Below are 57,671 nucleotides of genomic sequence, written 5' to 3'. Positions count from 1 at the left end.
GAAAACGCCATCGCAAGTATGGCGTTTTGTGTTTTTTTATATTGACTCAATGAGCTCGCGGCTTGCGTATGGTGACGCAGGCCGTGTGCTTTTGCTTTCCAAAGCCAATAATTTGCGACAAGCTCTCTTTACTTACAGGGACATAGGCTAGGCCCGCGAGATCGGATTTGGTCTTTGAGTAAGGGTCATGGATAAAGAAAAACTTTTCGCTGACGCCGCTAAGGACGATCCAGTGCGGCTCTTTGCTGCCATTAAAGCGATAGGTACTGATGAGTAACAGCACGCAATCCCCTGAATTGACCCAATCTTCCAGTTGGCGGATAGAAGGTGGCGTCTCAATAACCTTGATGTTCTGCTGCTCGATCTGCTGGCAAAAGTCTTCATGGACTAACTGAATGACGTCTTTCTTTTTTTCGTCTCGCACACTATCGATAAAAGGCGTTGATTTAGATTGCGTCCACAATTCGACGTCATATCCTCGACGTTTTGCGGCAAGGGCTAAACCGTGACCACTACATCCGCCATGGCCTGCCGCCATAAAGATGGTTGTTGCTTCTCGCCAAAGTTGAAGTTCCAAGGTACGTGATACTTCTTGCTCAGCATTTAGCGCTGAAAAACTCATTAATAGGCAAGCTGCGCCACAGGTAAAGGGCGTGGTTTGAATATAGAGAGGAATCGGCAACAAGAACTTATTTTGGCTTAGCGTGAGCCTTTTCTGCATACGCAAACCGTTGGCGAGATCGTCGTAGTAATGGACGAGAACTTTCAGTGGCTTATAGTCCAATTTTTCATATAATTTTCGCGCTGAGATATTGTCTTCTCGCACTTCTAGTCGTAATGTAGTCGAGCCTTGACCAAGAGCCGCTTGCTCACAAAGTTCAATCAAACTCTGTGCGATTTTTTGCCCTCTAAAGTCGGGTTTAACAGCAATCGAATACAATCGAGAAAGCTGTGTACCTTGATGAAATAGCAATAATGCATAGCCCACCAATTCAGTTTGATGAACGGCGACAAAAATCAGACTATGAGGTGAGAGAAGAAAACGCTTCATTTGACGAGGCGAAATCTTATCCCCTTCAAATAGTTGTTGTTCTAGTGCATTGAGATCATTGAGATCAGCTAACTCCGCTAAGCGAAATTTCATTGCGATTCCTTAGAATATGGGCGATTGCCGACTAGATTTAATAATAGAAAATCTTATTTTGCTAGAGCTGGATAAAAATAAATGGCTAACCTGCTTATTGTGACCGATCAAACGAATGATTGGAGTCAATATTTCCCTTCAGAACAAGTGATTACGGTGGATCACTATTTAGATTCTAATTGGGATAATGCAACCAAAAACCTGCAAGTCGTCAACTTGTGTCGAGATTATACTTACATGAGTAACGGTTATTATTGTTCCTTGATGGCGGAGGCGCGCGGGCATCGCGTTATTCCAAGAGTCATGGCGATTAACGACATTACTCAACCTTTTTTGCTGTCCTCAAGTTTTTTTAAACTCAATAAGTTAAGTAAAGAAACAGAGTCGATTTGCTGTAAAATTTACTTTGGACGAACGGCTGAACAAGGCTTAGAAAAACTAGCTCGTCGACTGTTTGAACAGTTCATGGTGCCGGTGATTGAGCTGGGGCTGGATAAAATACAAGGTCAATGGCAAATCACTCAGATTGCGCCGTTTCCTTTCCAACAACTCAGCGACCCAGAACAAGACTTCTTTGTCGAATCACTCGAACTGTTTTCTAGTAAGGTATGGCGCAGGCCAAAACAAGAGAAAAAGTATCGCTACGATATGGCTATGCTGGTGGATCCAGAAGAAAAAATGCCGCCATCAGATTCGGCTGCGCTTAAGCGATTTCGTCGCGCTGCAAATCGCTTGGGGGTCAATTTGGAAACCCTTTCACCCGACGATCTTTCTCGTCTGGGGGAATTTGATGGCTTATTTATTCGCGCGACCACCAATATCAGTAATTACACCTACCAGTTTGCCAAAACTGCCGAAAAGTTGGGTTTGATTGTCATGGACGATTCAGAGTCCATCATGAAATGCACCAATAAAGTGTTTCTCACTGAATTGCTAGAACGCAATCATGTGGCAGCGCCAAAGAGTGTCATTTTGAAAAGCTTTGACAGTGAGTGGCAAGTCAAGCTTTTAGAACAGCTTGATTTTCCGATGGTATTAAAAATTCCTGATGGGGCATTTTCACGTGGCGTGGTTAAGGTAAAGAACCAGCAAGAACTGGAAAAAGAAGCCTCGAAACTGTTTGAAAAGAGTGCGCTTATCTTGGCACAAGCGTTTATGCCGACGGATTTTGATTGGCGAATTGGTGTAATGAATCATCAACCGATTTATGCCTGTAAATACATGATGAGTCGCGGACACTGGCAAATTTATCAGCACCACAATAGTGGTCGAGTCTCTTCGGGCGGGTTTGAGACACTGGACTTAAAACAAGTACCAAAAAATGTCGTCGACACAGCTGTGAAAGCGGCCAATTTAATTGGTGGTGGTTTGTATGGCGTTGACTTAAAAGAGATTGACGGGCAGGTCTATGTGATTGAAGTGAATGATAACCCGAGCATTGACCATCACGTTGAAGATGCGTTTTTAGGTGATGTCCTTTACGATCGAATCATGACTGAGTTTCTGCGTCGCATCCAAATGCGCGGCTTTTAAATACCGATGCCACTTTGTGTAAAGCCCACGTTATCGTGGGCTTTTGTTTAGGCAACAACAAAATGCCGATGAATGATCAACGTTGTAGGCGTTCAATTAGTTGCTGCTGGTATTCAGGAAGCTTCGATGATGAAATGGATTGGAAAGCCAACGGAGTGAGGTAGGTCATTCCTGCGTGAAGCGCGCTGGCTTTCATCGGCAAAAAGACATCTTCGAGCTTGACGCCAATCCGGCCATTTTCGCCATATGTGGTGCTACCACCAGCGGCGGTTGTGACGAGGAGCATTTCTTTACCACGCCATAAACCGGGGCCCACGCTGCCCCAGGTGTCATTTAAGTAGGCTTTCATCATCGGCGTAATATTGAACCAATGCGTCGGGAACATAAACACGATACGGTCATGCTGGCGAGTAATTTCTTGCTCTTTATTACCATCGATAGCACGAGTATCAAATCCATAAATGGTTTCAAGGTTTCTGACGGTAACCCCTTCAACGCTCTCTGCCGCTTGCTGCATTCCTTTGGTCATCACCGATCGTTCAGGATAGGGGTGAGAAACAATCACCAACGTTTTAATGTCCGTTTTGTAGGATTTGTCTGCGGCGACACCCCATGTACTTGCGAATAGTCCGAACATTAAGACCAACATACCTTTAAGCATATTAAAGCGCTGCATCGTAGAATCCTTTCAAAATCAATGGGAAGTGGAAATTATAAAATCTCATATTTTGTGGATGTGGATAAAGCGTTTTGTGGTAGCAAGGAGCAGAAAATTGCTACTTAATGTGTCGAGGCGGATTGGCGACTCGGTGTGAGTCTGTTTATGAGTGATGAGCTGCAAGCAGCGAGGCAACAGCATGCTTACTGGTTTTGGCGAGTTTCTGCATAAATGTAAAGCTTGGGTTTGTGACTCCCCGTTGGTTTAATTCATTGAGCATCAGCAACCATAACTTGGCGGTCATTTGCGAATCAGCCAGCGCACGGTGGAAGGTTCCATCGTTTTCAATCTGCTTAAAGCGAACTAAATCTCCCAATTTATGGGTTGGCGAGTCTTGGATGAGACGCCTAGCGATAAGCATCGAGCAAGCAAAAGGCTGACTGCTGTAGTGGCCAATACGTTCTAGTTCAGCGTCAAGAAAGCGCTTATCAAATGATGCGTTGTGTGCGACTAATGGAGCACCTTGAATAAATTGGGCAAACTCGGTCATGACATGCTCACAGCTTGGTGCATTCGCCAACATGCGATTGGTGATGCCAGTGTAGCCTTCAATAAATCCACTGACTCGAAATCCCGGATTCATCAACTGTTGAAACGAATCGACTACTTCACCATGACAGAGTTTAACCGCGCCAATTTCAATCGCACGATCGCCCATAGCGGGTGAGAGCCCGGTGGTTTCAAAGTCGAGAACGATAACGGAGTGGGCGGCTTGCATGATGGGTACCTAACAGGTTGAAAACCCGATTATAACGAGTTTTTGTGTTATCCGCATTTCTCGCTTTTAAGCTAGTACAAATTGTTCTAAACAAAAGTATCAGTTATGAGGCAGTCCCATGTTAGTCTTGCAAGCTTTTCGTGATGTAGCACGATTTTTTGGTAAGTTAACTTGAGAGTCATAGAAATGAATAAGACACAAGCGTGGTGGGCAGCGTTAATTACGCTCGCAACAATTGTTCTCGGTGGGGTATTTCTAGATGGTGCGCCGCTGTTCCTTCGGTTGCTGATGGGATTAGGCCTTGGTTTTGCACTTGCAAAAGGCTCTTTGGGCTTTGCTGGCAGTGTTAATCGTGCCTATCGCCGTGGTTCGACCCAGCTTTTACAGACACTTATGTTCATGTTTGTGGTCACCGCTATTATCAATGCTGGCATGCTGTTCAATGCCCAGCCAGATGAATATCGCCTTTGGGTAAACCCGATTAACCTTGGCTTACTCGTGGGCGGCGTGATGTTCGGTGCGGGTATGAGCTTATCGAGTTGCTGTGCGACGGGCGTGATGGTTGAGATGGTCAGCGATATTCCAAGAGCACTGGTCACGTTGATCTTTTTTGGTGCTGGTGTCTTTTTTGGTTTTCCTTTACAAGCCACTCAAGGCTGGATTCGTGAAACGGCTATGTCAACGCCGAGTTATGCAGGCAAAGGTGTATTTCTGCCAGACTTGTTCACTTGGGGGCCTCTCAACGGTTACTTTATCTCAGTGTTAGTGACCATCGTGTTTGCGAGTATTGTTGTATTGGCTGCACGTAAATATCAGGCTTACCGTGAAAAGAGTGGTACGTATTTGGGTGTAGAAGGTGAGATGCTTCGCGATAAAGAGGCATTGACCGTGAAACCTCGCAGCCACGCTTTGTTTAGTGTGGCCAATTATCAACGTTGGTTTGGTAATGTTTGGCAAATGAGTACCTCCGCTTTAGTGATCGCGCTTATTTTCGGTGTGATGATGGCATCAACCGGATCGGGCTGGGGGGCATCAACGCCATTTGGTGTATGGTTTGGTAAGATTCTGATGGTTTTCGGTGTCAGTTCTGCGGATATTTCAGCATTTACTCATCGCCCTGAAGCGCTGTTTAATCTGCCATTTTTCAGCCATAGTATCAGTGTTCAAAACTTAGCGATTATGATCGGTACACTGATTGCCGTTCTGTTTTTGGGCAAATTTAATTTCTCATGGCGTATTCACCATAGCGCGCGACATTACGGTTTATTTGCACTTGGCGGTTTACTGATGGGGTTCGGTACTCGTTTTGCCAATGGTTGTAATGTGGGCGCATTGTTCACACCGATAGCGAACTTTTCGTTATCTGGCTGGATATTCCTTGTCTTCCTATTGATTGGTGGGGTGCTTGGCAATCGCCTGCAAGCGGCTGTGCTGAAGCAGTGCTAATTGGGTGTGAAGGTAAGAGCTAATCCAAAAGGCCAGCCTAAGAGGCTGGCCTTTTTGTGATGACTCATCAGCGTGCCGCGTAGTGCTCTCTTGCTGAGGATAAAATGGCATTGGCTTCTGTTTCGTCGCCCCAGCCTTTAAGCTCCATGCCACCGTTGACGCCCTTATAGTTTTGAAACCATGTCCCGATGATGCTTTCAACACCGGGGAAGGCTGCTTGAAGGTTGGCAAGCGACGTCACGTGTTTAAATGGAGAATCATTGGTTAGCACGCCAATGAGCTTATCGTCCTGCTCGCCGTCATCGAGCATTTTCATCACACCGATAAGACGTATTGGTACCACTTCTCCTCGCGGAATTGACTGGCCTAGCACCAATACATCGAGCGGATCACCATCGCCTCCCAATTCTTTCGGTAGTGCAGTGCGAGGGATTGAACCGTAATTTCCCGGATAACCCAAGTAGTTGACAATGCGCGGCGCGCCGTTCTTTTGCTCCCAAATGATTTGTTTATCACTGCTTTTATTCAGTTCCCATTTCGCAGAGCTTCCTGTTGGAATCTCGATAATTGCGTTGACGGTACCCTCAGCAGAAATCGGTGGATAGTCGTTATAACTGGCGTTGGCTTCTAGCGTAAACGGATCAACTTTTTTCAAGGTTGGGGCGGGCGCTGACGTTAAATCGTAGCTTAAGCCGTTCCCAGTTGATGTGGTTTTATAACGCAGCATATAGTCGATCTTTCCGCGTTTCTTGAAGAGTTTATCAAAGCCTTTTTGATGGTATGAGTCAAACTGACCCATCGCTTTGACCGAAAGTTTGGAGCCGCCGACATTGTCTGTATTTAGAGAAAGAATGTAGTTGCTGACTGTGTTAACCGCCTCGGCGTATCCTTGTTGTGAGTTTAAATCAAAAGAGTCGATATCGATCTGCTTGCGCAGTTCTTTCGACCAATAGAACTCAAGGAAAGGAACTGGCTGCGTTGGCTTGTTCCAACCCACATCACGTGAAAAGTACATCAGGGAGCGGTACTTGTCATTGGCAAAGTGAGTCAGTCCTAACGAGGTTGGTAGCTCGTTATGTTTTATGGCGTGATTGTCTTTATCAAATAGCCATGTATTGCCATCTTTTTGCATCTGTGCCCAAAATGCATCCATATTGTTCAAGTTTCGATAGTCTTTATCGACAACGACATGGACATGAAAAGACGGACCGCCCTTTGGCATGGTATAAAACGCATTAAAGGTGTGATGACCATCGGTCAGGTAGTATTGGCCATTGGGTGCAATCACGATGGTTTTCATGTCTTGCTTACGTTCACCAACTTTGAGTTCACAGGCAAACGTGGAGGGCAGATTTGGATCGGCATCTTCATTGACACTTTCCACCCCTTTTTGACCGTTAGCTTCACAAATTTCATCGTACATCTTCTTTTGATCAAATTGGTAGCGTCCTAGCTTATACATGATTTGATCGTACCCAACGGAGGGTTGGGTTGGTTTCAACTCGTTCAAACTCACAGCAATAACATCACCCTGCGCCACACTGTTAGCCTGAGCGGGCAGCGCCAAAATCGTCAGCGCACCGATGACGAACATTGTTTTCCTAGACATAAATCCTCTATGAATATGTGGAATAAATTCGATAGTCGAGAATATAGAGAAAATATTGCAAGTCGGTGAAGGTAGGCACAATAATCTTATTTGAGAACAGAGCGAGACGTAAATTTTTATCTAGGGCATGGGAATACAAGGCGCCTAGTTAAAGGATTACACCGATAAGCTTTGGAAATACAAGAGTCTTGCTTAAGCGTGGTATTTAATAGAGAAAGACTCGGACATGGCACTGAATTTCTGATACGTTGAGCAATAGAAATTCAACACTCTCAGTATAAGTACTTGCATGCTCCATCACCATTCAGAAGCGAATAATGCCACCATCCACGGTATTGCTGATTTAATTTTGTCAATTGGACAACCTGATTTCTTTGATAAGCTCACTTATCTATTACGCACAGCCGCGAGTTTTGATGATTATGTGATGTTGATTTATCACCCGTCAAAAGCGCCGACCGTACTATGTTCTTCCTTCGCGGTGGATGAAATCGCGGTATGGGACCGTTATCTGCAAGGCGCTTATCTACTCAGCCCGTTTTACGATTATTGCGCAAATAAAGGCCATGAAGGGTTGGTAACTCTCGATGAGATAGCACCTGACGACTTTTATCACAGCGCTTATTATGAGGAGTATTTTCGTCCTTCGCAGTTAATTGATGAAACGTGCTTTTGTGTACAAGGAAAAAATAGCGATGTGTATTTGTTATCGCTCGGGCGTACCCAAACCTTAGCTAAATTTAATCAGCGGGTTCTGACTCGGTTACGAGCGCTTTATCCAATATTAAGCTCAACAGTTAAAATGCACGATAATCAGAATTTACCACCAGAACGTGATTCGAACATGCAGGTAAAAGAGTATATCTATAATTTTGGTTCTGGTGTTTTAACGCCCCGCGAGAATCAAGTAATGCAGCTCCTAATTCGTGGGTACTCGAGTAAAGAAGCGGCAAGGTTACTGGACATTTCCTATGAAACTGAGCGTGTACACCGAAAAAATATATACAGTAAACTCGCTGTTAACTCTCAGCATGAGCTATTAGCCAAGATTTTTGATGATTTGGTTAATCTCGAGCCTGCCTCCCATTTCCCCAAATAACCGTCTATACCTCAATTGGGTAATAGCCACGGTAAGTCGCTTGTCGCTAATCTGTCACTAATCCTACACAGTCAGCGGCAAGCTAATGAACGCTCTAAAAATAACTTCATCAAGACTTCTTAAATTCATCCGCGATATGGCGCAAATCGGCGCGACGCCCAATGGTGGCTGTAATCGTCAAGCTCTCACTGAACTTGACCGTCAGGGGCGTGAACTTTTTCTTGAATGGTGTCGTGCGATAGGTGGCCAATCACGTCTGGATAGCATGGGGAATCTGTTTGTGCGTTTCGAGGGCTCGGATAGCCAACTTGCGCCAATTTTAATGGGGTCCCACCTTGATACTCAACCTACTGGTGGCAAATACGATGGGGTATACGGCGTGCTTGCTGCTCTGGAAGTCATGACTACGCTCGCCGATAACAGGATAACGCTCGCGCATCCCGTAGAGATAGTGGTGTGGAGTAATGAAGAGGGCGCTCGCTTTAGCCCGGCGATGTCTGGCTCTGGGGTCTTTGCTGGAAAGTTAGCCCAAGAGGCAGTGTATGCGTCGCTTGATGACCAGGGTGTGAGCTATTTAGATGCCTTACGTGAAACGCATCAACTCGGAACCGATACGTGCCAAGCTTTTGAATTCAAGGCTTCGCTTGAACTGCATATCGAGCAAGGGCCGATACTTGAAGCCGAGCAGACCACCATCGGTGTGGTGTCCGGCGTTCAAGGTATGAATTGGTATCAAATCACATTGAAGGGATCGTCAGTACACGCAGGTCCCACACCGATGGCAATGCGTAACGATCCGGTTCAAGGCATGGTCAAGATAATGGATTTATTGTTCGCGAAAGCGGGTGAATATGGTGAGGCGGCGCGTCTGACTGTTGGCAAAATTACCACATACCCATCAGCGCCCAATACGGTTCCAGAAAGTGTGACGTTTACGTTGGACGTCCGCCACCCGAACCAGGCTGAACTTGATGCGCTAAGCGGTGACCTGCTGAAGTTGTGTGATAAAGCGACACCTGAGATGGTTACTGAGATTGATGTTTTATGGCAATCGCCCGCCGTTGAGTTTGACCCCCAGTGTATTCAAGCCATTCAGAAATCGGCAGATGCACTGGCGCTTAGCTCCATGCCAATTGTTTCTGGGGCTGGGCATGATTCAGTGTATTTATCCAGCGTTGGGCCGACAGCGATGATTTTTGTGCCGTGTAAAGACGGTATTTCTCACAACGAAAAAGAACATGCGGAGCCTCAGCAGTTAGTCGCGGGCACCAATGTTCTGCTTCATAGCTTAATTCAACTTTCAGAATAAAAGGATTTATCAACGATGACTTTTCCATTGCGCAGGCGCCAGCTAGAAGGGGGCACTGATCCACTATCAGATTGGGGCATTTATTCAGAGACAGGACGTTTACAGGAAGTCCTTGTCGGTCCGATTGATTTTTATGAGTGGCGTACGGGTAATTCGACATCGCGCCGCCATGTTAATGCGGGTGCACGCTATGACTTATCAGTGGCTAAAGCGCAATACAACGAAATGTTAGATGTCTACCGTCAAGCGGATGTGAACGTCCATTTTCTCGGCGCAAAAGAGGAACAGCCATACAGCATTTTTGCTCGTGATTCTTCAGTGATGACCCCTTGGGGACCAATCATTAGCCAGATGTACAGCCCTTGGCGTCGCAGCGAATGGGTCACTGCTATCGAATTTTACCAGCAAGCGGGTATTCCGATTTACGATGTTGTAACCGCAGGGTGTTTTGAAGGCGGTGATTTTATGCTGATTGAGCCAGGCGTGGTGCTGTGTGGATATTCGGGAGAGCGGACTAGTGAAGCGGGGCTTCAACAGGTTAAACGCTGGTTTGAAAAAGAAGGCTGGGAGTTTTTTGCGGTTAAGTTTGATTCGCACTTTTTACATATGGACGTGCAATGCGTGATGGTCGCTGAAAAGTTGGCTGCAGTTTGTACGGCTGTTGTACCTGATGAATTACTCGTCTGGCTGAAAAGCAAACATATCGACATTATCGACATTCCTTATAAACAGGCGATGGAATTGGGCTGCAACATTGTGTCGCTTGGGGATGAACGGGTATTGATTCCTGAAGAAAGTATTGCTCTCAAGCAAGCATGCAATGCGCGAGGGCTGACGGTCTTTGACCCAGACATCGCGATGATCACCAAAGGTGGCGGCGGTGTGCACTGTATGTGTCAGGCGTTGAAACGTCACGACAAATAATCACCAGTTTAAGGAAAGATCGCGTACGCAACGCGTGATAAGGATATTGAGATGGAGCTTGAATTTTACCGAACCTTGTGGGGCGTGAATGAATCTTTGATTTCCATTGCGCCCAAACTGAAACAAGTCGGCTTTGATGGCGTTGAAGCGCGAGTTATGGTTGACCCAGAAAAGCGTGCTGAGTTTAAGCACCACTTAGAGCAAACAGGGCTTGGTTATATTGCGATCATTTTTACTGGCGGCGATGTGATTCCCGACCAGAGTAAAACGCCTGAGGAGCATTTAAACGTGCTCGAAACTCAACTTGAATACGCTAAAGCGCTCAACGCTAAGTTTGTCAATGTGCTGGCTGGTAACGATCGCTGGCCGATGGAAACTCAAGTGGCCTTTTTTAATCGCGCTGTGGCGCTCGCTAAGCAGGCCGATATTGTCTGCAGTTTTGAAACACATCGAGGATCATCGTTATACAGCCCTTGGGTTACCTTAGAGCTAATGGAACGAGTGCCAGAGATGATGTTTACCATGGATATCAGTCATTGGTTTTTGGTCTGTGAACGCTTGTTGGATCGCCCAGAGGATGACTTAACCGCTTATTTAAAGCGCGTGTTTCACATTCAAGCGCGAGTTGGCTATGACCAAGGTGCTCAAGTACCACATCCAAGCGCGCCTGAATATCAAGCGACGCTGCGTTTTCACCAACAGTTATGGCAACAAGTGTGGCAATTCCACCTTGATAATGGACGAGCCATAACCACCATGACCGCAGAGTTTGGCCCTGACGGCTACCTGCATCATTTACCATTTACCGATGTGCCCGTTGCCGACTTATGGTCATTAAATGACTGGATTGCTGAGGAAGAGCGTGCGCATTTTAAGCGCTTTATTGACAGTAAAGTGCGTTTATAAAGGATGGAACCATGACTAATACAACGAGTACGTTTACCGAGATTCCGGTGATCAATGTACAAGGACTATTTAGTAACGATCTCATTGAGCGTCAGCAAGTTGCCAATGAAATGGGCAAAGCAGCCCGTGAGGTTGGCTTTTTATATATCACTGGGCACGGCATTCCAGCGCAGACGATTGATGGATTGCGTCAGGCTGCCAAGCGATTTTTTGCGCAATCTTTTGAACAAAAAATGCGCTACTACATTGGCAGCTCTAAAACGCACAAGGGGTTTGTTCCGGAAGGCGAGGAAATCTACGGAACTGGGAAACCGGACAACAAAGAAGCCTACGATGTGGGGTTTCCTGCACCAAAAGATAACCCTTATGTCCTCAATAACACGCCGTTAATTGGTGAAAATGAATGGCCAGATCTTGATGAATTTCGTCAACCCATTTTAGATTACTACACCACAGTGTTTGCCCTTGGGCGTAAATTGTTTTCGGGTTTTGCGCTCGCGCTAGGGCTAGACGAAGCATACTTCGAACCGATGGTGACATGCCCTCCAGCCAAGCTACGTTTAATCCACTACCCATACGACGGAGAGGTGGAAGACCGCCCAGGTATCGGAGCGCATACCGACTATGAATGCTTTACCATGCTATTGCCTGATCAGCCAGGGCTGGAAGTCATGAATGACCATGGCGACTGGATTGATGCTCCGCCGATAAAGCAAGGCGATGAAGAAGCGTTAGTCATCAATATTGGTGATATGTTGGAAGTGTTAACCGCAGGGCAATTTGTGGCAACGTCACATCGCGTGCGAAAAGTCGCTCACGAGCGTTACTCTTTCCCACTGTTTTTTGCGTGTGATTACGACACGTTAGTTAAACCGTTACCTCAGTTTGATGATGGTCAGAGCGAATACAAAGAGTTAAGCATTGGTGAACACATGTATAGTCAGGCTCTGCAGACTTATCGTTATCTGAGAGAAAAGGTTGAAAAAGGAGAACTTAGCTTACCGCCGCGCGCAACGGAAGTTGCCACGTTTGGGCATTTGAAAAAACACCGCAGCAATCGCTCTACGAGTAACGCCTAGAACGACGTGCACAATTACAAATAGGCTCGAGAAACACTCGAGTTATTTAACTGACCGTTCAGTTATTCATTACAGTCACAAGGAAGATCAATCATGGAACGAATCAAAACATTATTCACTGGCGTGATGCTCGCCACAAGTCTAGGTATGGGCACCTCAAACGCACTTGCCGCCAATACGATCAACGATGGCAAATTTGTCGTGGGTATGGAAATAACCTATCCACCGTTTGAGTCATACGATGGTGATAAGGTGGTCGGCTTCGATCCTGACTTAACCGCACTTCTCGCAGATAAAATGGACCTTGACTACAGTTTTCGAGACAACAAATTTACAGGGCTCATTTTAGGCTTGAGCTCGAATAAGTTTGATGCAGTGATTTCAGGCATGTACATCATTCCAGACCGTGTTAAAAAAGCTGATGCCATTCCTTATGCTCGTACCGGCGCGTCGATTATGGTGGTGAAGGGCAGTGATATCGAACCGAATACTGAGCACGATTTGTGCGGTGTCAAAGTCGGCTTACAGCAAGGAACAACTTGGGTTAAGGCTCTCAATGAGTTGTCTGATTCTTATTGCACGCCTAAAGGACTGGAGCCGATTCACGTTCAAGAATTTCCAACCGCACCAGAAGTCACTCAGGCACTCATGTCACGAAATGTCCAAGCCCAATTAGAAATAGCCGGTGCGGCTCAGATGTTTGTCGAACGTACTAAAGGTCGCGTGAAAGTCAGTTCCGAAGATTTGGTGTTCCCTCAGACCCTCGGCATTTACGTCAAGAAAGACAATGCGCCGCTTAAATCTCAGTTAGAAACCGCTCTTGCTGAGATCAAGGCCGACGGTTCGTATTATGACTTAATTAAACAATACGATCTGACCCCTGTTGAAAACTAAGGCCTTCCCCTTGTCGATTCAGTTATCTCGATAGGCAAGGGGACCGTCTCGTATTTAGGGTCAAGTTTCGCTTGATCTGAGTTAAAACCGCCGGAGTTACAATGAGTTTAGATTGGGAATATTTCTTTTCGTTATTTACAATGTCTGCGTTCTATGAGGCCTGCGTGACGGTGGTCGTGCTAAGCACTCTCGCATGGGCATTGGGTGCCGTCATTGGTTTTGTTATTGCTTGCGGGAAACTATCAGAAAACAAGTGGTTATCACTGCCTACGTCATCTTTTGTGTGGTTCTTTCGTAGCGTGCCACTGCTGGTGGTTTTAGTGTTTGTGTATAACATGCCACAGCTATTTCCCTCCACAGGGCCTTATCTTGGGGTACCGTTTATCGCTGGATTGGTTAGTTTGGTGGTTACAGAAGCGGCCTACATGGCTGAAATTCATCGTAGTGGGCTATTGTCGGTGGCCAAAGGTCAGCGAGAAGCTGGGCATGCACTGAGCATCGGCTTTTTAGGTATTCAACGTATTATTGTGATTCCGCAGGCAATACGTGTTTCGATGCCCGCGATGATTAATGAGTTTGTGACCATCATTAAGCTCAGTTCTCTGGTTTCTGCCATCTCTTTACCCGAACTACTGCAAACGGGTCAACGTCTGTACTCGCAAAACTTCTTAGTGATGGAAACCTTACTGGCAGTTGCTGTTTACTACGTGGCGATCGTCACCATTTTTGGCTCGGTACTGCATTGGGCTGAAAAGAAAATGGACATTCCTTCACGCTCACCGGAAACCTTGTCTTCCAAGCAGTGTGAACAGCTTCGCCACCAAGCCATGGCGGTGGCCAGTGTACTCCCCAAGGTTGAGAAAGGCTCCCCCAACGCGCTTGAATTACAAGGTATCAGTAAGTCTTACGGTCGTCACCAAGTGCTGAAGTCAATCGATCTCAATGTTAAACCTGGAGAAGTTCTAAGCATCATAGGGCCTTCTGGATCAGGGAAAACCACCTTGATACGTACGATTAATCAGCTAGAGACCATCGACGGTGGCGAAATCGTGTTGTACGGAGAGGATTACATCAAAGGAGGAGTGTTGCCGAATCAACGTCGTATTCGAGAGGGAATTAAACGTATCGGTATGGTGTTCCAGTCATTTAATTTATTTCCTCATAAAACAGCGCTGCACAACGTAATGATAGCGCCGCGCTATCATGGCAAAGCTGACTCTTACGATGATGCCAAAAAACAAGCGCTGTTTTTGCTTGATCGAGTCGGATTGCTTGCCCACGCCAATAAATATCCGCATCAATTATCAGGTGGTCAGCAGCAGCGTGTGGCCATAGCAAGGGCGCTAGCTATGTCACCCGATATCATGCTGTTTGATGAGCCGACTTCTGCACTTGACCCTGAGATGGTGGGTGAAGTGCTCAAGGTGATTCAAGATTTAGCCAAAGAGGGCATGACAATGATCATTGTGACTCATGAAATGGACTTTGCGTTGTCAGTATCTGACCGCGTGATCATGATGGAAAATGGTGTGGTTGCTGTCGATGCACCGCCATGTGAGATTCTAGATAGGCACAATGACAACCAGAACTTTGAACGAGTAAAAGAATTTATGGGGAGAGCAGCGTAATGGGTCATGAAGAGCAACAACTGCGTCAAGATTTAGCTGCCGCCTATCGATTGGCGGCGATGCTTGGCTGGGAAGACACGTTGTATACGCACTTTTCGGTGCGCTTGCCAGGTCATGGAGAGCCACGTTTTTTGATCAATCCATTCGGTTTGATGTTTGATGAAGTGACCGCCAGCAATTTGATTGTCGTCGATGCAAACGGTGAAATCATAAGTGGTGATGCTAAGTACAACCCTGCGGGATTCACCATTCACAGTGCTGTCCATATGTCGCGTGATGATGCACATTGTGTTATTCACACCCACACGCTGGCTGGCATGGCGGTGGCGGCATGTGATAGCGGTTTGCTGAACTTAAATCAGATCAGCGCTGAATTTCACAACCAAATCGGTTACCACGATTATGAAGGTGTGGCGTTCAATCTAGAAGAACGCGAACGTATTCAATCTTCATTGGGTGACAATATGGCGTTGATATTACGAAATCATGGGTTATTGAGTGTCGGTGAAACAGTCGCTGATGCATTCCAAGTCATGTTTTATCTCAACAAAGCGTGTGAAATTCAGCTGGCAACGGGGCAAATGTCGGGGCTTTCTAGTATTAATCAGATTCCTGATCAGCTAGCCGATTATGTTTCAGGGCAGTTCCAAAAGGTAGCCCATGAACGGCACGTGGTATGGCAAGCTTGGCTGCGTAAACTGGATCGTATCGACCCAACATACAAGGATTAACGTTGTGAAACCTGTGGTCTTGATTTCGACTCATCCCCCTGATTACACCCGAACACTATTGGAACACGCGGCAGCCAGTCAGAGTGAGGTGATGTGGGTAGCAATGGATGATCCTCGGGCTGCGCGTGCTGAGGTCGCCGCGTGTTGGTACCCACACCAAAGTCTGCTACAGGACTTTCCCGACCTAAAATGCTTACATTCACTGGGCGCTGGGGTTGATAATCTGGGACCGCTTCTTGATTCGGGTCTTGAGATAGAGCGGATTATCGATCCTCAACAAAAACGCGGCATGTTCGAATATGTGTTGTGGGGCGTGCTTTATTACCAGCGTGATCTCGACCACTACCAGCAGTTACAGAGCCAAAGGGTTTGGCAGAGAGCAAAGCAACGCGCGGCGAAAGAACTGACCGTCGGTGTGCTGGGACTGGGAGAGATTGGGGCTTACGTGGCAACGGAGTTGGCCAAGTTTGGCTATTCGGTGATGGGGTGGTCACGTTCAAAAAAGTCCCTTGATGGTGTGTTGTGTTTTACTGGATTAGACGGACTCGACCATGTACTTGAAGGGCTGATGTACTAGTCAATTTATTGCCATTAAACACCGATACCAAGGGTATTCTCAACCAAAGTACGCTGGCTAAACTCCCCAAACAGGCTGCGTTGATTCACTGTGGGCGAGGCGAGCATTTGGTTGAAGCGGATCTGGTTTCCTTGCTTGAAACTCAACACTTACGAGGCGCGATAATTGATGTTTTTGCCGCAGAGCCTTTACCTGCAGAGAGCAAACTTTGGCAGATGGAACAGGCGGTCATTACCCCACATATTGCATCCAGCGCCAGTTTTGAGGTGATGGTGCAGCAAATTTCGAGTGTGGCGTCGCGATACTCTCGTCTCGGTTTGCCCACACATGGTCAGCGTAAGAATTAAATCATCGGATAAAATAGAAACATCACATCAAAAAGTCAGCCACTCATCGCTTGGTATCGGTTCTCTAACTATCGGTTTCTCGCAATGTTTTATATTGCGGTTAACCCTCATGACTTAAAATGTATCACTCTGGTTACATTCTAAGGACAACGGTGTGGGTAAATTTATGCAGGGTGAATTCCCTCTGATGCTATTTGCTTTGCCTGCGGCGTGTCTTGCTATGTACCATGAAGCCAAAACCAAAAACCGTAAATATGCAGCCGGTATACTGTTTTCTGCGGGGCTGACTTGTTTCCTGACGGGGATTACTGAGCCTGTTGAATTTACGTTTATCTTTATCTCTCCTTTGCTGTATCTCTTCAATGCAGTATGTGCAGGCTTAGATTATATGCTGATGTATCTGCTTGATGCGCATTTAGCAAAATCATTTTCTGCGGGCTTTATTGATTATGTCACGTTAGGCATCATGCCGTCGTTCAATGGTTTTGAAACCAACTATCTTTCAGCCGTCATTGTTGGCATCCCTACGGCAGTGGTCTACTACTTCACATTCAGATACGTTATCCGTAAACATAATCTTCAGACGCCGGGACGTACTGACGAAGACAAAGAAGAACTCAACCTCAGCGATGAGCAACTGACTACCTTCGTGATTGATTTTCTTGGAGGGCGCGAAAATTTAACCTCAGTGACCGCGTGTATTACTCGTCTACGTCTTGAAGTTAAAGACACCAATCTGATTAATAAGAAAGGATTGGAAGATGTCGGGGCGATGGGAGTCATCAACGTCGGTAGTCATGGTGTTCAAGTGGTATTTGGCGCTAAAGCTCAATTTCTTGCTGACCGTATTAATCAAAATTAACGTATTCATATTATTAGTGCCCTAATTAATTTGGGGTGCTAATTTCACATATTCCCATTTCAACTCAAAGATAAAATATTATGAAATTAATCCCTTTAGAAACACCTGAAGATGTAGGGCAATGGACTGCAAAATATATTGTTGAAAAAATAAATATCTTCCAACCTTCAGAAGAACGTCCTTTTGTTCTTGGTTTACCGACGGGAGGGACACCGCTTACGACCTATAAATCGTTAATAAAATACTATGAAAATGGTGATGTTAGCTTTAAGTATGTTGTGACATTTAATATGGATGAGTACGTAGGCATTCCTCGTGATGCAAAAGAATCATACTGAACGTTCATGTTTGAAAAATTATTTAACCATATCGATATTCCTCAAGAAAATGTGCATATTCTTGATGGTGATATGACTCGCGTACCTAAACAAGCTCTGACCATTGGAGTTGGCACATTGCTTGATGCTGAAGAAGTTCTAATTTTGGCGTTAGGAATCAATAAAGCGAAGGCTTTACACCATGCTGTTGAAGGGGCGATTAATCACTTGTGGACCATATCTTCTCTTCAATGGCACCCTTGTGCTACGTTTGTTTGCGATGAAGAGGCAACCAGTGAACTTAAAGTAAAAACACTAAAATACTTCAGGTCGTTAGCGAATGAAGAATAAAACGTGCTCATTCGCTAGAAAATAATCTTAATTACGTTGTGAAGAGACTAAAAAACACGAGAAATATAAATCTCGTGTTTCAATGAAATAGAATAAATACTCAGTAATAAATAAGCTAACCATTTTTCAACTTATCCCCCCTTATATCATTTTAGAAATTCTTTCCTCACGATGGTCAATATTAAAAGTCACGGACTTTTCATGAGTGTCCATTACAAAAATTAGATGAAAAGTATCATAAATAATACGGCTTACTCAGTTGATTATTGCATATTGAAATTTTCTGTGTAGTCTATCGATTTTATCGTATATCGTATATCGTAAAAATTTGAATGTTTATTCTATTTTTTTGTTGCAGCGTATAGTGATTTTTATCCATTATTTTTAATTATTGAAAAAATTGAACGTTTATTCGTCATTTATTATTAGATTCGAGGGTAAAAATAATTAAACTAAAAAGTGGTGATTACAAATAAAAAAGTTTTTCTTCATCAACAAGGATGACCAATCGGTATCAATATCCTTGCATATTAGGATGCTCTTATCCGCTAAATAATTCATCACCAATCATTCTAATAAAGAAAGTTATCTGCTTTAAATCGATAAAAATAGGTTATTCCTCTTTTATTTAGACCATTAAATCATCAGTAGAGACAGTTATGAGTAAATTCAAACTTCAGACTATCGGGGCTCTGAGCCTTCTCGTTGCCGCCATTGTTATCATATTGGCAACATTAGATTATCGTTCGTTTCGCAGCGAGAGTGTTTATCAGTATAAAGAGCTGCTCAGAGAGCAAAATCAAACCATCGAAGCTCGGTTGGTCGAAAAATTTGAAAGCTATCGACGCGAGCTTGGTGCTTTATCACTATCAGAGAGTGATATTCAAGATGGGCAGGTAGCTTCTCATGTCGTTCATCAAATGAACGCGATTCAGCGGGCACAAAAAGCGTTCAGTGATGCGATCTTTATTCTGACGAGAGACGGTACTATCTACAACAGTGATGGCGAGGTGATGCCAACCAACGCTAAACAGAGTAATCGGTCGTATTATGATGCGGTCTTTAACAAAGGTGACGATTTTTACGTTTCTAAGCCTTATGTGTCTTCCTCAACCGGCAACACTGTGATTGCCATCATCAAAAAAATCAACACCACGGTGTCACTGTTCACCATTGTCCAGATTGATGCCGTTGTTGGCGACCTAGAACAAAAGAAAAATCTTTTTCTATATTCCGATGATGGCACCATTTTGGTTGCTCCATATGACGATTTTATTGGCGCGAACATGTTTGAAAAACGCCCATTATACAAGCAGTTCAGTCCAAGTAGTCCGGAATTAAGTTATTCCGTAGAGGTTGATGGCGAAGAGCGAGACTTTACGGTTTTTTGGTCCAAAATTGATATCAATGGTTGGAGTTTTGTCACCTTCATTGCTGATAGTGTGATTCACTCACAAGCCAATGCGCAACTTGGTTATACCGCGTTGACCGGTTTTATCTGTCTGATCATCGCCGCCGCTATTTTAGTCTGGATTATGAACAAGATGGTATTGGCACCAGTTGGCGGTGCACCTGACGATATTGCGAGCTTGATGGAAGTGATGGCATCGGGGGATTTAACTCAAAAACGAGAAAAAACCGGAAGGGAGACGGGCATTTACCTTTCGCTGATAAATTTGTCAGGTCAATTATCAGCGCTGATTAAAAACTCTCATGGTATTTCGGAAAATGTGTCTTCGTCGGCTCAAGAGCTCAATGTTGTTATGAGCCAAACGCAAGACAACGCCCAACATGAACTACAACAAATGGAACAGGTTGCGACAGCGATCAATGAGCTTTCATCGACTTCGGAAGAAGTCAGTAACAAAGCCGTATTAGCAGAGGAAGAAGCCAGAAAAACCCAAAATAGTGTCGAAAATGGCAAAAACACCTTAGAGAGCAGTATTGACCTGACCAGTCGAATTAATATCTCCGTGTCTGACACTGCAGAAATCGTTAATGAACTCAGCCAGTTTATACAGGAGATTGGCACCGTGACTGAGGTTATCAATAATATTTCTGAACAAACGAACCTATTGGCGCTCAACGCTGCTATCGAAGCGGCTCGGGCGGGTGACCAAGGGCGAGGATTTTCAGTTGTTGCTGATGAAGTCCGCGTTCTTGCCACTCGTACTCAGGAGTCGACGGTGAATATCCAAAAAATTATTGAAAAGTTGCAGGCACAATCCGCGGTTGCAAACAAAAACATGATGGAGAATGTCGAGCTTATTGAAGACTCTGTGGTCTTAGCCGATCAAATCAAAGCGGCGTTTGAAGATATAGCAACGGCTTCACAATCCATTTCTGATATTAATGCGCTTGTGGCCACCGCCTCTCAACAGCAGTTTGCGGTGACAGAGGAGATCTCACAATCGATCACTCACACCTTTGATTTAGTAAATAGAAATGTGGCTGCGATCCACCAAACTCTGCAAGCCTCATCTGAGCTCGCGCAGCAAGCTGAGTCTCAGCGCCATGAGCTCAAGTTTTTTAAAATTTGATCGCATGAAAAGGGCCGGCATTCCACTGGCCCTATCATTGAGCTTAATTTTCTTACTGAGTTCTGTTCGAACGGAGTTGACTGCAGAATGAGGACGTTCATCACTCATTTGGGTGATGAATCTTCGATTGTATATTGATATCGCGGCGGTTTTGAGGTTTTATCATGGGCGGTATTAATCGATTGGACGCAATTTAGTACATGAAGCCAGATTTTAATTACGCCATCTACGAAAAGCTCGTGAACGATGAAGATGCTAGAGCTTGTAAAGCCATCCCTGAATCCGCGTGCAAAGTGGTACCAGGTAACTTCGTAAAAATCGTTTACTCTCAGTTCTTCACCAAATTGGGGGATGCATTGATTAACCCCAAGGTCACCTTGCCTTGGATCATGCAAAGTATCGGTGCGCCGTTATTCCTTATTGGTTGGCTTGTTCCGATTCGCGAAGCAGGGTCTCTAGTACCACAGTTGGCCATTGCGCACTATATTCGCCATTTACCGGTTCGCAAATGGGTGTGGGTTAGTGGAAGTCTTCTTCAAGCATTGTGTGTGGTGGCCATTGGAGTGATTGCCCTTAATTTGCAGGGCGTTATCGCGGGCTGGCTTGTGATCGCTGTACTGACGGTGTTTAGCTTGTCACGTGGTTTAAATTCGGTTGCGGCGAAAGATGTGCTTGGCAAAACGGTACCCAAAAATCAGCGGGGAAGAGCCAATGGTTGGTCTTCAAGCGCCGCGGGTCTGGTGACGATCGGGCTAGCGGCATTGCTCGCGACTTCTAACCTTTGGCACTGGCGACAAAGTGAAGGGTTTTACGCTATCAGTTTGATGTTGGCTGGCTTAGTGTGGCTGGTTGCCGCTTTGATCTATGCTCAGATTAATGAGTATCGAGGGGAAGTGGAGGGGGCGCGCAATGGCTTATCTGAAGCCTTCAAACAGCTCGCTCTGATTAAAACCGATACTGTATTTCGCCGTTTTTTGATCACTCGAACTCTCTTTCTCTCAACTGCATTAAGTGCTCCTTACTATCTTTTACTCGCGCAAAAAAATGAAGGGAGTGCATTATGGGTGCTGGCACTGTTTATGTTCGCCAGTGGTTTAGCTTCCTTCGTCGCCGGGCCGTTTTGGGGCGCAATGGCAGACCGTTCAAGTCGCAGTGTCATGATGCTTGGTGCTAGCATGTGCGCCGTGTTTGGAATCGTGCTGTTTGTTTGCGATCAGTGGCTATCAACTTGGCAATACTATTCTTCGTTGGTCGCGGTTTTATACTTTTTTGTATGTATTGCCCACGATGGTGTTCGAGTTGGTCGTAAAACTTATCTTGTTGATATTGCAGAAGGGGACAAGCGTACTCGTTATGTCGCTGTGAGTAATTCGGTCATCGGCGTCATGCTACTCATCATGAGCCTTTTAGGGCTTTTAACTCAATGGATGAGCATTTCAAGCCTAGTGTTACTGCTGGCTGTGATCGTCCTTGGTGGGGTCTGGATGGCAAGGCAACTTCCTAATGTGAATGCATAAGCCAATGGACGACTCGCAGCAAATCAACGTTTAAGCGGGCTATTGTCGAACGATAACCTTAGGCATTTTTGACAAAAATTAGACAACGGAAACACAGATTTGTAGTCTACTGAGTGTTCGAAATATGAACACGATGAAAAGGGCGAACAGTAAACTCGTGGCGAAAAAGCATAAAAAAAAGAAACGCACCAACATCGGCGCTGTTAAAAAGCTAAAACGGCGTGTCAAGCGTTGGCTGTTGACGACGTTAGCCGTGGTGTTGGGTTTACCCATCGTGCTGGTGTTACTGCTTAAGTTGGTCAACCCACCCATTTGGGGATGGGAGATAGCGCGTACGTTTTTTCCGCCACAAGGATATCCCGAGCACAGTAAGCATCAATGGGTACCCATCGAATCTATCTCTCCCTCACTACCTTTAGCGGTCATTGCCTCAGAAGATCAGCGGTTTACTGAGCATTGGGGGCTTGACGTGCATGCATTATGGAAAGTGCTTAAAGCCAGTGGCGATGGGGGGCCTTCTCGTGGGGCGAGTACCATCACTCAGCAGACGGCCAAGAATGTCTTTTTATTTCCAAGCCATAGCTATCTACGTAAAGCGTACGAGTTGTACTTAGCGCTGCTGATTGAGCTTATATGGGGCAAAGAGCGCATTATGGAAATGTACTTGAATGTCGTGGAATTTGGGCCGGGTATTTATGGTGTTGAAGCGGCCAGTCAGCATTACTTTGGTATTTCAGCAGCACAGGTCTCGTCATATCAAGCCGCGCAGTTAGCGGTAGTACTACCTAACCCTTATAAAATTCATCCTGTTCCCATGACGAATTATGTGTATCAGCGAGTGAAATGGGTTCGCCGGCAGATGCAAAATCTTGGAAGTATTGCTTGGTGATGGTAGCCGCTTATTTTAAGCGGTAGAAAAAAGGCCATGACGATTTATCGTCATGGCCTTTTGGTTAGTAGAGCTGGACTTATTGCTGAAGTTTTTGCTTCGCTTCTTCAACTTTTGAAAAATCCAAGCCAAGTTCATCTACGGCTTCTTTAATTAATGCTGGATTTTGCATCACTTGACCCATGAGTTTTTGCAGATCTTCTTGTGGCAGACCAAGTTGGCTGATGGTCGCCATTGCGGCAAGTGGATTTTGGGTTAATGCTTGAAAAATTTCATGGATTTGCTGATCGCTAATGTTGTTTTCTTTTAGCATCGCGATAATTGGATTCATGGTGTTCCCTTTTAATCTATAGTGTGATGTCGGTTGCCAAGCAGTTTAGCACCCAAGCCATGAAGGGGGAATCTAGGCCCCTCCATTTCAATAAATGAGTAAAAAGGTGCGAAGCCGTGTCCGCACCTTTTTATTGGTTTAACGATTCTCAAACCGATTGTAGTCAAGCAATCCAAACTCAACAGGTTGATCGTGGCGATACCATTGGTGGACACGATCACTGAATGACCAAAAGTTTGGTGAACTGCGGCGAACGGCAAACTGATCAAGCAGTTTAACGTAATCATTTTCCGTTTTCAGTGTTTGAAGGGCGTGGACTAACGCTGGAACCTGTGACTCTTCGATATTTAGAAATGCCGCAGGATAACTGCCAAGAACGCCTCGCACTAACGTTAAATCATCATTTGCCGGATCACGATTACTCTCTTCATCGAACAAGCTTGAGATATTGGTATGTGCATTATTGTGCAGCAATGTGAAGAGCTGATCGTCACCTGATTGAGATTTGACCATCATCACCATGATTTGCGGCAGGTGAACCAGCCCTTTACCCTGAATATTGTCTACTTGCTGAAGTAGCGCTTGGTTTTCAGGCTTGAGGCCTGTATCGACCACATTGTAACGATCTTTTAAAACAGGAGAGAGCTTATCTTGTAGCATCTGATAGAGCTCGGCTTTGTAATTGGTCGTGGTATATTTGACTTGTGTTGGTTGATCAAATGGCTTCACGTTACTTTGCAAGAACTGGCTAAATTGTGGTGACTGATCTTGATACCAACTTGCGTGTTCGTCATGACGTACCGCGCGTGGCAAGAGCGTCAAGAAATTACTTTCACCTTCCATACGTAAGAAGTCCATAAACATACGCGTGATCAGCTGATGACCAAAGTTGCCGTAAACATCAAAACCGGCCACCAACAGGTAATGGATACGCTCGAGAAGCGCATAATCGAGAACCCAGGCTGTTTTGGGTGGTTTACCCACTAAACCTTGAGCCACTGAAGCACTATCGAAGTGACGAATGACGGTAAGCGCTGCATTTGGGTTTTTACCGTTTCCAGTCCAAATAATATCAGTGGTTAGATTTTTTCCATCTTTGAACCAATTGTTGGTGAAGTCGGATTTGGCTTCGAGATAACGCGCCTGCTGACTTGAGAACGTCACCCAGTTATGAATGGGTAGGGCGTTGCTGTCTAACTCGCCTGGCATCTGTAGGTTATCTGCTTGCGAACGATAGAACTCATTAACTTCCGGAATATCTGATTTGTCGGGATCTAAAAAGAACACCCAGAAACGGTCATTGATGACGTTCAATGCTAATTGCCCACGACACACTGGCCCTTTAATGAAAGACATAATGGTATTTTGTGCGTTATCGAGCATAAATTTAAAGCGCGATTTGACTGGAAGGTCGATAAATGACGTCATTGGGTTCGCTGCAACTTCAAGCTTGTAACTTGGCAGCTTTTCAACGCTATAGTCGCTATCAATAAACAAGGTTTGCCATTTCTTCATTCGCGCGGCATTGAGCGCGTATGGCATATGTGTTTTATCAACAATTGAAGCTTGTTCTGGAATGATGCGATAGTAAACCCGCTCGACCTTAGGATCACCGTATGGACGGCGAGTTGCAATTCGGTCAACCGGTTGACCCGGCGGTGTGGTTGAACGTACTAAGGTGAAAAAGCGCGGTCGTTGTTGTTTTATCTCGGAGAAATAGAGATGGGACAAAAACAGGTGTTCATAGATATAACGCGCTGAAAGCTGGGCTTTCAGTGAATCATCGTTTAAGAACGTCTCGTATTCATTGACCAGAGATTGCTCCATCACACTAAGAGGAATATGGTTATTCATTTGGGCGCCACTTTCCACCCAGCGAAGTAGCGTATTGTACTCACTTTTAGCCAGATTCGGCATTCCGTAAGGCATCCCCCAAGTTGGGTTATCACTTTGGTATTGTTCATATTCGTCAATTGTGGGGCAGATTTGGTCACGATCAATCGAGAAATCAAACCCTTCAAGTTGATCTTGCTGAGGAAGCGGATGCTGCTCTTTTTGCATTAATAGCCGTGCGATCAGCCCAGCTTGCATATTGACGGGCGCGGTTTGGTCGCGCTCGTTCAATACAGGGTGAAACCCGAGCGCGCGCCACTCATCAGTTGTTTGAGCATCTTCAAATAGGCGAGTGGGTTTTGACGCGGTAAGCCGTGTACCGTGATAGACCTTTTCTTTTGTTGCACCGCGATCAATCCCCTCAACGGAGGACATTTTTAGCTGACACGGCGCATCGTAGCAGGCATGACACACGACACATCGATTATCGATAATCGGTTTAACTTCATCAAGAAAATGACTCGCTTGAGGAGACTCAAAAGGCATTTGACGATCACGAACGACTTGCTCGCCGAAAAGTTGATCGTAATTAATGGCTGCAAAACCCGCGCAGCCAGCGAAGAAGAGAATCAATAAAAGAGGTACGAGCCGGCGTAATTTCATTGGATTACCAAAAGTTGAGTGGAGTTTTTAGTATAAGAGATATCTTGTTTAATTCTAAGAAGCAAAGAGAAATAGAAATATTGTTATATATTGCCAGCATTATGAGTCTTAACGAATGTATTGGCAAAGTTTTTACATTTTTATTATTAATAGTCGTTATAATACACAAGCTTATCCCCTAATCTCCGAAGGAAATGACATGGACGCGACGATAAAGACGACTTTGTTAGCCACTTTGCTGATGTCGCCTTTGCTAGAAGCAGAAGAGCTGTCTGACTACGAGCAATGTGTATTACGAGCAATGAAGGTACAGACGGGTGACCTAACTATTGATGAACTGCACGAACGCTGCTTAACGGCGACAGATCAAGAATCTGAACTCAAACAAACAGATGTGTTGAGTGAGCGCAGAGAGGCCGAAAGAAGTACGGAATTCCAACCGTTTGTCATGACTGCGCATCGCATGAATTACATTTTGCCATTCACCTATACCGATAGTGTGAATCATAAGGCGTATGAAGATACCGGATGGGCAGAGGATTTGCGTAAAGCGGAAGCTGAGTTTCAAATCAGCTTCAAAGTCCCATTAAACTACAGTGACCTGTTTTTTGAGAATGACGCGTTATTTTTCGGCTTTACATTGAGATCTTATTGGCAAGTCTATGCAAACTCCATTTCAAGACCTTTTCGTGAAACCAACTATCAGCCCGAGTTTTTTTATTTTACGCCGACGGATTGGAAACCTTTTGACGGTAACACTTGGCTCGGTTTTGGTATAGAACATCAATCAAATGGTCAGAGGCAAATCCTTTCGCGCAGTTGGAACCGCATCTACGGCTCAGTCACTTTTGAGAAGAATCGTCTAGCACTTTCTTTCAGGCCCTGGTGGCGGATTCCTGAAAGCGATAAAACCGATGAAAATGATCCGAATGGTGATGATAATCCAGACATCGGTGATTACATGGGTCATTTTGAAGTGGGCGCCGCCTATAAGTGGGAAGAGTTTTCGGTCAATTTTACCGGGCGTGAAAACTTTAAAACCCACAAAGGCTACGCTGAAATGGGGATGACATTTCCGATTTGGGGTAAAGTGCGTGGCTACGCGAAATACTCAACCGGTTATGGCGAAAACTTGATTGATTACAATCACAAGCAGCAGCGTTTTGGTATCGGCATCGCGATTACTGATATCCTTTAAAAAAAGCGGAGCTCATGAGCTCCGCTTTGTCTTTATCGAGTCCGGATCATTAAGTGCGATAGCGTGACAAAATGTTGCCTAGATTGACGGTGGCACTTGAGAGATTCGATACGCCATGTGAAGAGTGCTGAGCAACTTCACGAATGGTATTGGATTGGCTACGAATATCGGCCAGCTCCGAGGCGATATCATTCGCTACGGTGCTTTGTTCTTCCGCTGAGGTCGCGATCTGTAAGCTCATATCATTGATTGCATTGGCTGACTCAGTAATATGATGAATATCCTCACCAATATCTGCTATCAGTTCACTACTGGTATGCGCTTGTTGTACCGTCTGTTCAGTGATGGATGTGATCTTATTACTTTCTGCTTGCAACTGATCAATCATCTCTTGAATTTCAACCGTTGCGTTTTGAGTTCGTCCTGCCAGAGTGCGCACTTCATCGGCGACAACCGCAAACCCGCGACCTTGTTCTCCCGCACGTGCCGCTTCAATCGCCGCATTAAGCGCGAGTAAGTTGGTTTGTTCGGAAATACCGTTAATCGTAGTGATTACTTCACTAATTTGTGAGGTGTTTGTGTTTAACGTGGATGCAGAGTTGGCAGCTTGAGAAATAAAGTTTGAAAGTGTTTCAATTTCAGCAATCGCGCGGCGAACTCGCTCGGCACTGGCTTTTACTTGCTGGCTGTCACTTTCTGTCTGAGAAGTGGCTTGGCTGGCCACATTCGCAACTTCTTGCGCTGCCGCCGTCATCTGTTCCATCGCGGTAGCGACTGAATCAAGAGAGGCGTACTGGTTAGAGATCTGTGCTTCACTGCGCTGTGTCTCTTCAGCGAACGAAGCACTGGTTTCGGTCAGTGTATTGGTGTTGTCTTTTACTGCGATGACTAAATCACTTAGCGTGTCCATCGCTTTATCCATTTCCACACCGATAGTGCCAAACTCATCTCGCCCAGCATGGAATCCAAGTCGTGATGTTAAATCGCCTTGTGCGATTTTCTGGGTCGTGGTGTAGAGCACCCATAAAGCGCCGCCAATAAATGTCGTCACCCAGTAACTAAATACCGCAAACGGTACCAGCCATAAATAGGAGAGAAGCCAAGTATACAGCGCAGACGTCGATGCTTGCTCAATGCGTGAGCTTTGGTCTTCAGTCAAACTATAATGGGTGCCATTTTTGGCACGAATTACCGCAGTCACGACACCGTTGCCACTTATGTTTGATTGTGTCGCGCTGGTTTTTTGAATACCCGAAAGAGTGGTGCTTTGGTAGTTTGGCGTCGCTAAAATACCTGAAAGCTTCGCTTCGACATTGGTGAGCGCTTGGCTTTCGATACGCTCGATAGCATCAAAATATCGAAAACCAGAAATAAAACTCAAAGAGATAAAGAAGAGTAGAAAAATAATCCACATTTTGTCGTTAATGGACATCTTGATAAACAGTCTATCTATCGTCCTAAACTCGACTTCTTTCATTGGGTACTCCAATAACAAAAATAAGGTGACAAGTGAGAGTTAGTGACTTTCTACTATGCGCCATTTCGCGAAATTTAATGAAAAGTTTGTTGGTTTTAGTATCAATAACGAGATCTAGATCGTTTATTCTCGCTATTGATACTAAAGTGGCTTGCAATTTAGCCTAAAGAAGGGAGAAAACCAGTGGCGATCAACAGCTGAACGACCACGATGATGATGCCGATTGCCCCTGCCAAAATAAGAGAAAGTTGACCCCCTTTAACACGGTATGCTTCGGGTGTGGAGTGAGTAGCGCGCGCTTTACGCACCATCAGCACTGGTAGGAATATCGCCAACACGACAAGAGCGATGGCGGCATATCCTAGGGCAGTGATAAAGCCTTGTGGATAAAACAGCGCAAAACCCATAGGGGGAATAAACGTGACCAACGATGCCAGCCAGCGTTGAGAATGCTGATTCCGACCTTTGACTCCGTCTGCGATAAACTCAAACAATCCAAGGCTAACACCTAAAAACGATGTCAGTAGGGCTAAGTCGGCAAAGACGCCAATAATTTGCCCCAATTGGCTGACGTGTACTTTATGACTTAACTGCGAAATCAACGCTGTTAACCCTTGGCTCTGGGTTAGCTCTTGTTGGCTGACCACGCCTAAAGTAACGACTTGCCAAAATACATAAATGACTAAAGGAATACTTGAACCAATGACAATGGCTTTCTTCAGTGCAGGGGTATTTCCATCGAGATAATTTACAATGACAGGGATGCTGCCGTGAAAACCAAATGAGGTGAAAATTACGGGCAGAGCCGCCACGATAAGCCCTTGTTCAAGCGGCATATCCAACAGATAAGATTGTGTCACGTTCGGGGCTAGGAAAAACAGAACCGCCACCATTGAGATGAGTTTGGCACTAAACAGTACACGGTTAATTCGGTCTACTGTGCCTGTACCGATGGTGACCAGAAGGGCGACAATAACAGTGAACAGAACGGTTGCGGTTTGCGGTGATAGTGCAAGCCCTGCCATTTGATTTAGACGATCGCCAAATTGCGCGCCACCACCAGCAATATAGGCGGCGCATAGTGCGTAGAATAAAAATAGCATTGCAAAACTTGCAAACCATTTACCTCGCTGGCCCAGAAATTGTTTGGCAAGGCTATGCAGCGTTGCATCGGCGGGCGCGTATTGATGCAGTTCCACCATAAGCAATGCGGTAAAGGCCATTACCGCCCAGAGAGTGACCATCAAAAGCATCGACGTGGCAAATCCAATCCCCGCTGACGCCAGTGGCAAAGCAAGCATCCCCGCACCAATCGTGGTTCCTGCAATAATCAAAGTACTACCAAAAATCTTTGAATTCATCATGTTGTATTTATTTGTTTACGTATTTAAGTTAGAGGTATCTGTTGTAAGAGCGAGGCATTCTAGCCTTAAGCGCTTATTTTGGCTGATTCTGTAGTAATAATGATAGGAATGCAAGGTCACTGTAAGGATTTAAATCCACAAGTGTAAATTATTGTTTACGATTGATATGAGTGCGGTGAATATCATCTATGTGTTGTATTTGAGAGCAATGTCAATTGGTATTGATATTTTGCTTTTCGTCGCCATAAATCTGTCATATAAAGGCTTTAAAAAGGGATTCAGTAGCACCACATCCTATACACAGGACAGGATTAATAAATGGAGGTCACATGAGCGACCAATACCAAAATGAAGAAAACTTGGAATTGCTTGATGCGTTGGAAATCGGTATCGATTTATCTGATTATCAGTCCTCGCCTGAGCAGCGTCACGACGAAGACCCACGCTAGTTCCAAACGTTCTTCGATATCGAATTGTAACGAGCCAGTGCATTTGCGCTGGCTTTGTGTTTTTATAAACTCATGATGTTCGATATATAGGTTTCAATGAATTTTCTAGCGCATTTACATATTGCTGAACACTCTGATTCAAGCTCCTTGGGTAATTTACTGGGTGATTTTGTTAAAGGTCGTCCGCAAGGGCAGTTCCCCGAACGCATCGTGCGAGGCATTCAACTTCATCGGTTTGTGGATTCTTACACTGACCATCATCCGCTTATCAAAGAGATTAAGCCTTTATTTACCGGTGAAAGTCGGCGGTTTGCTGGTATCGCGTTAGATATGTTTTGGGATCACTGCTTGGCAACGCATTGGCATCAGTTCTCATCACAACCATTAGAAGCGTTTTGTCTTCGCGCGCAGAGTAAGGTGCTTGAAGAGCAACACGCTTTAACGCTGCCAGAGCGGTTTGTTGATGTCACTCAGCATATGTGGCGGGGTCGTTGGCTGCAGTCATATCAAGAGCTTGATAATATTGAATTTGCGTTGCAGCGTATGTCAACGCGCTCACCACGAATGGGCAAATTAAGCGCATGTACACCGATCCTTCGCCAACACTATCACACGCTCAATAAGACATTTTTGAGTTTGTATCCTGATGTTTTATCTGCAGCCAAGCAGCAGGCAATCTGATAGAATCGCGCGATTGTTTGAATAGTTAACCAGTGTTGCTTCGATGTCACATACTTTCTCTGATTTAGGGCTCTCATCAGAGCTTATCAATACACTTTCCGGGCTTGGGTTGGAAACGCCCACCGAGGTGCAGCAGCACGCGATTCCTCATGTCCTACGCCACAGCGATGTTTTGGCTGGTGCTCAAACAGGTACCGGAAAAACCGCAGCTTATGGTTTACCGATCATTGATCAATTGAGCACGTCACCTCAAATAGGGGAAACACGCGCACTGATTTTGGTACCGACGCGTGAATTAGCGCAGCAAGTATTTGATAACCTCACATGTTATGCGCAACACACTCAATTGAATATTGTTGTTGTCTATGGTGGCGTCAGTATAAAAAAGCAAACTGAGCAATTGAAAGCGGGCGCCGATATTGTGATTGCAACGCCTGGCCGTTTGCTTGATCACTTGTTTAATAAACACGTGTCATTAAATGCGGTAGGTTGCGTTGTTTTTGATGAAGCCGATCGCATGTTCGATATGGGGTTTATGCCCGATATTCAAAGGATTACCAAGCGTTTGCCGCAAACTCGACAAACGCTATTTTTCTCGGCTACGTTTGAAACTCGTGTCAAGACGATGGCGTACCGGCTTTTAAATGATCCTGTTGAAGTGCAAGTGACGCCGCAAAACAGCACGGCTGAAACCGTGATTCAAATGGTTTATCCCGTCGATAAGCATCGAAAAAGTGAGCTGCTTGCGTATTTGATTGGGGCGAACAATTGGCAGCAAGTGTTGGTGTTCACCAAAACCAAGCAGGGGAGTGATGCGCTTGCCAAAGAACTCAAGTTGGATGGTATTAAAGCCGCATCGATCAATGGTGATAAAAGCCAAGGTGCGAGACAAAAAGCGCTGGATGATTTTAAATCAGGTAAAGTTCGAGCGTTAATTGCAACCGATGTTGCTGCGCGAGGCCTTGATATCCAGCAACTAGAGCAGGTCGTTAACTACGATATGCCCTATAAAGCAGAAGATTATATTCATCGGATTGGGCGTACAGGGCGAGCGGGGCAAGCAGGACATGCTATTTCATTTATGAGCCGTGAAGAGCAAGGATTGTTAGAAGCGATTGAAGCATTACTTGATACTCGATTACCACAAGAATGGCTGGCAGGTTTTGAACCTGGTCAGGTGAATGTGGAGTTGGAAAATCACCGTCGTCAGAGTCGCTCCTCCGAAAAACGTAAGCTTAAAGCCCGTTTAGGCGTTCATAAAGGTCGAGGTAAGAAAAAACGTTAAAATAAAGCCCGCATTTGAGCGGGCTTTATTTTTATACACCGTCATCATGACACGAGATTACAGGGGATCTCGTACACTAAGTCTGAGACGTTTTGTGGCGCTAAAATTTTTGATTGGGGAATCAGCAAACGAGCTGCCATCATTTGGTTAAACATATTCCACTGTCTTAAAAGGCACTGCTCATGGTCACCTTTGATGTCTTCCCAAGTTTGATGCATAAATGGCTCCAAACTACTGGCTCCATGAGCAAACATGATCATGAGCCATTTTACTTCCCAAATATTAATTTGGCATTCTGGATGTTGCTGGTTGTATTCATTGGCCAATGTCGCGATCGTATCTTGTACTTGATAGTTTCTATCCATAAAATAATCGGTCAACTCATCTTGGCGCACGCCATCGGCCAAGAGTTGAATCGGCTGCTTTTTCACCAGCATATGTGCTAAGACACGTACGGTAAAAAAATAGAGTTTTTCGCTCGGGGTACTCTGTTTTGGAAAGTGCTCCATGATCACTTGCAAGTACTTTTCAAAATAGTCGTGCAGGCCATCGCTGATGCTTAGCCAAATCTTCTCTTTACTGCCAAAATGATGACGAATCAAGCTATGAGAAACGCCAGCTTTTTCACTGATGTTGCGTAACGACACTCGCTCGTAACCACGCTCACAAAACAGTTGTGCCGCAATCGTTAAGATCTCACATTTGGTTTTTTCTGCGTCCTCAGCACTACGACGCCCGGCTTTTCTTTCTGTCATGTTTCCAAATCTTCTAATTAAGCGCGACATTTTTACCAGATTTGAGGATTTATTTCATCTGTTAATCAAATATTATCCAATTGGATAATATAAAGCTTGATTTTATCGCATGAAAATTTATACTTTCCAATTGTATAGCAAGTTGGTGATGATTGCATTTTGCTGATTTAAAAATGCTTGACTCATACCAATTTTTATTGGCTTAAGCTTGAAATACACAACCATTTGTTTTTTGGTTCTCTATTTTGACTGTATGTTAAGGAAAGTGTCAGCCTCCAACGCTGATATATACCGCCATCAATATGAATCAATCCATCCACTGCCGGATCGGTCAAGGATGATTGCTTGATTCTTTTAGAACCTCCCTGAGCTTATGTAAGCTCAGGGCTTTCTCTTCTTGTTTCCTTCTTGGTGTGATTCGCTGTCGGTTTATTTGCATGACACCGTTAGCCTAGTAGTCCCTTTATCTTTTATATCGACGACATTTAATGATTAATTTTCTCCGGCATCGATTACGCCGTATTTCATACGTTATGTGATGTGTGTCATATAAGGGTATTTCTCTGATTGGAATGGTTGAAATGTCATCTTGGGCGGTTAGCTTTAAAACATAGAGATGGATTATTCAAAACTCACACTTTCCAAGGAGAGTCCCCCGATGAAAAACAACGTCGTTCAAGTCCTGCCCGAGCCAAGCGCTGAAAAAAAAGCGTCCGTTCAGGCTTATAACCAGTTGGTAAAACAAAATGTTGAGGTATTAACTGAATTGCAAGCAAATGCGATTCGTACCTTTAGCGAGCTTGATTTCAATACGATAAAGGCCGCAAGGGAAGGGACAAGCGAAGTACTTAATGCGTCGCAAATTGATTTGCTTGCCAAACTCGCGGATAACATGCTGAGTGACGGTCAACGTTTACAGAGAATCGCAAATCAATTTCGTTCTGACATCCAACACATGACTCAGACACAGCGTAAAAAAGTGGCGTCTGCCTAAATTCATTTCATCGTTATGAGGTTGGTTTTTGTTATAACGGAGCCGATTGGCTCCGTTTTTTATGCTACAAACTTGGGTATTTCTAGAGAATCTTAAAATCGGCGATGACAGCACCAACGAAATTTGTTTTAGTAATGGTAAATCTTTGACTTAAGGTGAACTATGAAAACAATCGGTTTAATTGGTGGTATGAGCTGGGAATCGACCACAACTTATTACCAACTCATTAACCAAGAAGTGAAATCACAGCTTGGTGGTTTGCATTCAGCAAAGATTGTCTTGGTGAGCGTTGATTTCGCTGAAATTGAAGTTTACCAACATAACGATGAGTGGGATAAAGCCGCACAAGTGTTAATCGATGCCGCACAATCATTGGAAAGCGCGGGCGCCGATTTTATAGCGATTGCAACCAATACCATGCATAAAGTCGCCGAGCAGGTGGCAGAATCCGTATCAATTCCACTGTTACATATCGCTGATGCAACCGGAGAGGCGTTGCAAGCTGCTGGTATTACAAAAGTCGGGTTGCTTGGAACCGCGTTTACGATGGAACAAGCGTTTTATAAGCAGCGAATTATCGATAAGTTTGATGTTGAGGTTGTGGTACCAAATGGCGTGCAGCGAAAATTGGTTCACGAGGTGATATATCAAGAGTTGTGCCAAGGTGTTATGACCAAGCGATCCAAGGCGGATTATGAAACCATTATTGACGACATGCATGAAGTTGGCGCTGAAGGCGTTATTCTCGGATGCACGGAGATCGGCATGTTGGTTGATGAGTCATCAAGCTCACTGCCCATTTTTGATACAACGAAAATTCATGCTAAAGCGTTGGTAAAAGCTGCATTAGAGGCCTAGTTCTGGCATTGAGTCACCGTTGACGATAAAAAAAGAGGAGCATTGGCTCCTCTTTTTTGTACCCGAAAATTACATTACTTTTCGTTCTTGGGCTGAGTGAAGCCGCCATATAAGTCGAGGCGACGATGGCGTAAGTTGGTTACCGAACCCTCAGTGTTAAGATGCTTTAGCTTCGAAAGGTCAACATCTGCAAAGATCAGCATTTCAGTGTTGGCACTTGCTTCGGCAAGGGTAGAATCGTGTGGGAAATAGATGTCTGACGGCGAGAAGACCGCTGATTGAGCGTACTGAATGTCGACATTATTGACCCGTGGAAGGTTGCCGACACTGCCGCCAATGGCAACGTAACATTCGTTTTCTATCGCACGCGCCTGTGAGCAGAGACGAACACGCTGATAGCCGTTTTTCGTATCGGTCCAGAACGGAACGAAAATAATTTGTACGTCCTGCTCAGCCATCATGCGTCCAAGTTCAGGGAACTCGCTGTCGTAACAGATTAAAATACCCACACGACCGGCATCGGTTTCGAATACTTGAACGCCATCACCGCCATCAATAACCCAATCTCGCTCCTCATGAGGTGTGATATGGACTTTGTATTGAGCGTCGACTTGACCGTCACGGTGGAGTAGATACGCCACATTATATAATGTATCGTTTTCAATCACAGGCATGCTGCCCGCGATAATATTGATGTTGTAGGTGACCGCCATTTGCGCGAAGCGATTTTTAATTTCTTCACTAAAGCTGGCGAGAAAACGAATGGCTTCTACTGGCGTCTGGTCGGTGTTTAGCCCCATGAGTGGCGCGTTGAAAAACTCGGGGAACAGCGCGAAGTCAGATTTGTAATTGGCTATCGATGAAACAAAGAATTCGGCTTGCTCTAAAAAGTCTTCCAGGTCATTCATGGCACGCATTTGCCATTGAACCACACCGATACGCACTAACGATTTTTCCACATCATGAATGGAGGCAATGTCGTCCTCATAGAAGATATTATCCCACTCAAGTAAGGTAGCGTATCCGCGTGATGATTCATCCTCTGGTAAATAACCACGCATAATACGTTTTACATCGAAATCGTTTGAGAGCTGAAAGGATAGAATCGGGTCATGAAGCTCTTTACGTTTGACTTTCTCAATGTACTCAGTGACGCTCATTTCCTTTGCGTGATGGTGATATTTAGGAATGCGTCCGCCAGCTAATATGGCTTTAAAGTTGCCACTGCGGCAAAGTTCTTTGCGGGCATCGTACAAACGGCGCCCGAGTCGCAAACCGCGATAATCTGGGTGCACAAAGACATCTAGCCCATACATGGCATCACCCGTGGTTTCGTTTTGAATGACATTTTGTTCGGTGATGATGTCAGTATAAAGATGAGGAAGTGAGAAGCGGTTATAGTTTACTTTTATCGTCAGTGCCGCACCGACAATTTTACCGTTATCAACAATACAAATCTGGCCATCAGGAAATTGATGAATCAGATCCATGATCGTGATTCTTGGCCAAGCGCCGCCGACGTCATGAAACACGAGATCCATAAGTTCGGCTAATTCTGGGTAATCGCTAGGTTCTATTGTTCGAAGAGTTAACAGGTGGGAACGGTTGTTTTCCATATCTATTTATTATCCTAATGATATTCAACTTCTTAACCATAGCATGGCAGCGCTGCTGAATGTCAATGGTGGGTTATCCTCACCGCGCGGATTGAAGTGTGAAACTGCGTCATTTTAACCGTCGTCTTATTCACTTAAAGCTCAGTTCCTAAGCATATTCTTTTGATCATTTTTATACATATTTATGAAAAATTTCATATTTATGAAAACTTTTCACAATTTCGCTCAATGGAAAACCTGTAATTGGTTGATTTTAGTGATGGAATCGTCCTAATTGGATGAAATGAAACCGTTTACACGTATGTGGTGTTATTAATTTTCCTATTTAACTTAATGAAACTTAGGGATTTTTAGGTATTTTGTAGGAAAATTCATGTTTCATGGGGTTTTATGCACCGACAACCTGTGAGGGAAAACCGACTTTTCAGCGTTTTCATCCCTTACTATGTGCCCAGAACACCGAAAACAGAAAGACAATAAACCTAAATAAGATAGGGATACCTCATGAAACATCTTAAGCTTTTGCCAATAACACTCGCAGTGGGTTCCGTGCTTGGTTCAGCTCCCCTCCTTGCCGCCACTGACGCTGAAATCGATGCTTTAACTCAACGAATTCAAGAGTTGGAGAAGAAAGTAGAAACCGATTATGTCTATCAGCAACAGTCTATAGACCTCCCACCAGACGTAGAAGTTCCCAAAGGCATTATTTTTTCCGGTTATGCTCGTTACGGTAATGCTTATGCAAGTAGCGATGAAAGAATGGTCAATGCGTATGGTGCATTGAATGGTAACGCCACGGGTCGTCTTGGTAATGAAAACTACGGCGGTGAATTCCAGCTCGGAAAAGTACTGAAATCCGATAAAGGCGCGGTTTGGGATTTGGTATTAATGGTTGACCATTACCAAGATCGAACTTGGTGGGAAGCGGGCAGTACAGAGGCGGATGGCGGGCTTAACGTCAAAAAAATGTACGCGGGGGTGACGAACCTATTTGAATCCCAACCTTCTCTTTACTTCTGGGGTGGTCGTGATTTCCACCAACGTACAGCAACCGACCTTAACGACTACTTTTGGGTTATGCATGATGGCCAAGGTGGTGGTTTCAAAAACCTGGATCTTGGCTTTGGTGAGTTTAACTTGAGCTTCGTCGGCCAAGTGGATGACGATATGGTGGGTGACAACGGACGCTATGCAATCACCAGTAAACTGCATGACATCGACCTTGGTGGCGCTTCTTTGAATATTTACGCTAACTATGGTTTTGCCTCTGATACCATCGAAGATCGTGATTCTCGTGACGTGAAATCCTATCAATTAGCTGGTGAGTTGATGATGAACGGTCAGCGTTTGGTGGTTCGTTATGGTGACAACGCCAAAGACAGTGCGTTTGACTTAGTTGATGATGAGCAAGCGTTTTTGGTCAGTGTGGATGGCTTCTATCAAGTTACACCCAAAGCATCATTTGCCTATGTGGCTGCCTATCAGTCATTGGAGGTGGCTGACGATCAAGACCGTTCAAACTACAACATTAACTTACGCCCCGGTTATGCGTGGGATGATGTGAACTCTACATGGGTCGAACTAGGTTACAGCCTTGTTGATTACGACAAGATTGATGCGACCAACAAAGCGTGGAAAGTGACCGTGTCACAAAATATTACCTTCGGTCCATTTATGTCTTCACGCCCAATGCTGCGTTTTTACGCGACGTTTGGTAACTCGGATAACGAGTTTGCGGGCTATGCAGATGATAAAGTGACTATCACAACATCTGATAACGATACCGTGACCGTCGGCGCGATGTTTGAAGCATGGTGGTAATCAACGGGGGATAACTGCCACTGTCCATTGGCCCCCATTGAAAACACCGTTTGATAATCGGGGCCATTTTTTATCCATATTCATTCTCTTTGAGGCCATTGTTTGGCCTTTTTTTTTTACCGGTTGTGATTATTGTTTAATTTATCATCAATGCAGCGCTTAAGCGCGTTGGAGGTTAAGCGCTTGTTGCGTGAAATCAGCGAGCTTCATGAAACTAAACCGCGAATCCATGAAACTGTTTCATGACATGAAATGAAACTCTCTATCAGTACGCTTTTTCGATAATTCACCAAGTTGATCGCTGATCGAGTGTGATGCCTATCACTCTACGTAATCAGACATTGCTGGATACTCACCATATGAAAGCGCTTTCTTTTGCCAGATGCTCAAGACAATCGAAATGCGCCTAATGAGCAATCAACAGGTGAGAGGGGCTTGTGACCACCATCAAAGATGTATCTGATGCTGCAGGAGTGTCTCAGGCGACAGTGTCCCGAGTCATTAATGGCACGTCAAAAGTCAGCCATGAAAAGAAGCTGAAAGTAGAAAAAGCGATACGAGAGCTCGGCTATAAGCCAAATTCTATCGCAAAAGCGCTCGCCTCAAGCCGTACGGGCAGTATTGGTGTCATTGTGCCAGAGCTTGGCGGCGCATTTTACTCACAGGTGCTTCAGACCATTGAAGAGCGCTTAAGGCATCTTGGATATCATCTGGTAGTGACAGCAGGGTCGAATACTGAACAAGGGCAACTGGATTCTGTGGAGTTTTTATTGAGCCGCCGCGTGGATGCGCTGATTCTCCATACCCAGCAGCTTGCAGATGATTATCTGATTGCACTTGAAGAACAAGGCATTGTGCTGGTGTTGGTGAATCGCTTTATTCCGGAACTGGCACACAGCTGCATTGATATTGATAACGAGCTTGGAGGCAAACTGGCGACTCAGCATCTTATTGAAATGGGTCATCACAAAATCGCCTGTATTACTGGGCCGCTTCATAAATCCGATGCGCGCGGACGTTTGCAAGGTTATCGCAAAGCGCTTGAGGAAGCAGGGATTGCGTTTGATGAAAACCTGGTGATTGAGTCCGGGTTTACTGAGGAAACAGGGGCCATGGCAATGCGAAAATTACTTAAGCGAGAGCATGAATTTACCGCGATCTTCGCTTGCAACGATCACATGGCGTTTGGCGCCTTTGAAGTATTACAGGAATGTGGGCTCCGTATTCCTGAGCAAATTTCATTAGTGGGTTTTGACGATATCTTGTTTGCGCGCTATCTCACTCCGGCGCTGACAACGGTTAATTTCCCGATTGAAACCATGAGCTGTGAAGCGGTACAGCTTGCAATACAAAAACTACATAAGAGTAAACATGATGTGGACTTTAAGTTATCACCAAGTTTGGTTGTGCGTGAGTCTGTTAAATCGTTTACCCCTACGCCAATAACTACGAAGGAACTAACATGAACTTCAAGACTATTACCCTGTCTGGAGCGGTTGCATTAGGACTCGCAACCAGTGCAGTCGCTGCCGATAATGACATCCGTTTTGACGGGTTTCCCGATTTTGACAGTAGTCTCAAAGTGATTCTGCCTGATTTTGAAAAAGAGACCGGGATTCACGTGGATTACTTGATGAACAACCATGGTGACCACCATACCAAGCTTACAACCAACTTGGCCACAGGCTCTGGTGCCGGTGACGTGATTGTGGTCGATGTGGAAAAAATCGGCCCATTTGTCGCCTCAGGCGGTTTAGTCAATCTTTCCGAGCAGTATGGCGCTGACAAATACGCTGAACGCTTCGCTCCTTACGCCTGGGCTCAAGGTAAAGGCGCTGATGGCTCCGTATATGGTATTCCTGTCGATTTAGGCCCTGGCGTGATGTATTACCGCCGAGATATTTTTGAAAAAGCCGGTATTGATGTTCAACAAGCGATCAAAGATTGGGACTCTTACATTGCCGCAGGTGAAAAACTCAAACAGCAAAACATTCAATTGATTGCGTCCGCTGCTGACGTGGCACAAGCGATTATTTTTACCACCGTACCTGAAGGCGAAGGGTTATATTTCGATAAAGATGGTAACTCGGTGGTTACCTCTGAACGCTTTGTTCATGCGTTTGAAGTGGCAAAAGAGATCCGTGATAAAGGCTTAGACAGTCGAATTCTTGCTTGGTCGAATGAGTGGTATGAAGGCTTCAAGAATGGCACGTTCGCGACACAACTCTCAGGTGCTTGGCTACTTGGCCACTTAAAAAATTGGATTGCGCCTGATACCTCAGGCAAATGGGGCGTCTCTCATTTACCTGATGGCATTTACGGCAGTTGGGGTGGCTCGTTCTTATCAATTCCGACTCAATCTAAAAAGCAAGATGAAGCGTGGAAGCTGATTGAATACATGACAATGCGTCGTGATATTCAACTGAAAAGCTTTGCAACTATCGCCGCTTTCCCCGCCAATGTGACGACGTACGATGACCCGATGTTCCAAGAGCCCATTGAGTTTCTTGGCGGTCAAAAAGCGCGATTACTGTTTGCTGATGTGGCGAAAAACATCAAGCCAGTACAGCCAGCAAAAGGGGACCACGTAGCACGTGCCATCATCCTAGAAAATGCCTTAATGGAAGTCCTTGATGAGGGTAAAGACATTAAAGCCGCCCTTCAAGATGCGGAACGCATGATCAAACGCCGTACCCGTAACTTGTAAGAGAAATGAGGCGCGGTAATGCACCGCGCCTTACATCAGCAATGAGGTCTTAACTATGAATCATGTAACGAGCAAAGAGGTCGAGAGCGGCGAGCGTAAAGGCTTTTTATATTGGCTGAACGTGAAAGCGCTTACACCGTATGGTTTTTTATTGCCGTTCCTGATTATTTTTTCAGTTTTTGGCGTGTTTCCGCTGCTGTTTTCCATCTATTTGTCGTTCCAGCAATGGAACCCAGTAGAAGGGTTGGCAGCGATGAATTATGTCGGCATCGATAACTATCAAATTGCATTAACCGACCCTTGGCTTTGGCGAGCGTTGGGTAATACGTTCTGGCTGGCGATTACATCCGGGGTTGCACAGCATTTAATTGCGATTCCTGTGGCGTACATTCTCGTGTCGATGGGCGATAAGCTTCGGCATTGGCTCACATCCGCTTACTTCTTGCCCTACATTACGTCAACGGTCGCGGCGTCGCTAATCTTCTTTAATATGTATTCGCCCAATTCCGGGATCATTAATCAGTCTTTGATGGCTCTGGCGGATAGCAGTTTATTTGGTTGGGCGTTTGGCTGGATCAATGACTTTCAACCGATTCGTTGGTTGGACGATGCAACCTTTGTTAAACCCTCAATCGCAATCATGGTGTTTTGGAAATACACCGGCTTCAACATTGTGCTTTATACCACTGGGTTGATGACGATTCCCAAAGATATTTTGGAAGCGGCGAGAATGGATGGTGCTAACGCACTGCGCCGTTTTTGGTATGTGTCATTGCCAATGATTCGTCCGTTTATTTTCTTCGCGGTGACCATGACCATCATTGGCAACTTGCAACTGTTTGAAGAACCTTTCGTTCTGACTCGTGGTACTGGCGGTACCGGGCAATCAGGCTTAACCATTTCGATGTATCTCTACAAAGTGGGTTGGGAATGGCTTGAAATGGGCACTGCATCAGCGATTTCTTGGTTGCTATTTATCTTGATTGCTGCTTGTACATCGATTCAATTTTTCTTCTTTGGTAAGAAAGGGTTAGGGGATTAATTATGTCTGCACAAAATAACGTGTCCAATGACACCATGACGACAAAACGGACGTCGTTAAAACCCAAAGACACCACCATCGATCTGGCGGTAAAAGTATTGATGGTCATTCTGGGGATAGTTTTGATTATCTCCGCATTGATGACGGTGTTTCCTTTCCTTTGGTCTGCGCTGCTCTCCACGCGGGATCGTACCGAAATTTTTGGGAGTGGGATAAGCTTTGCGATTGGTGATAGCTTAGCTATTAACTACGAAAAACTATTGCAAATCATGCCGTTTTGGCAGGCAATGTTTAACTCAATTTACGTCGCATTTCTCGGTACAACCATCTCATTACTCTTTTGTAGTATGGGCGGCTATGCCTTTGCCGTTTACCAATTTAAAGGCAAAAAATGGTTGTTTGGTATGCTGGTAGGTTCGATGATGATTCCGCCTGTATTGAGTTTGATTCCCTATTTCATGATCGTTAAATTCCTTGGGTTACTCGACAACCATCTCGCTGTGTGGTTGCCCTTTACCACCACGCCATTTGGTATCTTTTTAATGCGTCAACATGTCGTCGCATCGATCCCTAAAGAATTGCTTGAAGCCTCAAAAATGGATGGCGCTGGCGAATTTCGCACCTATTGGAGCGTGGTTCTGCCGTTAATGAAACCGGCTTTAGCCACGCTAGCCATTGTTCAATTTGTGTTCTTCTGGAATATGTTCATGCAACCACTGGTTGTACTCACTACGCCAGAAAATTACGTCATTACCCAAGCTCTGCGCAGTGTACAAGGCATTCCTAATACGCCTTGGGGCGCGGTCATGCTCGGAACAACGATTTCGATTCTTCCACTGGTAACCGCTTATTTATTCTCATCAAGACAGATGATCAGTGGTCTCACTTCCGGTGCCGTGAAAGGATAACGTTTAAGGAATTCGCATGAAAACATATCAACTTCCTCAAGATTCAAGATTGCGCCAACCCGACTTTGTGTTTGGGGTGGCGACCTCTTCCTACCAAATTGAAGGGGCTGCCAAAGAGGGCGGAAGAACTCCATCTATCTGGGATACCTTCTGTGCTTTACCCGGTGCGGTTCATAATGGTGAAAACGGCGATATTGCCTGCGATCACTATCATTTGTGGAAACAAGACATTGAAATGATTCATGGCCTCGGAGTCGATGCGTATCGACTGTCGATTGCCTGGCCGCGCATTTTTCCTCATGAAGGTGAGTTAAATCCGCAAGGCCTTAATTTCTACCAAAATATTATTGATGAGTGCCACGCCAAAGGCATGAAGGTGTATGTGACGCTTTATCATTGGGACTTACCACAATACTTGCAGGACCGAGGTGGCTGGCTTAACCGCGAAACGGCGTACAAATTTGCCGAATATGCGGAGGTGGTCAGTGCCCATTTTGGTGATCAAATCGATGTTTACACGACGCTCAATGAGCCATTTGTTGCTTCTTTTTTAGGCTATCGCTGGGGTATTCACGCGCCAGGTATTCAAGGCGAACGTGAAGGGTTACTGGCCGCGCACCATATGTTACTTGGGCACGGTTTAGCGATGCCATTGTTACGGCGCAATGCGCCCAAATCACAACATGGCATTGTTTTTAATGCCTCGCCTTCTTATCCGCTAAGCGAAAAAGAGCAAGCGGCGGCGGATTACAGTGAGGCAGAAGGTTATCACTGGTTTATGGACCCTGTGCTGAAAGGCGAATATCCGGCCTTGGTTCTTGAGCGTCAAGCCAGCAATTTACCGATGATTCTTGATGGCGACTTAGCGATCATTCATGCGCCAGTGGACTATGTTGGCATCAATTATTACACCCGCCATGTATGTTGTTTTGATGAAAACGGTGACATCAAAAATGTGGAACAGCCGCAAGCTGAACATACGTTTATTGGCTGGGAGATCTACCCACAAGGCTTGACAGACTTACTGGTTCGCATCCACCAGCGTTATACCAATATGCCGCCCATGCTGATTACTGAAAACGGTTCAGCAGGGGATGATTGCGTCATCGATGGTGAAGTCAACGATGAGCAGCGTACCCGATACTTTCAAAGTCACCTGTTAGCGGTAGACGAGGCGATTCGCCAAGGTGTCAACGTGACGGGCTACTTTGCTTGGAGCTTAATGGATAACTTTGAGTGGGCGTATGGCTACGAGCAGCGCTTTGGCATTGTCTATGTCGATTATCAAACCCAGAAACGCACGCTCAAACAAAGCGCGATCGCGTATCGAAATATGTTGCTTGAACGCGCAGAGGAGAACAAGTAATGGCGAAAGTTGAATTCCGTAATGTTAAAAAGTCGTTTGGTAAAGTCGACGTCGTCAAACAGTTTGATTTTACTGTTCAAGATGGTGAGTTTGTGGTGTTTTTAGGCCCTTCAGGTTGTGGGAAGTCGACCACATTACGTATGTTAGCCGGGCTGGAAACCATCACCGATGGCGAGATTTACGTTGGTGAGCGTTTGATGAATAAAATCGATGCCAAAGACCGTGACTTAGCCATGGTGTTCCAAAGTTATGCACTTTACCCGCACATGACGGTGTATGAAAACATTGCCTTCGCACTCAAAATGAAGGGAATGTCGAAGCCGGATATTGATACCGAAGTGCGTAAAGCGGCAAAAATGCTTGAGCTTGAAAGCCTCCTTAATCGTAAACCCAAAGAGCTCTCAGGTGGTCAGCGTCAGCGGGTTGCAATGGGGCGCGCGATGGTTCGTACGCCTAAAGTCTTTTTGTTTGACGAGCCATTATCTAACCTAGATGCCAAATTACGTGGCTCTATGCGTGAAGAAATTAAGCAGCTGCATCGCGAGCTCTCAACCACCACCATTTATGTTACCCATGACCAAATAGAGGCGATGACATTAGCCGATCGCATTGTGATCTTAAAAGACGGTTATGTCGCGCAAGTGGGCACGCCAACCGAAGTGTTTAAACGTCCGGCGAACAAGTTCGTGGCGCAGTTTATCGGCAACCCTTCAATGAACATGCTTGATGCAAAATTGGTTAATCGTAACGACGAGTGGATGATTGAGCTTGGTAATATCACCATGCCACTGCCTGAACGCTTTAAAACGCTCGCCTCTAGGAACCTAGCGATCCACTTTGGTATCCGTCCAACGGATATTCATCTGCGCGCTGAGCATATTGATCATCAACGTGTGCTGCCTGTTCCGGTCAATATTTTGGATAAAGAATTGCTTGGTGCGAGCATCTTACTCAAAACGCAAATTGAAGGGCAGGAATTGACGGTGGAAACCCAAGCCGCCGAAGTTGATGTAGACGCGTTAACCTTGTATCTCGATATGGATGCGATTCACCTGTTTGACGCGTTGAGTGAAAAATCTCTCGCTAGCTAAGAAAGACCAACGCCACAACTGTTGATATAGGCTCCTCCATGGGGAGGGGCCGAGGATACTAATGATGAAATTTGGATATTTTGACGACGAGCATCGTGAATATGTCGCGACGACACCCTGTACACCCATTAAATGGTGTAATTATGTGGGTACCCTAAATTTTGGTGGACTGGTAGACAGCAATGGCGGGGTTTTGCTGTGTAAAGGTGACCCTGCGCTTAATCGTATTACGAAATACATTACTCAGTTGCCGAATTCAGAATTTAAAGGGTCGACCTTGTATTTAAAAGTGCGTGATGCAAAGGGGCGAACTGAGGTTTTTTCGCCGTTTTATACGCCAACCTTAAAACCATTAGAGCGCTTTGAAAATCATACGGGGCTATCCTATACCAAGATTATTTCTGAAGCATTTGGCGTGCGCTGTGAAGTCACGTTCTTTGTGCCCAAAGACGATCCGGTATTACTGAAAGACATCAAGGTCACCAATATCTCGAATCGCCCGCTTAGTGTTGATGTGGTGCCAGTGTTTGAATTTTCGCATTTCGACGCATTGAAGCAGTTGGTGAACGCGGATTGGGTCCCTCAAACTATGACCCTCAAAGCGCATGAGCTCGATGGTTTTACTGTGCTTGAGCAATACGCATTTATGAAGCGGGATATGGCCGTTAATCTTTTAAGTGCTGATCGCAAGGCGACCTCATTTGATGGCGATCGCGCCGCGTTTCTTGGTGATTTTGGCTACGGAAGCTGGGCATCGCCCAAAGGGCTAGACGATGAGGAACTGACCAACAGCCAAGCACTGCGTGGTGATAACATTGGCGCGTTAAATTTACGTTTGGGAGAGTTAGCTCCCGGGCAGAGCGAGCGAACCGTGGTTCAATTGACGCAAATGCCCAGCCTTGAACTGGCACAACCTCTTTTGGCTAAGTATCGTGACCACAACAATGTGGATCGCGCGTTTGCTCAGCTGAGCGAGTTTTGGCACGAATATTTATCAACCTTAGAAGTCAACACGCCAGATCCATCGATGAATTCCATGCTCAATGTCCATAATCCGCGCCAATGTCATACCACAAAAAACTGGTCTCGTTATTTGTCGTTATACCAGCTTGGTTACGGCGCGCGAGGGATCGGGTTTCGTGACTCATCGCAAGACACCCTTGGTGTCATTGCCCATATGCCAGATGAAGCGCGTGAACTGATAGAACGATTGTTGTCGGTACAAAACCAAGATGGCTCAGCCATGCACCAGTTTTTCCCGTCTACCATGGAAGCCAACGCCGGCGACTCCAGAGAAGAAGAAGACCGCCCTAATTACTATGGCGATGATCATTTGTGGATCATTTTTGCCGTCACGCAATATGTCAAAGAGACCGGAGATGACTCATTTTTAGATAAGCCAATTGCGTTCTATCAAAAAGATAAGCGTGGTGAACCACTGGAAGTCGCCACTGTATGGCAGCATTTACAGCGTGCGATTGACTTCACTCGAAACAACACCGGCGCACACGGGCTTCCGCTACTGGGATTTGCTGATTGGAACGATACCGTGAATTTGCCGACCGGAGCCGAGTCCATGATGGTTGCAAACATGTACGGTAAAGCGCTTCAGGACATGCTAGACCTGTGTCAACTTCGGGGCGATGGTGCGCTCACGCTACAGTATCAGAACGACTATCAAGCGATGAAAGCAACCGTCAATGAATGTGGTTGGGATGGCGCATGGTACATCCGTTATTTTGATGAGCAAGGTCAGCCCATTGGCTCTAAACACAATCAATATGGTCGAATTTATACCAATGGTCAGAGCTGGCCAGTCATTTCTGGTTTTGCGAGCAAAGAGCGGGCTAAACAAGCGCTCGACGCAGTGTACCAAAAACTCAATACAGCCAACGGGATTAAATTATCGACCCCAGGTTATAACGGCTTTGACCCGCAACTTGGCGGCGTATCTACCTATCCGCCAGGCGCCAAAGAGAATGGGGGGATTTTTTTGCATGCCAACCCTTGGGTAATGATCGCTGAAGCCAAAAGTGGCAATGGCGACCGCGCTTATCAATATTACCGTCAAATTAATCCTGCCTCGAAAAACGATACGTTGGATGTGTTTGAGTCTGAACCATACTGCTATCCGCAAAATATTCTTGGCGATGAACATCGACAATTTGGGCTTGGTCGTAATGCTTGGTTATCCGGGACTTCGTCATGGACATACGTGGCTGGAACCCAGTGGATTTTAGGGGTTCGCCCAGACATTGATGGTTTGATTATCGACCCATGTATTCCCAAATCGTGGCCGGAGTTTTCGGTTCGGCGCCGTTTCCGCGGTGCGACTTATCACATTGCGGTATCAAATCCCAATCAGGTATCGAGTGGGGTTTCCAGAATTAAAGTAAACGGCGAATGGTTATCAGGAAATAAGATACCCGTGCTCGAAGCAGGTGAGCACCAAGTAGAAGTGGTGTTAGGGGAGTGATCCCAACGTACATAAAGGGCAGTTTAGGGTTTACCTGACTGTGTAGATAATTCATCCCGGCGCGCCGCCTCACTTGGCATCGAGTGAGGCGAGGGCGGAAAAATGGAATGTGACTATGAACTCGACAATTCCTTACACCAGTTATTGCGGCTTAGCCAGTGAACTGACGTCTCAAGGCGAAGCGGTAGAATTCATTCAGCCGTGGTATACTCCCATCTCTACGACACCGAGTAATACCGGTATGGCTATTGGTGGTATCGGAAGCACATTTACGCTAACGCCCAATGGCGATACGCCAAACTTCAGTTTTATTCCCGGTATATTTATCGAAGCGCAAGAGGATAATATTCATTTTAACGACTTCTATCTATCTGCCGCGCCGCCTCCGTGTTTAGAGCATTTACGCATCACCAATTTAAATGACTTAGTTAATCACCTCAAATATTACCCTGCGCAGTTTTGTGGCCAAGTTTTGACAGCGGAATCCGAGACGGATGCCCTAACGGCGATTTGTCAGGCCCTTGAACAAGGGGATTTCTATCAACAGAACAGGGCTAATTTTGAACGTTGGCAAGTGGTGCTATCGCCACACACGCGCCAAGCATTGGATGCGGTCCCCAATGCCGTTGACACTCAGATTTTTGTCGCGCTCGACTTTTTTAATGGCATCGTGTTTGATGAACGCGTTTATGCCAGACGATTAACCGCCAGTCAGCCTAACTTGATTGACGCTGTTGATGGTGAACGTATTGAATACCGGGCGTTATATCCCATTGCCGAGTACCGTTACCATCATTTTGAACAGCTTGATGTGAAACGCAAAGTCATCTCGCCGATTGTCCGTCATGACGCTAAGTTATGCGCTTTGCCCGGGCATTGGAATGAATTTGAATTCACCAACCACAGCGCGGAAACCCAAGTTATTACGTTAGTCCAACCACTTGCTAATTTAATGGGGTCAACCTATCGGAAAGGACGAGACGGTATACAGGATTCAGCGTGTCGCTTGGTTCAAAACCCGAATAAGCACACCCATGTTCAGGTCAATATTGATACCGAGGACGGGGTGTTTACTGGTGTGCGTCTGAGCAGCGATTCACCATATGGGTCGGACGTTGAGGGGGACGTTGTATTCGGTGTGCATATGGACACCAATGCGCTCCATCAGGGGAGCATCAGTGTTTCCACCAAGCCAAGCATTTATACTTCAAACGTTGAAACCGAGGTGAAATCGAGCTTGCTGACGGCAAGAACACAGCATCACTTTGAACGCGGTATCTACAGTGGACGCGAGGCGCTCAGCGCCATCGTATGCGTGCGTATCGAATTGGAGCCTAATGAATGCCGAGCCGTTCGGTTTTTCCAAGTGATGGATCACGCCAAAATTGCGCTTGATGGGTGGCAGTCACGCAAAGCGTATGCGCGTTATTTTAAAACACCTCAGCAACCAGATGTAACTGAGGAGACGCCAAATCGTTGTCTGGCTATCATGCAGACGCTGCTCAATCAATATTCTTCCATTGAGCAGCGAATCATTGATCAGCAACAGGCGTTTTATGCCAAAGCCCGCAGCCAATTTGACGGTGAGGATACCGCGCTGAAATATGCCACGATGGCCATGAATACATTGTCATTCATCAGTGAATCAACGGTGTGGGATGAACAGCATAAATTTTTAGTCAAAGAGTGTGTTGATTATCCGTTTTTTAATTCCTTGGATGTCTATTTCTATGGCTCTTTCTCAATTCTTTATCTATTGCCAGAGCTCGATGGACATGTGATGAAGGCTTTTGCTTGTGCCATTTTGGACTCAGACAATACGCTTCGACGTTATTGGGAGTATGAAGACAAGCCTTTTGCCGAACTGGTGGATGAGAAATACCAAGGCGTTCGCGCGATTCGTGGCGCCGTTATTCATGACCTCGGTAGTCCTTATGACATTCAACCTGATGCCTACAGTTGGCATAACGTCAAAGAGTGGAAAGATTTGGCGCCGAAGTTTGTGCTCATGGTGTATCGCCATTACCAGCGTACGGGTGATAAAACCGTGGTGGACGCTTGCTGGCCGGCAGTGAAAGAGAGCAGTGCCTTTTTACAGCAGTTAATAGAGCCAGGCGAGCACTTTCCATTAACGCGGGGGACGGATGATACGTTTGATAATTTGTCTTCTCACGGCATCTCGATTTACTGCGGGAGCTTATGGGTCGCAGGCCTTACCGCCGCGAGTCGGCTGGCGCAGTTGATGGACGAAGAGGCGTTAAGCATTGAGTATTCAAAACAATCGGTGAGCGCGCACCATGAGCTTGAAGAGAGTTTATGGGATGAAGCGCGTGGTTATTTCCACTTTTTCGTTACCCCAATCCAAGCTAAACACCTCACTGGAGAGGGAACTGACGCTCTAGCTCAATTGGGTTTGAATGTCACTGGTGATCGAGTACATGATGCAAATGTGTTAAATCGTTGGCTAAATCTCTCTCCACAGCCAGACACATCAAAATGTCAGCAGCGTCGTCAGCGTAAAGCTCAGCTTTTACAGCATGCCCCCCATGCATTTACGCCAAGTTACGCGTCGATTTTAGAGTTGGATTCTGACAACAGTTTTGGTGATGCGCTGCTTGCTGATACGTATCTTAAGCTCGTTGATGAACCTCAAGGTCTGTTTGCTACTGAACGAGTGAGTCGTACGCTCGATTACCTTTATCAGCATAACTTTGAAATAAATAGCCCGATGCTTGGGGTGGCGAACATGACATTAGCGGATGGCGCGCCCCATGAGGCTTTCCAAGCACAAGACGTATGGATTGGTGTGCAATTTAGTACCGCGGCGGCACTTAAATTGGCTGGTAAGCAGCAACAAGCGGAGACATTGGTGAATACGGTTTATGAAGCATTATACGCTAAGGCAAAAATACCGTTTGCTGCACCGGAAGGTTTCAACTGCTCTGTTGCTGTGTCTGGACCCGCATTGTGCGATACATTCAATATTGGCCCGCAACAAGCGCAACAATGGCTCAAGTGTTTAAAACGCGCAAATTGGTTATTTGATGACGGCCGAGTAAACCCGAATTTACCTAAGGATCTGACTCAATTTATTGCCTCTATTGGCTGTGACATTGAGTTGACGTCATACGAAGGTTTGCATCGGTTTTTGATTAATACCGGGCTTAAGTATACGGCAGGTCGGTATTTTCGGCCGGGGATGATTTTTTCTCTTGTCGATTAAGTGATTTAAAACCAAATTTTCTCATCCTTGAGGATGAGAGGATAGGTGAAATGTGACGCTTAGGCTCTATTGACAAAAGGACTATTGAGCCCTCTCAACAGAGTCACTTATATTGAGGTATACCATCAATAGCGTGAATATAATGAAAAAGAAAACGACCCCTACAGTGTACGATGTTGCCGCGCTAGCTGGTGTTTCACCAAGCACGGTATCTCGATTTTTGAATCGAACGACGTATGTATCAACAGAGAAAAGCAGCAATATTGAACAAGCGATTAAGCAGCTCGGTTATAAACCCAATATCAACATTCCTGAGCAGCAAAAGCGGCGTTCGATGCGAATAGGTGTGCTGATTCAGCATCCTGATAGTCCCTATACCAGTCGTATTTTAAATGACATGGAGAAGGTATTCATCAGCCATGGTTATTCGTTAACGATAGCGACTGGGCACTGGCAACGCAGTTTGGAAACCCATGCACTTGAATATCTGTCCAACAGCAAGGTTGATGGGATGATTATTGTCACGGGAAACTTGTCACAAGAGCAGATTCTCCGTTACGCTGAACAGGTTCCTGTTATCGCGGTTGGTTATCAGATTGAAGCGAAAAATGTGCGCTCGATTAGTGTCGATAATGTATTGGGTGGCTATATCGCGACATTACACCTATTGCAACAAGGGCATGCGAACATTGCTCATATCAAGGGATTATCCACTCAGCCCGATGCGCACGCGCGTTTTGAAGGGTATAAGCGAGCGCTGAATGAGGCAGGAATAAAAGTGATGCCGAAACTCGTCAAACAAGGTGATTTTAGCTCAGAAACTGGCTATCAACGCACCCTTGAGTTGATTGAATCAAACGTCCATTTTTCTGCCTTGTTTGCAGCGAACGACCAAACGGCTTATGGCGCCATTAAAGCTTTGAAAGACAAGGGTTACCGTGTGCCGGAGGATGTGTCGGTGGTGGGGTTTGATGATCTACCCACCTCGCAATACTTTACGCCATCATTAACCACATTACGTCAGCCTATTGAAGAAATTGGCGCAATATGTGCTCATTCTTTGCTTAACTTGCTCAGCGGTCAGGAGTATGAGGTGCGATTACCTCCGATTGATTTGGTCGTGCGTCAATCAACCAAATCGTTATTTGCAGTTCGTGCACAACTAGCGTTCGAGCACTGAACTATTATGGTGCAAAAAGGCATTTAATCCAGTAACTTATGCTAGCAATTCGGAGCTTTTTAATTTGGTATGCTAATTGCTTTAGTAATCGCCATAGCGAACTTGAATTCGTTAATAACAAAAAAATAGTCACAGGTAAAGAGGCCTCTCCCTAACCGGAGAGGCTTTTTTTCATCTTTCAAGCGTTATTGGTAAGACGCTCAACATCAACAACGTCTACTCAACTTGAATATTGATGATGACAGGGTAATACTGCGATTCATCAGCATGCTATGCACGACATTGCCAGCTTTAGCATGCTTCATTAAATAACATTGGAAATCGAGAATGAGCAGTATCTTAGAGTGTATTCGTACCGTTGGACGCGGTGAGCGAGGCCGTAAACCACTGAGTTTCGATCAAGCTTATAAAATTATGGATGAGTATTTAGATGGTCAAGTTGGTGATGATCAAATGGCTATGCTAATGATGCTGATTCGGGTTCAAAATGAAACATACGACGAGATAGCTGGGTTTGTAAAAGCGTTTCAAAAGCGCGTCCCGGAGTTGGGGGCGGATATTGATTGGCCTTGCTACGCAGGTAAACGAGCGGCAACCGGAAAACCTTGGCATTTGTTGGCAGCCAAGCTACTCGCGTCGATTGGGTATAAGGTGTTGGTGCATGGCTATCATGAAGTCGGTTCAAACCGAGAGCATGCCAGCCACTATCTCGATAAGCTCGGGATCCAGCAAGCGCCATCGCCTGAGCTGGCGCGTGACATGCTAGAGGCCGATAGCATCGTTTATTTACCTCTGAATGTTTTTGCTCCTGAGGCTGAGACGATGATCGCTTGGAAACATCGTTATGGTTTACGTACGCCAATTAATACCGTGGTGCGAGCCCTCAATCCAGGGGCGGCCAAAATTGGCTTAAGAGGCAGTTTTCACCCAGGCTTTCAGCAGTTGCATGCAGAAGTGGAAACCATGATTGGTCAACATAGTGAATCCGTGGTGTCATTTAAAGGCGTCTCTGGGGAGTCAGAATACAACCCTAAAGTGAGTCAAACGGTTTGGATGAGCCATAAAGGTGACGTTGAGTCCTATTACTGGCCAGAACAGATATTAACCGAAGCGCCGATGCCTAAACGCTGCGTTTTTGATACGCCTGAGTCCGATTGGTTGACGATGGCCAACGCGGTTATCGCCACCATGGCTGCTGTGTTATTTGCTAAATTTCACGATCGCGATAAGGCGTACGAACTCGCGTATCAGTTATGGCAGAGTTATTGTGATGCGTCGAGCGAGGCGTATTAAGAGGAGAGTCCCAGAGAGGTTTAGATCCAGCATCTAAACCTTTTTATTTACCCGCTTTACTACAGAGCGGATATGAAAGAGATGTTAAGCAAACGTTAGTCATGTCATGCTGCGCGTTCAACGACATGCCAAGCCCAAAACTGACCAAAACGGCAAAAGATGAGGGGCTTCGCGCATAGTATGATGCGCTCATCGGCAACTGGGCTACAAGAAAATTCATCGAAATAGCCCGCGTTGTTTCTCGCCAAGGCATCCATCATCAAGTTATTCTTTTCACGGCATTTTAGTTTCACTTTGTTACATTTTTACCGTGTTACTTTGTGGCTAATTAATCGCCTGATTTGACACAAACCTTGCACACAAAATTTGGCGTATTTCAACCAAAACCCATCGAAATCGCTTTTTATTTTTTTTCTCCAGTTTATTAATTTTTTCATCTAAATAAATGTGTTTAAATGCTTCTAAACCCTTGTGCTGTATGTTTTAAGTTTCATTTGTACTTGGTCTGTTCGGCGTTTGTAAACGTATGTAAAAACGTTGCTTAAAAAGATAGACTGGACTTATTATTGTCCGTCTGGATAATAAAGAAATAGGCCAATCGTTGACTGCAAATTTGCATAAACGTTTTTTATGAGACTCGCTGCCTATAAAAATTAACAGAAGATATGTTGTGACTGAAAGCAAGGTGTAGTCTAAACATAGCAGCCATGCTTTTAGGTCAGCTCTAAAGCATTACCTTTATGACCAGGCTAAAGCATTAAAAATATAATGATCAGGAGATACACTATGACGAAAGTCTTGCCTAAATATCGTAATTCTATGATTGCCATAGGACTTGCGATGGCATTGACCGCTTGTGAACAGGAAGCCCAATCAGGAGGTGCGCCAGGTCAAGAGCCTAGAGCGACTGCTGTAGAGTCCGTCATCATTGAAACCCAACCCGTAGAAATTACGGATACCTTGCCGGGTCGTACCAGCGCTTATCGTGTCGCGGAAGTTCGTCCTCAGGTTAACGGTATTATTATCGATCGACTATTTACAGAGGGAAGTAAAGTCGAAAAAGGGGATGTGCTGTATCAAATCGATCCTGCCACTTACGAAGCGACGTTAGACAGTGCCAAAGCGGAACTTGCTTCTGCTCAAGCGACGTTACAACGCGCCAAACTTCAGGCGGAGCGTTATCGTGAGTTGGTGAAGAACCGAGCGATCAGTGAACAAGATTATGAAGATGCAGATGCCACTTATCGTGCTGCGCTTGCTAGCTCAATGGCAGCGAAAGCCGCGGTGAAATCTGCTCAAATCAATTTAGATTATACCGAGATTAAAGCGCCGATTTCTGGGCGTATTGGTAAATCGTTTGTGACTGAAGGGGCATTGGTCACTGCAAGCCAAACGGATTACCTTGCGACTATTCAGCAAATTGACCCTCTTTATGTGGACCTTTCTCAGCCGAGTAACACTGTGTTGAAATTGCGCCAGCGCGCAACCAGCCAAGGTGAAATGAAAGTCAGTGGCATCAAGCTGACCTTAGACGACGGTACTGAGATTGATCAACCCGCTTCTTTGCAATTTGCTGATGTTTCAGTCGATGAATCAACGGGAACAGTCTCGCTGCGTGCGTTACTGCCCAACAAAGATAACACCTTACTACCTGGTTTGTACGTTCGTGCCAAAGTGCCCGTCGACAATGTTGACAGCGCTATCTTGGTTCCTCAAGCAGCGGTAAGCCGTGACACGACAGGGCGCGCACACGTGAAAATCGTCAACAGTGAAAATAAAGTTGAAGATCGCGTTGTGACAACAAGCCGTGTTGTTGGTACCAATTGGCTCGTGACTGATGGTCTGTCTGAAGGCGATCAAGTGATTGTTTCAGGCCTTCAAAAAATTGGTGATGGCAGTCTGGTAGACCCACAACAAATCGACAAACAATAGGTATGTAATTTATGGCTCGTTTTTTCATTGATAGACCCATATTTGCATGGGTTATCGCGATCCTTATTATGCTTGGTGGCGTATTGTCGATTACGACATTACCTGTTGAGCAATATCCGCAAATAGCACCACCATCGGTCAGTATTTCTGGTTCGTACACTGGTGCATCTGCGAAAACAGTAGAAGACAGTGTAACTCAGGTTATCGAACAGAACATGAATGGTATCGATAACATGCTTTACATGTCTTCAAACAGTGACTCAGCTGGTAACTTCCAAATTACATTGACGTTTGCGACAGGGACTGATCCTGATATTGCTCAGGTTCAGGTACAAAATAAGTTGAGTGCGGTAGAACCCAACTTACCTGATGCAGTTGTCAACCAAGGGGTAACAGTTGCTAAGTCAGCAGACAGCTTTTTAATGGTGGTCGGCTTTATCTCAAAAGATGGCTCGATGAACAACACTCAGCTGTCTGACTACGTGGTGTCAAACGTCCGTGATCCGCTAAGCCGCGTTCAGGGCGTGGGTGAGATTCAAGTGTTTGGTGCCCAGCACGCTATGCGTATCTGGCTTGATCCACACAAATTGAACAAGTTTAACTTAACGCCAAACGATGTGAGCACGGCGATCACCAACCAGAACACGCAAGTGTCGGTCGGTGAGCTCGGTGGTAACCCAGCAGTTGACGGTCAGCAATTAAGTGCAACGATCACCGCTCAAGGCCGCTTGAGTACGGTTGATGAATTTGAAAATATCCTACTGAAAGTGGATACCAATGGTGCTCAAATTCGCGTTAAAGACGTGGCTCGCGTTGAAATGGGCGGCGAAAACTACGCTGCGGTGGCAGAATACAACGGTAACTACGCCACCGGTATTGCGATTCGTTTGGCTTCGGGTGCGAACGCGCTAGATACAGCGGATGGCGTGCGTGCTAAGTTGGCCGAACTGCAAGATTTCTTTCCTGATACTCTCGAAATCGTTTACCCGTACGATACAACGCCATTCGTTAAAATTTCGATTGAAGAAGTGGTGCATACATTAGTTGAAGCGATCATCTTGGTGTTCGTGGTGATGTATGTGTTCCTGCAGAAGTTCCGTGCAACCTTGATTCCAACCATCGCCGTACCGGTTGTATTGCTCGGTACCTTCGGTGTGATGTCTGCCTTTGGCTATTCAATTAACACCTTGACGATGTTTGGTTTGGTGCTGGCCATCGGCTTGCTGGTGGATGACGCCATCGTCGTGGTGGAAAACGTTGAACGGGTTATGGAGGAAGATGGTCTTCCACCTCGTGAGGCAACGCGTAAGTCGATGGGGCAAATCACCGGTGCATTGGTGGGTATTGCTCTGGTATTGAGCGCGGTATTCATTCCGATGGCGTTCTTCGGTGGGGCGGCTGGCTCTATCTATCGTCAGTTCTCGATCACGATTGTATCGGCGATGGTACTTTCTGTTCTGGTGGCCATGATTTTAACGCCAGCGCTTTGTGCGACAATGCTTAAGCCGATCAAAAAAGGTGAGCATCACGGCGTAAAACGTGGGCCTCTCGCTTGGTTTAACAAAGGTTTCGACCTAGGAACTGACCGTTATCAAGGCATGGTTTCGAAGAGTGTAAAGACCAAGCTTCGTTACGTTATGGTTTACTTGGTGCTGGTCGGTGGTTTGATCTTTATGTGGAACCGCATTCCGACGTCCTTCCTACCTGAAGAAGACCAAGGGGTCTTTATGACCATGATTCAGTTACCAAGTGGTGCGACTCAAGAGCGCACACTTGATGTTATTGATGATGTGCGTAAACACTTCTTGGAAGGCGAAAAAGACAACGTGGTTTCTGTTTTCTCGGTCGCAGGCTTTAGTTTTGCAGGTCGTGGACAAAACATGGGTTTGGCGTTCGTCAAATTGACCGACTGGGATGAACGTACACGTCCTGATCAATCTGTTGATGCGATTATCGGCCGAGCTTGGGGGGCGTTATCTCAAATCAAAGA

The 57,671-nt window shown here is 45.5% G+C and carries 45 protein-coding genes and 2 pseudogenes (1 of these 47 cut by a window edge); 36 read left to right on the top strand and 11 right to left on the bottom strand.

The window, feature by feature from the left end; genetic code table 11:
* Nucleotides 1-46 precede the first annotated feature (46 nt).
* Nucleotides 47-1,144 (bottom strand): peptidase C39 family protein, encoded by a 1,098-nt coding sequence (locus M1D72_RS04360; protein ID WP_390194341.1) that lies wholly within the window; start codon nucleotides 1,142-1,144, stop codon nucleotides 47-49.
* Between the two features lie 81 nt (nucleotides 1,145-1,225).
* On the opposite strand from M1D72_RS04360, the gene M1D72_RS04355 reads away from it, so the two are divergent.
* A complete protein-coding gene (locus M1D72_RS04355) occupies nucleotides 1,226-2,677 on the top strand; it encodes a RimK family protein (RefSeq protein ID WP_456294662.1) in 1,452 nt (483 codons plus the stop codon).
* Nucleotides 2,678-2,753: 76 nt separating this feature from the next.
* Here M1D72_RS04355 and M1D72_RS04350 read toward each other — a convergent pair whose 3' ends face one another.
* Nucleotides 2,754-3,353: an NAD(P)H-dependent oxidoreductase gene (locus tag M1D72_RS04350; protein WP_456294661.1), complete on the bottom strand. Its 600-nt coding sequence runs from the start codon at nucleotides 3,351-3,353 to the stop codon at nucleotides 2,754-2,756.
* 145 nt (nucleotides 3,354-3,498) lie between these two features.
* Nucleotides 3,499-4,113: a 3'-5' exonuclease gene (locus M1D72_RS04345; protein WP_456294660.1), complete on the bottom strand. Its 615-nt coding sequence runs from the start codon at nucleotides 4,111-4,113 to the stop codon at nucleotides 3,499-3,501.
* A gap of 186 nt (nucleotides 4,114-4,299) precedes the next feature.
* Between M1D72_RS04345 and M1D72_RS04340 the strand changes: the two genes are divergently transcribed.
* The gene (locus M1D72_RS04340) at nucleotides 4,300-5,559 is read left to right on the top strand and encodes a YeeE/YedE family protein (RefSeq protein WP_456294659.1); all 1,260 of its coding nucleotides are present in this window, start codon (nucleotides 4,300-4,302) and stop codon (nucleotides 5,557-5,559) included.
* Between the two features lie 67 nt (nucleotides 5,560-5,626).
* Here M1D72_RS04340 and M1D72_RS04335 read toward each other — a convergent pair whose 3' ends face one another.
* Nucleotides 5,627-7,168, bottom strand: coding sequence for a ParB-like protein (locus tag M1D72_RS04335; protein WP_456294658.1), 1,542 nt, complete (start codon nucleotides 7,166-7,168; stop codon nucleotides 5,627-5,629).
* A gap of 289 nt (nucleotides 7,169-7,457) precedes the next feature.
* Between M1D72_RS04335 and M1D72_RS04330 the strand changes: the two genes are divergently transcribed.
* The 16 genes and pseudogenes from M1D72_RS04330 (at nucleotide 7,458) to mtgA (ending at nucleotide 23,138) form a co-directional block, all read left to right on the top strand.
* Nucleotides 7,458-8,267, top strand: coding sequence for a helix-turn-helix transcriptional regulator (locus M1D72_RS04330; RefSeq protein ID WP_456294657.1), 810 nt, complete (start codon nucleotides 7,458-7,460; stop codon nucleotides 8,265-8,267).
* A gap of 85 nt (nucleotides 8,268-8,352) precedes the next feature.
* A complete protein-coding gene (locus M1D72_RS04325; protein WP_456294656.1) occupies nucleotides 8,353-9,576 on the top strand; it encodes a M20 family metallo-hydrolase in 1,224 nt (407 codons plus the stop codon).
* 15 nt (nucleotides 9,577-9,591) lie between these two features.
* Complete coding sequence (locus M1D72_RS04320) at nucleotides 9,592-10,500, top strand: dimethylarginine dimethylaminohydrolase family protein (protein WP_456294655.1); 909 nt, start codon at nucleotides 9,592-9,594, stop codon at nucleotides 10,498-10,500.
* A 51-nt stretch (nucleotides 10,501-10,551) separates the two neighbouring features.
* The gene (locus tag M1D72_RS04315; protein WP_456294654.1) at nucleotides 10,552-11,406 is read left to right on the top strand and encodes a sugar phosphate isomerase/epimerase family protein; all 855 of its coding nucleotides are present in this window, start codon (nucleotides 10,552-10,554) and stop codon (nucleotides 11,404-11,406) included.
* Nucleotides 11,407-11,417: 11 nt separating this feature from the next.
* On the top strand, nucleotides 11,418-12,485 hold the full coding sequence (locus M1D72_RS04310) for an isopenicillin N synthase family dioxygenase (protein ID WP_456294653.1): 1,068 nt from the start codon (nucleotides 11,418-11,420) through the stop codon (nucleotides 12,483-12,485).
* A gap of 93 nt (nucleotides 12,486-12,578) precedes the next feature.
* Nucleotides 12,579-13,379: a transporter substrate-binding domain-containing protein gene (locus tag M1D72_RS04305; RefSeq protein ID WP_456294652.1), complete on the top strand. Its 801-nt coding sequence runs from the start codon at nucleotides 12,579-12,581 to the stop codon at nucleotides 13,377-13,379.
* A gap of 101 nt (nucleotides 13,380-13,480) precedes the next feature.
* Nucleotides 13,481-14,080 (top strand): annotated as a pseudogene (locus tag M1D72_RS04300) (amino acid ABC transporter permease); the annotation flags it as partial.
* Between the two features lie 126 nt (nucleotides 14,081-14,206).
* Complete coding sequence (locus M1D72_RS04295) at nucleotides 14,207-15,007, top strand: amino acid ABC transporter ATP-binding protein (RefSeq protein WP_456295602.1); 801 nt, start codon at nucleotides 14,207-14,209, stop codon at nucleotides 15,005-15,007.
* On the top strand, nucleotides 15,007-15,738 hold the full coding sequence (locus M1D72_RS04290; protein ID WP_456294651.1) for a class II aldolase/adducin family protein: 732 nt from the start codon (nucleotides 15,007-15,009) through the stop codon (nucleotides 15,736-15,738). The genes M1D72_RS04295 and M1D72_RS04290 overlap by 1 nt, the downstream gene beginning before the upstream one ends.
* 4 nt (nucleotides 15,739-15,742) lie before the next feature.
* Nucleotides 15,743-16,315 (top strand): NAD(P)-dependent oxidoreductase, encoded by a 573-nt coding sequence (locus tag M1D72_RS04285; protein WP_456294650.1) that lies wholly within the window; start codon nucleotides 15,743-15,745, stop codon nucleotides 16,313-16,315.
* An 8-nt stretch (nucleotides 16,316-16,323) separates the two neighbouring features.
* The gene (locus M1D72_RS04280) at nucleotides 16,324-16,662 is read left to right on the top strand and encodes an NAD(P)-dependent oxidoreductase (protein WP_456294649.1); all 339 of its coding nucleotides are present in this window, start codon (nucleotides 16,324-16,326) and stop codon (nucleotides 16,660-16,662) included.
* Nucleotides 16,663-16,816: 154 nt separating this feature from the next.
* The gene (locus M1D72_RS04275; RefSeq protein WP_456294648.1) at nucleotides 16,817-17,524 is read left to right on the top strand and encodes a PTS transporter subunit EIIC; all 708 of its coding nucleotides are present in this window, start codon (nucleotides 16,817-16,819) and stop codon (nucleotides 17,522-17,524) included.
* Nucleotides 17,525-17,604: 80 nt separating this feature from the next.
* Nucleotides 17,605-18,192, top strand: a pseudogene (locus M1D72_RS04270) (glucosamine-6-phosphate deaminase).
* A gap of 659 nt (nucleotides 18,193-18,851) precedes the next feature.
* Nucleotides 18,852-20,732, top strand: a complete 1,881-nt coding sequence (locus M1D72_RS04265; RefSeq protein ID WP_456294647.1) for a methyl-accepting chemotaxis protein — start codon at nucleotides 18,852-18,854, stop codon at nucleotides 20,730-20,732.
* A gap of 200 nt (nucleotides 20,733-20,932) precedes the next feature.
* Complete coding sequence (locus M1D72_RS04260) at nucleotides 20,933-22,249, top strand: MFS transporter (RefSeq protein WP_456294646.1); 1,317 nt, start codon at nucleotides 20,933-20,935, stop codon at nucleotides 22,247-22,249.
* Nucleotides 22,250-22,373: 124 nt separating this feature from the next.
* Nucleotides 22,374-23,138 (top strand): monofunctional biosynthetic peptidoglycan transglycosylase, encoded by a 765-nt coding sequence (gene mtgA / locus M1D72_RS04255; RefSeq protein WP_456294645.1) that lies wholly within the window; start codon nucleotides 22,374-22,376, stop codon nucleotides 23,136-23,138.
* Between the two features lie 79 nt (nucleotides 23,139-23,217).
* Here the strand turns inward: mtgA and M1D72_RS04250 are convergent, their stop codons facing one another.
* The gene (locus M1D72_RS04250; protein WP_456294644.1) at nucleotides 23,218-23,469 is read right to left on the bottom strand and encodes a DUF2999 family protein; all 252 of its coding nucleotides are present in this window, start codon (nucleotides 23,467-23,469) and stop codon (nucleotides 23,218-23,220) included.
* A gap of 138 nt (nucleotides 23,470-23,607) precedes the next feature.
* Complete coding sequence (locus M1D72_RS04245) at nucleotides 23,608-25,965, bottom strand: fatty acid cis/trans isomerase (protein WP_456294643.1); 2,358 nt, start codon at nucleotides 25,963-25,965, stop codon at nucleotides 23,608-23,610.
* A 199-nt stretch (nucleotides 25,966-26,164) separates the two neighbouring features.
* Between M1D72_RS04245 and M1D72_RS04240 the strand changes: the two genes are divergently transcribed.
* On the top strand, nucleotides 26,165-27,163 hold the full coding sequence (locus M1D72_RS04240) for a phospholipase A (RefSeq protein WP_456294642.1): 999 nt from the start codon (nucleotides 26,165-26,167) through the stop codon (nucleotides 27,161-27,163).
* 49 nt (nucleotides 27,164-27,212) lie between these two features.
* Here M1D72_RS04240 and M1D72_RS04235 read toward each other — a convergent pair whose 3' ends face one another.
* Both M1D72_RS04235 and M1D72_RS04230 read right to left on the bottom strand, forming a co-directional pair.
* On the bottom strand, nucleotides 27,213-28,640 hold the full coding sequence (locus tag M1D72_RS04235; RefSeq protein ID WP_456294641.1) for a methyl-accepting chemotaxis protein: 1,428 nt from the start codon (nucleotides 28,638-28,640) through the stop codon (nucleotides 27,213-27,215).
* 158 nt (nucleotides 28,641-28,798) lie between these two features.
* The gene (locus M1D72_RS04230; protein WP_456294640.1) at nucleotides 28,799-30,004 is read right to left on the bottom strand and encodes an aromatic amino acid transport family protein; all 1,206 of its coding nucleotides are present in this window, start codon (nucleotides 30,002-30,004) and stop codon (nucleotides 28,799-28,801) included.
* Nucleotides 30,005-30,549: 545 nt separating this feature from the next.
* Between M1D72_RS04230 and M1D72_RS04225 the strand changes: the two genes are divergently transcribed.
* Nucleotides 30,550-31,134, top strand: coding sequence for an acyl carrier protein phosphodiesterase (locus tag M1D72_RS04225; protein WP_456294639.1), 585 nt, complete (start codon nucleotides 30,550-30,552; stop codon nucleotides 31,132-31,134).
* Between the two features lie 43 nt (nucleotides 31,135-31,177).
* Nucleotides 31,178-32,419 (top strand): DEAD/DEAH box helicase, encoded by a 1,242-nt coding sequence (locus M1D72_RS04220; protein WP_456294638.1) that lies wholly within the window; start codon nucleotides 31,178-31,180, stop codon nucleotides 32,417-32,419.
* A gap of 44 nt (nucleotides 32,420-32,463) precedes the next feature.
* On the opposite strand, the gene M1D72_RS04215 is transcribed toward M1D72_RS04220, so the two are convergent.
* A complete protein-coding gene (locus M1D72_RS04215; RefSeq protein ID WP_390194382.1) occupies nucleotides 32,464-33,174 on the bottom strand; it encodes a TetR/AcrR family transcriptional regulator in 711 nt (236 codons plus the stop codon).
* A gap of 658 nt (nucleotides 33,175-33,832) precedes the next feature.
* On the opposite strand from M1D72_RS04215, the gene M1D72_RS04210 reads away from it, so the two are divergent.
* Nucleotides 33,833-34,168, top strand: coding sequence for a phasin family protein (locus M1D72_RS04210; protein WP_456294637.1), 336 nt, complete (start codon nucleotides 33,833-33,835; stop codon nucleotides 34,166-34,168).
* A gap of 162 nt (nucleotides 34,169-34,330) precedes the next feature.
* On the top strand, nucleotides 34,331-35,026 hold the full coding sequence (locus M1D72_RS04205; protein WP_456294636.1) for an aspartate/glutamate racemase family protein: 696 nt from the start codon (nucleotides 34,331-34,333) through the stop codon (nucleotides 35,024-35,026).
* A gap of 74 nt (nucleotides 35,027-35,100) precedes the next feature.
* Here the strand turns inward: M1D72_RS04205 and M1D72_RS04200 are convergent, their stop codons facing one another.
* Nucleotides 35,101-36,642 carry a GNAT family N-acetyltransferase gene (locus tag M1D72_RS04200; protein ID WP_390194386.1) on the bottom strand — a complete coding sequence of 514 codons (1,542 nt, stop codon included), beginning with the start codon at nucleotides 36,640-36,642 and terminating at the stop codon, nucleotides 35,101-35,103.
* A gap of 504 nt (nucleotides 36,643-37,146) precedes the next feature.
* Between M1D72_RS04200 and M1D72_RS04195 the strand changes: the two genes are divergently transcribed.
* From M1D72_RS04195 to M1D72_RS04145, 11 genes are all read left to right on the top strand, one after another.
* The gene (locus tag M1D72_RS04195; protein ID WP_456294635.1) at nucleotides 37,147-38,463 is read left to right on the top strand and encodes a carbohydrate porin; all 1,317 of its coding nucleotides are present in this window, start codon (nucleotides 37,147-37,149) and stop codon (nucleotides 38,461-38,463) included.
* A 437-nt stretch (nucleotides 38,464-38,900) separates the two neighbouring features.
* The gene (locus M1D72_RS04190) at nucleotides 38,901-39,929 is read left to right on the top strand and encodes a LacI family DNA-binding transcriptional regulator (RefSeq protein WP_456294634.1); all 1,029 of its coding nucleotides are present in this window, start codon (nucleotides 38,901-38,903) and stop codon (nucleotides 39,927-39,929) included.
* Nucleotides 39,926-41,170, top strand: coding sequence for an ABC transporter substrate-binding protein (locus M1D72_RS04185; protein ID WP_390194390.1), 1,245 nt, complete (start codon nucleotides 39,926-39,928; stop codon nucleotides 41,168-41,170). Before M1D72_RS04190 ends, M1D72_RS04185 begins: the two co-directional genes overlap by 4 nt.
* 55 nt (nucleotides 41,171-41,225) lie before the next feature.
* Nucleotides 41,226-42,212: a carbohydrate ABC transporter permease gene (locus M1D72_RS04180; RefSeq protein ID WP_456294633.1), complete on the top strand. Its 987-nt coding sequence runs from the start codon at nucleotides 41,226-41,228 to the stop codon at nucleotides 42,210-42,212.
* 35 nt (nucleotides 42,213-42,247) lie between these two features.
* Nucleotides 42,248-43,120, top strand: a complete 873-nt coding sequence (locus M1D72_RS04175; RefSeq protein WP_390194424.1) for a carbohydrate ABC transporter permease — start codon at nucleotides 42,248-42,250, stop codon at nucleotides 43,118-43,120.
* 16 nt (nucleotides 43,121-43,136) lie between these two features.
* Complete coding sequence (locus tag M1D72_RS04170; RefSeq protein WP_456294632.1) at nucleotides 43,137-44,486, top strand: GH1 family beta-glucosidase; 1,350 nt, start codon at nucleotides 43,137-43,139, stop codon at nucleotides 44,484-44,486.
* Nucleotides 44,486-45,577, top strand: coding sequence for an ABC transporter ATP-binding protein (locus M1D72_RS04165; protein ID WP_390194394.1), 1,092 nt, complete (start codon nucleotides 44,486-44,488; stop codon nucleotides 45,575-45,577). Before M1D72_RS04170 ends, M1D72_RS04165 begins: the two co-directional genes overlap by 1 nt.
* Nucleotides 45,578-45,638: 61 nt before the next feature.
* A complete protein-coding gene (locus M1D72_RS04160) occupies nucleotides 45,639-48,053 on the top strand; it encodes a GH36-type glycosyl hydrolase domain-containing protein (protein ID WP_456294631.1) in 2,415 nt (804 codons plus the stop codon).
* Nucleotides 48,054-48,168: 115 nt separating this feature from the next.
* Complete coding sequence (locus M1D72_RS04155; protein ID WP_456294630.1) at nucleotides 48,169-51,276, top strand: GH116 family glycosyl hydrolase; 3,108 nt, start codon at nucleotides 48,169-48,171, stop codon at nucleotides 51,274-51,276.
* Nucleotides 51,277-51,418: 142 nt separating this feature from the next.
* Nucleotides 51,419-52,456 carry a LacI family DNA-binding transcriptional regulator gene (locus tag M1D72_RS04150; RefSeq protein WP_390194400.1) on the top strand — a complete coding sequence of 346 codons (1,038 nt, stop codon included), beginning with the start codon at nucleotides 51,419-51,421 and terminating at the stop codon, nucleotides 52,454-52,456.
* Nucleotides 52,457-52,783: 327 nt separating this feature from the next.
* Nucleotides 52,784-53,749, top strand: coding sequence for a glycosyl transferase family protein (locus M1D72_RS04145; protein ID WP_456294629.1), 966 nt, complete (start codon nucleotides 52,784-52,786; stop codon nucleotides 53,747-53,749).
* Between the two features lie 104 nt (nucleotides 53,750-53,853).
* Here M1D72_RS04145 and M1D72_RS04140 read toward each other — a convergent pair whose 3' ends face one another.
* Entirely contained in the window at nucleotides 53,854-54,042 is a 189-nt protein-coding gene (locus tag M1D72_RS04140; RefSeq protein WP_456294628.1) for a hypothetical protein, read from the bottom strand.
* A gap of 493 nt (nucleotides 54,043-54,535) precedes the next feature.
* Here M1D72_RS04140 and M1D72_RS04135 point away from each other — a divergent pair, with 493 nt between their 5' ends.
* Both M1D72_RS04135 and M1D72_RS04130 read left to right on the top strand, forming a co-directional pair.
* On the top strand, nucleotides 54,536-55,681 hold the full coding sequence (locus M1D72_RS04135; RefSeq protein ID WP_390194406.1) for an efflux RND transporter periplasmic adaptor subunit: 1,146 nt from the start codon (nucleotides 54,536-54,538) through the stop codon (nucleotides 55,679-55,681).
* Between the two features lie 11 nt (nucleotides 55,682-55,692).
* Nucleotides 55,693-57,671, top strand: the 5' portion of a protein-coding gene (locus M1D72_RS04130; protein ID WP_456294627.1) for an efflux RND transporter permease subunit. The gene runs 1,168 nt beyond the window's last position; the window shows 1,979 of its 3,147 coding nt (coding positions 1-1,979); the start codon lies at nucleotides 55,693-55,695; the stop codon falls past the right edge of the window.

The organism is Vibrio sp. AK197, from assembly GCF_053903115.1.
Note: the sequence above shows the minus strand (reverse complement) of the source record. Positions and strands in the feature narration are given on the sequence as shown.

Bases quoted from the DNA above. Each gene is read 5' to 3' on its own strand.
- M1D72_RS04360 (WP_390194341.1), bottom strand. From the start codon at position 1,144: ATGAAATTTCGCTTAGCGGAGTTAGCTGATCTCAATGATCTCAATGCA.
- M1D72_RS04355 (WP_456294662.1), top strand. From the start codon at position 1,226: ATGGCTAACCTGCTTATTGTGACCGATCAAACGAATGATTGGAGTCAA.
- M1D72_RS04350 (WP_456294661.1), bottom strand. From the start codon at position 3,353: ATGCAGCGCTTTAATATGCTTAAAGGTATGTTGGTCTTAATGTTCGGA.
- M1D72_RS04345 (WP_456294660.1), bottom strand. From the start codon at position 4,113: ATGCAAGCCGCCCACTCCGTTATCGTTCTCGACTTTGAAACCACCGGG.
- M1D72_RS04340 (WP_456294659.1), top strand. From the start codon at position 4,300: ATGAATAAGACACAAGCGTGGTGGGCAGCGTTAATTACGCTCGCAACA.
- M1D72_RS04335 (WP_456294658.1), bottom strand. From the start codon at position 7,168: ATGTCTAGGAAAACAATGTTCGTCATCGGTGCGCTGACGATTTTGGCG.
- M1D72_RS04330 (WP_456294657.1), top strand. From the start codon at position 7,458: ATGCTCCATCACCATTCAGAAGCGAATAATGCCACCATCCACGGTATT.
- M1D72_RS04325 (WP_456294656.1), top strand. From the start codon at position 8,353: ATGAACGCTCTAAAAATAACTTCATCAAGACTTCTTAAATTCATCCGC.
- M1D72_RS04320 (WP_456294655.1), top strand. From the start codon at position 9,592: ATGACTTTTCCATTGCGCAGGCGCCAGCTAGAAGGGGGCACTGATCCA.
- M1D72_RS04315 (WP_456294654.1), top strand. From the start codon at position 10,552: ATGGAGCTTGAATTTTACCGAACCTTGTGGGGCGTGAATGAATCTTTG.
- M1D72_RS04310 (WP_456294653.1), top strand. From the start codon at position 11,418: ATGACTAATACAACGAGTACGTTTACCGAGATTCCGGTGATCAATGTA.
- M1D72_RS04305 (WP_456294652.1), top strand. From the start codon at position 12,579: ATGGAACGAATCAAAACATTATTCACTGGCGTGATGCTCGCCACAAGT.
- M1D72_RS04295 (WP_456295602.1), top strand. From the start codon at position 14,207: ATGGCGGTGGCCAGTGTACTCCCCAAGGTTGAGAAAGGCTCCCCCAAC.
- M1D72_RS04290 (WP_456294651.1), top strand. From the start codon at position 15,007: ATGGGTCATGAAGAGCAACAACTGCGTCAAGATTTAGCTGCCGCCTAT.
- M1D72_RS04265 (WP_456294647.1), top strand. From the start codon at position 18,852: ATGAGTAAATTCAAACTTCAGACTATCGGGGCTCTGAGCCTTCTCGTT.
- M1D72_RS04260 (WP_456294646.1), top strand. From the start codon at position 20,933: ATGAAGCCAGATTTTAATTACGCCATCTACGAAAAGCTCGTGAACGAT.
- mtgA (WP_456294645.1), top strand. From the start codon at position 22,374: ATGAACACGATGAAAAGGGCGAACAGTAAACTCGTGGCGAAAAAGCAT.
- M1D72_RS04250 (WP_456294644.1), bottom strand. From the start codon at position 23,469: ATGAATCCAATTATCGCGATGCTAAAAGAAAACAACATTAGCGATCAG.
- M1D72_RS04245 (WP_456294643.1), bottom strand. From the start codon at position 25,965: ATGAAATTACGCCGGCTCGTACCTCTTTTATTGATTCTCTTCTTCGCT.
- M1D72_RS04240 (WP_456294642.1), top strand. From the start codon at position 26,165: ATGGACGCGACGATAAAGACGACTTTGTTAGCCACTTTGCTGATGTCG.
- M1D72_RS04235 (WP_456294641.1), bottom strand. From the start codon at position 28,640: ATGAAAGAAGTCGAGTTTAGGACGATAGATAGACTGTTTATCAAGATG.
- M1D72_RS04230 (WP_456294640.1), bottom strand. From the start codon at position 30,004: ATGATGAATTCAAAGATTTTTGGTAGTACTTTGATTATTGCAGGAACC.
- M1D72_RS04225 (WP_456294639.1), top strand. From the start codon at position 30,550: ATGAATTTTCTAGCGCATTTACATATTGCTGAACACTCTGATTCAAGC.
- M1D72_RS04220 (WP_456294638.1), top strand. From the start codon at position 31,178: ATGTCACATACTTTCTCTGATTTAGGGCTCTCATCAGAGCTTATCAAT.
- M1D72_RS04215 (WP_390194382.1), bottom strand. From the start codon at position 33,174: ATGACAGAAAGAAAAGCCGGGCGTCGTAGTGCTGAGGACGCAGAAAAA.
- M1D72_RS04210 (WP_456294637.1), top strand. From the start codon at position 33,833: ATGAAAAACAACGTCGTTCAAGTCCTGCCCGAGCCAAGCGCTGAAAAA.
- M1D72_RS04205 (WP_456294636.1), top strand. From the start codon at position 34,331: ATGAAAACAATCGGTTTAATTGGTGGTATGAGCTGGGAATCGACCACA.
- M1D72_RS04200 (WP_390194386.1), bottom strand. From the start codon at position 36,642: ATGGAAAACAACCGTTCCCACCTGTTAACTCTTCGAACAATAGAACCT.
- M1D72_RS04195 (WP_456294635.1), top strand. From the start codon at position 37,147: ATGAAACATCTTAAGCTTTTGCCAATAACACTCGCAGTGGGTTCCGTG.
- M1D72_RS04185 (WP_390194390.1), top strand. From the start codon at position 39,926: ATGAACTTCAAGACTATTACCCTGTCTGGAGCGGTTGCATTAGGACTC.
- M1D72_RS04180 (WP_456294633.1), top strand. From the start codon at position 41,226: ATGAATCATGTAACGAGCAAAGAGGTCGAGAGCGGCGAGCGTAAAGGC.
- M1D72_RS04175 (WP_390194424.1), top strand. From the start codon at position 42,248: ATGACGACAAAACGGACGTCGTTAAAACCCAAAGACACCACCATCGAT.
- M1D72_RS04170 (WP_456294632.1), top strand. From the start codon at position 43,137: ATGAAAACATATCAACTTCCTCAAGATTCAAGATTGCGCCAACCCGAC.
- M1D72_RS04165 (WP_390194394.1), top strand. From the start codon at position 44,486: ATGGCGAAAGTTGAATTCCGTAATGTTAAAAAGTCGTTTGGTAAAGTC.
- M1D72_RS04160 (WP_456294631.1), top strand. From the start codon at position 45,639: ATGATGAAATTTGGATATTTTGACGACGAGCATCGTGAATATGTCGCG.
- M1D72_RS04155 (WP_456294630.1), top strand. From the start codon at position 48,169: ATGAACTCGACAATTCCTTACACCAGTTATTGCGGCTTAGCCAGTGAA.
- M1D72_RS04150 (WP_390194400.1), top strand. From the start codon at position 51,419: ATGAAAAAGAAAACGACCCCTACAGTGTACGATGTTGCCGCGCTAGCT.
- M1D72_RS04145 (WP_456294629.1), top strand. From the start codon at position 52,784: ATGAGCAGTATCTTAGAGTGTATTCGTACCGTTGGACGCGGTGAGCGA.
- M1D72_RS04135 (WP_390194406.1), top strand. From the start codon at position 54,536: ATGACGAAAGTCTTGCCTAAATATCGTAATTCTATGATTGCCATAGGA.